The sequence below is a fragment of the Ruegeria sp. S84 genome (assembly GCF_056583445.1).
In genome coordinates this window covers 2,036,619-2,093,043 of the sequence record NZ_CM152618.1, presented here as the reverse complement: position 1 = coordinate 2,093,043, position 56,425 = coordinate 2,036,619, and the positions used below count along the sequence as shown (strand labels likewise).

The window sequence follows — 56,425 nt, the reverse complement described above, 5'->3', positions numbered from 1 at the left end:
CGGCTGCTGCCGTTCCTAGGTGCCGCAATGCTCGCGCTGCCGCTTCTATGGCCGGATGATAGCGCAGGCGCCGAGGCTCTGTCGCTATCGACGGCCATGTTCTACATCTTTGCGTGCTGGGGTGTTCTGATCCTGATCAGCGTGATCTTCGGCTTCGTCGCCAAACGCATGACCGCGCGCGAGACTGCCGAGCCCGAGGCCGAGACATGGCAACCCTGAATGTCCTGATTCTGGTCTGTCTGGGCTATGTGGTTCTTCTGTTCGGCGTCGCCTTCGCAGCGGACCGGCTGGCTGCGCGTGGCGGCGGGAAATGGTTGCGTTCCCCGCTGATCTACACCCTGTCACTGTCGATCTATTGCACTGCATGGACGTTTTATGGCGCGGTTGGCAACGCCGCGCGTTCTGGGCTTGAATTCGTAACCATCTATCTGGGTCCTACACTGGTGATGATCAGCTGGTGGTGGGGCCTGCGCAAACTCGTACGCATCGGACGCAGCCAGCGCGTGACGTCGATCGCTGACCTGATCTCGTCACGATACGGCAAGTCCAACACACTGGCGGTGTGCGTGACCATTCTGGCGGTGTTGGGCGGCACGCCTTATATCGCGCTGCAATTGCAGTCGATCACGCTGTCCTTTTCGATCTTTGCCGAGGCCGATCCCTCAGGTCTCTATCGCGAAGGCTCCAGTGTGTTCTGGGTCGCGGCGGGCTTGGCCGTCTTTGCGATCCTCTTCGGGACGCGCAATCTGGATGCCAATGAGCGCCACCACGGTGTTGTTACCGCTATTGCGTTGGAATCCGTAGTGAAACTCTTCGCCCTTCTGGCCGTTGGCATCTTTGTTGTCTGGGGCGTCGCTGGCGGCTTGGGGCCGATGATGGATCAGATCGATGCCTCGGAAATTGGCCAATGGCATGTGGATGCCGGGCGCTGGACCACTTTCATTTTCCTTTCGGCGGCGGCCTTTGTCTGCTTGCCGCGGATGTTTCAGGTCATGGTGGTCGAGAATGACGATGAAAGCCACCTGCGCACCGCCGCCTGGGCCTTTCCGCTCTACCTGCTGCTGATGAGCTTGTTTGTCGTGCCCATCGCCGTCGTTGGGTTGGACCTGATGCCCGAAGGCTCGAACCCCGACCTGTTTGTGCTGACCGTGCCGCTGTCGCAGGGCAATGACTGGTTGGCGATGCTGTCGTTCATCGGCGGGTTTTCCTCGGCCACATCAATGGTGATCGTTACCGCGATGGCGCTGTCAACCATGGTCTCGAACCATGTGGTCATGCCGATCTGGCTGAATACGCAGGAAGGCACCGCGTCGGTCTCTGGTGATGTGCGAACAGTCGTGCTGATGGCGCGGCGCGTCTCGATCGCGGCGATCATGGCGTTGGGCTATTTCTACTTCCAGCTTTCGGGGGGCGGGGCTGCCCTGACCTCGATCGGGCTGGTGGCCTTTGCCGGGATTTCCCAGATTCTGCCCGCACTGGTGGGCGGCCTGTTTTGGCGCGGCGCGACCCGAACTGGGGCGTTGGTCGGGCTCAGCGTCGGGTTCTTTCTCTGGATTTACACACTGCTGCTGCCTGGCATGGGTGGCGGCATTGTCCCGGCATCGGTGATTGAAAACGGACCCTTCGGCTGGGGTTGGCTCCGCCCGCAGGCGTTGTTCGGGATCGAAGGGATCGACCCGATGGTGCATACGGTCATGTGGTCGCTGTCGCTGAATACAATCGCATTCTGTGTCGCCTCGATGCTCAGCTTCCCCAGCCCGCTGGAACGCCTTCAGGGTGCGCAATTCGTAAATGTATTTGACCATTCAGTTTCAGCCCGTGGCTGGACCGGTTCGGTTGCGCAAAGCGAAGACCTGATGATCATGACCCAGCGGATTCTGGGCACTATTCCCGCGCAAGAGTTCTTTCAAGCCGAAGCCGAGCGCCAGAATGGTCGCCCCGGACGACTGCCCGAGCCTACGCCGCAGTTTCTGGAACGGCTGGAACGCGAACTCAGCGGCTCGGTCGGGGCCGCAACCGCCCATGCGATGATCGGTCAGATCGTTGGCGGGGCGTCTGTGTCTGTCGAAGACCTGTTGGCCGTTGCCGACGAGTCCGCGCAGATGTTGGAATATTCCAGCCAGCTTGAGGCGAAATCGACTGAGCTCAGCCGCACAGCGCGTCAATTGCGCGAGGCGAATGCCAAGCTTACGCAAGTCTCGAAACAGAAAGACGCGTTTCTTAGCCAGGTCAGCCACGAATTGCGCACGCCCATGACCTCGATTCGGGCGTTTTCCGAAATTATGCGCGACACCGATGGCCTCAGCGCCGAGGAACAAATCCGCTATGCTGCGATCATACATGATGAATCGCTGCGTCTGACTCGGCTACTGGATGATCTGCTCGACCTTAGCGTGCTGGAAAGCGGCCAGGTTAGCCTGAACATGGGCGAAGCCACCCTAAGCGAAGTTCTGGACCGCGCCGTTTCAAGCGCGCTGGCGGGCAGTGATCGAAAGATTGGCGTACGGCGGGTGCGCGCAAGTGAACGTATCCCGTTGCACACGGATCTCGACCGGCTGGGGCAGGTGTTCATCAACCTGATTTCCAACGCCCAGAAATATTGCGACGCCATTGAACCGGTGCTGACCATCTCGGCCCATGATGTCGGCGGGCAGGTGGTAATCGATTTCATCGACAACGGCGGTGGTATCCCGGCCGAGGCGCAATCGATGGTATTCGAGAAATTTGCCCGCGTCGGCTCGGACAAGGCAGGCGGGGCAGGGTTGGGGCTGGCGATCTGCCGAGAGATTATGCAGCGCCTGGGCGGCGAAGTTGCCTATCTGCCGGGGCAGGGAGGGGCGGCCTTCCGCGTCAGCCTTCCGCTGGCCTTTCGTCAGGCCGCGCAATGAGGGCGTCATAAAGACATTCGTAACCTCCGCCGGGTTAGACAAATTGTCATCGCATCGACAAACGGCGGAACGGGGCCATGACCACATCAGCACTGGCACGAAAGCTTTCAGCGGGGCAATGCGGTGCCGACACGCCCCGCTCGGTCCTGCGCGCCTTGCGGCTGGGGTTGGCACGCGCCTCCGGCGAAAGCATGGGGCTGGCGCTGTCGGTCATCGGGGCAAAGCAGGCCGTACGTGCGCAGGAAGATATAGCCGACCGGCTGAATGAGGGGTGGTTGATGCTGCTGTTTACCTCGGATCAGGGCGGCCTGGCTGCGGCCTGTCTGGACCCGGGTTGCGTCTCTGCCATCGTCCAGCAGCAAACGATTGCCATGGTCACCTCTGACCCACCACCCGAGCGTGCGTTTACCGACACCGACGCTGCCATGGTCGCCCCTCTGATCGAGGATATGCTGAGCCGGGCTCTGAAACTGGTTGAGTCCCCGGCAGACATGGCCAGCCTGTCCGGGTATGAGTTCACCTCACGCGCCGAAGGTCGGCGCGCACTGAACCTGGCGCTGGTGGATGAGGTCTATCGCATGTTTGATCTGACGGTCGAACTTGCCGGTGGTCCGCGTCAGGGCGAGGTCTGTATCCTGCTGCCCGAGCGCCCGCTCTCGGATCAGGAACAGGTTGCGGATATCACCCAATCGGGGGTGAATCTGGATCAGGCATCCGGGGTAATTCGGGCTGAGCTGAACACCGTGATCTGCCGCCTGTCTTTGCCGTTGACAGCGCTTTCGGAATTGTCCGTCGGGGATGTCCTGCCGCTGCAGGGCGCGCTGGTGGATCGGGTTGAAGTTCTGTCAATCGATCGTGCCCGAACCGCCATCGGACGTCTGGGTCAGTGCAGCGGAATGCGTGCGGTACGGATCAACGAACAAGGCCCTCCTACTGCGTTGCCCGCCAAGGACTGCGCCGGATTTCTGGCCAGCAAATCAAGCTTGACGCCCTCGGCCCCGGATGACGAGATGTCGTCCCCGCTTGATGACGATATTGTAGCGCATGATCTGACGACCGAGGATTCCCTCCTGGAACCCGACGACTTGTTGCCTGCCAGTTCCGAACAGCGTGTCACGGAAATCTCGCACCTCGCCGGTCTGCCAGCGCCCGAAGGCAATGGCCGCGATTAAGAGGCTTATCCGCGCCCTCGCAGCTGTTCCAATGCCGGGCGTAACCCGTCGAGCGCATAGCCCGCTTTTCCGGTCGCATCGAGGATTTCATCCGTGCTTAGCCGATCGCACTGTCCCAGCGCCCAGATCACCGAGCATCGTGTGCCAGAGGCGCAATAGGCCAGAACCGGCCCGCTGCAGCTTTCGGCCAGATCGCGTTGCAGCGCCACGTTTTCCGGTGTCATCGTCTGGTGTGTCAACTCCAGAACCTCATATTCCATCCCGGCCTCGCGAACGGCTTGACCGATGGCGTCTGACTGCTGATCCGGCGGAACTTCGGTATTGGGACGGTTGCAGATCACCTTGACGAAACCGGCCTCGGCAATGGCTGGCACGTCCTCCACCGAGATCTGAGGTGAGACGGCGTAGCGGGGGGTTATCGGTCGAATCTCCATGGCAATTGCTTAGGCTGCGTCGGCGATCCTGTCCAGTTGCGCACCCAGCTTTGGTGCCGCAAACATGCCCGCGATCATCGCAATCAGGAACACAATCCCGCCAACGCCCCCATATCCAAGCGAGGCCATCGCCGGGCCCGGGCACAAACCCGCCAATCCCCAACCGACGCCGAACAGGACCGACCCGACGATCAGACGGCGATCCAGTTCAACACGGGGCGGGGCGGGGAACTGTCCGCCCACTACAGGGCTCCTGTTCCGTGTCAATCGCCACGCCACCAGCATCGGCAGGATCGCCCCGCCCATGACAAAGGCGAGCGTCGGGTCCCAATTGCCGAACACATCCAGCCACCCCTGCACCTTGGTGGTGTCGGTCATGCCTGAGATCAAAAGCCCGATGCCGAACAGCGATCCGGCGAGAAAAGCAAACACTGCGCGCATTAGATCACCCCCAAAGCATGGCGAAACAGCGCAACCGTCAGGCCACCTGCAAGAATGTAGAACACCGTTGCGACGATCCCGCGCAACGAGAAGCGAGAAATCCCACAAACGCCGTGACCCGACGTGCAGCCATTGGCGATCCGTGTTCCAGCCCCCACCAGCAGCCCAGCAAGGATCACGATCGCCAGATCCGGGGTCAAATGGGTCTCGGCCTGCGGCGTAATCAATGGGCGCAGCAAAAAGGGCATCCCGATCAAGCCAGCGACGAAAGCCAGGCGTTCCGTCAATACGCTCCGGTCGCTGCGTTCCAGCAGCCCGCCCAATATGCCGCTCGCCCCCATGATCCGCCCATTAAACAGCAGATAAACGCTGGCACCTAGCCCGATCAGCAGACCACCAGCCAGACCCGAAATCCATTCGATATTCATTGTCTCATCTGCCCTCGTATCAAAGCTTATTGACTGGGATTTTCATGAAAACGTCGCCCTGCTCATCCGCTGGTGGCATCTGACCGGCCCGCATATTGACCTGCAGCGAGGGCAAAATCAGGCGCGGCATCGCAAGGGTTGCATCCCGCGCATCGCGCATCTCGACAAATTCTTCGACGCTGCGGCCCTGACCGATATGAACGTTCAGCGCCTTCTGTTCGCCAACCGTGGTCTCCCACGCGTATTCATCGCGACCAGGCGCTTTGTAATCATGGCCTACAAAAATCCGCGTCTCGTCAGGCAGAGACAGGATTTTCTGGATCGAGGCATACAGGTCCGCCGATGACCCGCCGGGAAAATCGCATCGGGCAGTTCCGAAATCCGGCATGAACAGCGTATCGCCCACAAACGCCGCATCGCCGATCACGTAGGTCATGCAGGCTGGCGTATGGCCTGGCGTGTGCAAAACGTCCCCGCGCATCTGGCCGATGTGAAAGCTGGACCCTTCGGCAAACAGTGCATCGAACTGGCTGCCATCACGCTGAAACTCGGTGCCTTCGTTGAAGACCTTGCCGAACGTGTCCTGAACGACCACGATATTCTCGCCAATCCCGATCTGACCACCCAGCTTTTCCTGTAGGTAAGGGGCTGCTGACAGGTGGTCGGCATGGACATGGCTTTCCAGAATCCATTCCACCTTCAGTCCCTGTGCCGTCACATAGTCGACAATCTGGTCGGCCGAGCTGGTGTCGGTCCGCCCCGAGGCGTGATCGAAATCCAATACACTGTCGATGATGGCGCAGGCCTGCCCCTGAGGTTCCTGCACAACGTAAGAGACGGTGAAGGTCTGCGGGTCGAAAAAAGCTTTCACACTGGGCGTCATGGGTTCCTCCGTTCAGCTTGTATACATATAACAATAGTGGAATATGTTTAAAGCCCCTAATCACGAGTTGATGTCTGTCAAAGCAATCTCCGCAATTTGAGCGTATGCTTTAGGCGACCACGGACATATTGACGGTTTTTTGCCTGACTAGGCAAGAATTCGCGATGTTTTGTTCCGGTCTCGTGCTCGTCTTAAACTCGTTACCTATATCAGGCACATTGGCACCATATGGGAGGAAGGAAATGACTGCTCAGGATCTTTTTACCGAAGCGGAACGGCTTGAACAAAAGCTGAATGGTGCGTGTCTTGAGACCCGGCTAGAGCTTCAGCCACATGTCAGCATGGTTCTGGATAAAATGCGCGCGCAGGGGGTTCATATCCCATCGCGCTTGCGTCGGCTGGATGCTGCGCTATGCGAAGACGTGCTTGAAGCGCGGTTCGACAATATGCCGATCTGATCGATCTGGTTATCCCAGCGAAATGCCCAGGATAACCATCATCAGCCCAAGTACCGACAGGAAAAGCGACGCCAGATTCCAGGGCAGAACACCCTGAACTGCAGCGCGCAACTCGTCATCCGTCAGGTTGGCTTTGCGCGCTTTCATCACTTGCAGGATGCACCAGACCAGACCGACCAGCCCGGCCACAGACAGGGCGGCCCCGCCCCAGACGATAATGTCGAACATGGTTGTTTACGCTCACCCTTTGAATCCGTGACCGCGCTTATCGGATCGGCGCAGGTCAGACAAGCCCGCCGTGCAGAATGCACGCTTGCGGTCGGGTCGGTGCCGATGTATCCGGCACCTTATTTTCAGCCCTTGGGAGAGACGCAGATGGAAGACATCACCGAAGATCAGGCCGCAGCCAACTACCGAGTGACCGCAGGCGAGCTGCGCCAGTTCGTCGAACGGTTCGAGCGTCTTGAGGCCGAAAAGAAAGACATCGCTGACCAGCAGAAAGAAGTCATGGCCGAGGCCAAGGCCCGCGGCTACGACACCAAGGTCATGCGCAAGGTCGTCGCTCTTCGCAAGCGCGACAAGGACGACATCGCCGAGGAAGAGGCGGTACTGGAAATGTACAAGGAAGCGCTGGGCATGTAGCACCAGCCGCTTACGGGTTCAGAAAACGGATATCTGGCATGGTCTGCAGCCGTGCCAGATCCTGCTCATAAAGCTCGGTAAAGGCGGTAACGATATCTTCGTTCCAGCCAGGCAGCTCCACCTCTTCTTCGATTTCATCCGTCAGCGCATGCTGCTGAAACACCTGCGCCAGCCTGCCCCTGAGCACGGGATCATTGGGGGCCGCTTGATGCTCTAACAAGCTCTGAATCTCCTGTTTGCCCATGTCTGAGACAAGTGAGGACAGCAGCGCGTATTCCTGTTCCAGCGGCGTGTCCTCGGGTAGCCCTACAAGTGCGCGTGCGATGTCGCCGCAGATCAGCGGCGAATCCTCGTTGCTCCACAAGGTGATTTTGACATCTGGCGCTAGGTCGCGAATGTCTTCGATCATGGCGAGCCAACTCAGGCAACTCAGATCGGTGGTGGCAATGATATGCTCGCGCTCAGGCGCCGATAGCAGCATCAGCACCTTGGGAATAAAGCTGCCGGGATTACGTAGCCCGACGAATAGCTCAACCGTCGAGTCGTTGAACAGATTATCCAGATAGGCCAACCTTTGACCGGCATTCGCGTAGAATTGCCCATCCATGATGATGGAAGGCCGTTCCCCCAGGTAAAGCGCGCTCGACAAGATCGCCCGGTCAACCTGCTGCCCGTTGGGGAACAGTTTATGAAATCGCGCCAGTGTATCCTGATGTGATGGCCGGTCGGTAGAGGGTTTCAGCGCAGGTCGAAAGATCTTTCTGAACGGACGAAGCCCCCAGAAGGCAGTATGATTTCCCGCAACCAGATCCGCATTCGCCTGCAGTAGATTGAGCAGGTGATCATGGTCGGTAAAGTGCGCTCCGGCTTGGATGACCATCTGCATATCGGAATTGTCCTTACCTCGGTCGGGATCGACGCCTGGGTTACAACCTGTCCCCGGTGCAGTCAAATTCGGATGAGGCCTGATATTACTGTTATCCTAAGGCAAACCAGCACAAAGTTAAGATGACCCGAAATTTCGGGCTTGCAGTCCCTGTTCCGAGATATTAATCGACACCCAGTGCCCCTATAGCTCAGCTGGTAGAGCAACTGATTTGTAATCAGTAGGTCCGCGGTTCGAGTCCGTGTGGGGGCACCATCTCTTCAGATATCTATGTATATTTGCTCGATCTGGCTCGCGACCTATGTGGTCTTGGGGGCAAATATAGGGGAACAGAAGATTCAGTAGTCGCGCTTTATTGTGCGTCAAATCTTACTGTGATGCTCCGCGCTCATCGCCCGTTTTCTACAATAAAAACGCGGCCGTCCAATGTCGGGGTTTACCAGGAACCCGGCACCCGCAACCATCGGAAACCAGCAAATATCGTATTAAGCGCTCGACCCTTAGTCTTCTTTATTAAGTTTTGATTAATCTCGAATCAAACAGACGCTGATCTCTTGTACGCTAGACGCGCCAGAGCCACTTACTCAGATAACTATTTGGTATTTGAGAGGCAATCGAGATGAACAAAGCACTGACAACCTGTGCGCTTGCGACCTCACTGCTCTTGGCTGCTTGCGGGGCTCCGACGACGCCAACTCAGGCGCAGGTACAGCAAGACGCCCGCTGCGCTGCGGGAATCCTTGGTGGCGCTGCCCTTGGGGGAGTGGTTGGAAATCGGTTCGGTGGCGGTACAGGCAAGACACTCGCGACTGCAGCAGGTGCAGGCGCTGGGATGTATGCAGGGCAATCAGCTTGCAATTGACAACCTTGCAATAAACCCTCTTACCCCAAGCTCGTTTTTGGCTCCGCAAATATTGGTTTCGCAGGTCATTTAGTTGCCCTGTCTGGCGGTTGCGCGCCTAGCTTCCTGGATGTGCCAAATTCAAGGTCAACTGGCTCAGCAGCAATCCCATTACTGCGTCGTTTCTCGCCGATGGGGTTCGCGGGTCGGAACTGAGAAAGCATAACCGTTATGGGGCAGGGTATAAGGGCCTTGCCCCTTCACGCGGTATCCTTCGATTGATTGTTATCCAATCACGGCTCGGCTGGGCGTGCTTGCTCGGGGCGCACTTCGTCATCCGCCACTTCGTCCGAAGGTTTCAAAGACAAGGGCGGGTCTTCGGGCTCTTCCGAGATTGGGGCAGGGGCGGCAGGAGTTTTGGCCAGAACCTCTTCGGGTCCCGGGACTGCGCGCGCGGTTGGGGCGGTGTCCTCTTCGACGAGTTCGGGCTGTTCAGGTTTTTCCAACGCCAGAGCCCGGCGGAAAACCAACACGTTGCGCCAGTTGGTGGTTGACCCGGTCAGCCCCGAACGTTCTTCGCTGGGCAGCAATTCGGCGCGCTGATACTCCCAGCCATCCTGTCCCATCTGGTTCAGCAGTTGCTCGATCGAGGTGGCAAACCGGCCCTCGGGCGTTTTCACGCCCTTCGCCTTGGTGCCCTTTTGCGGAGCGGGGACAACTTTGTATTCGTAGCGCTGCATCAACTGGTCCTGATTGCCGTGTCGGGGCAAATTAACATTTTGACAGGCGGGTGAAAGCCAAGATCACGCATTGGCGAATTTCGGCCCGCACTGTTGCTTTAGCCTCGCGCTGATTTGCTGACCAGCGACAGGCAGGTTTCTGTAGCGACTGCCATGTCCTGCACCGAAATCCACTCTAGCGGTCCGTGAATACACTGCATGCCCGTGAAGATATTAGGTGTCGGTGTGCCAAATTCGGTCAGGCGCGAGCCGTCGGTGCCACCCCGGATCGGCACCGAGACCGGCTCGATCCCTTGTTCACGGCAGGCCTCGCGGGCCAGATCAACCGGCGTCATGTCCTTTTCGAGCCAATAGCGCATGTTGCGATACTGATGGGAGATGTCGCAGGTGATGGTCGCACGCGGCTCGGTGGCCTGTACGGCGGCGCAGACTTGTCGGACAATCTCGCGCTGGGCTTCCAGCGCATCCATCTCGAAATCGCGCAGGATCAGTTTTATCTCCATCTCGGACGAGCCGCCGTTCATATCGGTGACATGGATGAACCCCTGGCGCCCATCCGTCACCTCGGGCGTCATCGTTGCCTGAGGTAAGGTCTGCACGATCTTTGCAGCCAGATGCGCCGCGTTTACCATTTTGTCTTTGGCCAGTCCCGGGTGGATCGAAACGCCGGTGATCTTAATCACCGCTCGGTCGGCCGAGAAGCTTTCGTATTCGATTTCACCCAGTTCCTGCCCGTCCAGCGTATAGGCGAAATCCGCGCCCAGATCTTTGGGCAGCTGTTCGGTAACACCGCGCCCGATCTCTTCATCCGGGGTAAAGGCGATGCGAATCGGACCGTGCGGCACGTCCTTGTTCTCAAGCAGGTGTCGCGCCATCGTCATCAGGATCGAAACGCCCGCTTTGTCATCGGCCCCCAGCAGAGTTGTTCCCGACGCAGTGATCAAATCATGCCCGATCTTTTCGGCCAGATAAGGGTGCTCTTCAGGCGACAGCACTAGCTCGGGATCATCAGGGAAAGTAATCTCGCCGCCATTATACCCTTTGATCACCCGAGGCTTCACGCCGGTTGCATTGAACTGAGGCGCGGTGTCGACATGCGCCAGAAACCCGATGGTCGGTCCTTCGGCCGTACCTGGGATGGTTGCCACCACGACGCTGTCACCAGTCATCTCAACATCCTGCGCACCGATTTCGGTAAGCTCTTGCTTCAGCAGGTTCAGCATGTCGAACTGGATTTCGGTGCTGGGGGTCGATGGCGAGGTCTCATCGCTCTGGCTGTCGATGGCGGCATAGCGCACCAGCCGGGTTTCCAGTTCCTGATCGAAACGATTTTTCATTAATGCTCACCTCTCAGACTTGGCGAGATGAGAATGCGCATTCGGGCAGGGAGTCAAGCCGATGGCTTGCCCGATTTGAGCGCTCTGAAATTAAGTTTTCGTTATGTACAGGTCGAACAAACCCCTGTCCGGGGTTTGTACAACTCGGAAGATTTACGAACCCAGCTTTTTGCTGACCAGTTCGTTAACGGCCTTCGGGTTGGCCTTGCCGCCGGTAGCCTTCATCACCTGACCGACGAACCATCCGGCCAGTTTCGGGTTCACCTTGGCCTTCTCAACCTGCGCCGGATTGGCCGAGATGATCTCGTCCAAAGCGGCCTCGATCGCGCCGGTATCTGTCACCTGTTTCATGCCGCGGTCTTCAACGATCTGCGCCGGGTCACCGCCTTCGGTATAGACGATTTCGAACAGATCCTTGGCAATCTTGCCCGAGATGGCATCCGACGAAATCAGATCAATGATACCCGCCAACTGAGCCGGAGACACCGGAGACTCGGTGATGTCGTGGTCTTCTTTTTTCAGGCGACCAAACAGTTCGTTGATGACCCAGTTCGCGGCCAGCTTGCCGCTGCGCCCCTTGGCGACCTCTTCGAAATAAGCCGCTGATTCCACCTCGGCGGTCAGCACCGATGCGTCATAGTCGGTCAGGCCGAACTCACTGATAAAACGAGTTTTTTTGTCGTCAGGTAGTTCCGGCAGCTTGGCAGCGATGTCGTCGACCCACGCTTGTTCGATCTCCAGCGGCAACAGATCGGGGTCAGGGAAGTAGCGATAGTCATGCGCCTCTTCTTTAGACCTCATCGAGCGTGTCTCACCCTTGTCCGGGTCATACAGACGGGTTTCCTGATCAATCTCGCCACCCGCTTCGACGATTGCGATCTGACGGCGGGCTTCGACCTCAATCGCCTGCTGGATGAACCGCATCGAGTTCATGTTCTTGATTTCGCAGCGCGTGCCCAGATGCGAAAAGTCCTGTGTTTCCTGATACTTCTCGTAAGCACCCGGCAAACAGATCGAGACGTTTACGTCCGCCCGCAGGTTGCCGTTCTGCATGTTGCCGTCGCAGGTGCCTAGGTAACGCATGATCTGGCGCAGCTTGGCGATGTAGGCCGCCGCCTCTTCCGGCCCGCGAATATCGGGGCGCGAAACGATTTCCATCAGGCAGACACCGGTCCGGTTCAGGTCCACAAAGGACATATGCGGGTCCATGTCGTGGATCGATTTGCCCGCGTCCTGCTCCATGTGGATACGCTCGATCCGTACCATACGCGCGGTTCCATCACCCATTTCGACCAGCACTTCGCCTTCACCCACAATAGGCTGATAAAGCTGGGAAATTTGGTAGCCCTGCGGCAGGTCGGGGTAGAAATAGTTCTTGCGGTCAAACGCCGATTTCAAGTTGATATCTGCTTTCAAACCCAGCCCGGTGCGCACAGCCTGTTCAACACAATACTCGTTGATCACCGGCAGCATGCCTGGCATCGCGGCGTCCACGAAGGCCACGTTCGAATTCGGCTCGGCCCCGAATTGGGTTGATGCACCCGAGAACAGCTTGGCATTGGATGAGACCTGAGCGTGCACCTCCATCCCGATCACCAGTTCCCAATCGTGCTTGGCCCCGGCAATGGTTTTGGGTTTGGGCATTTCGTATGTCAGGTCGAGCATGGCGCGCCTCATTTCCGCAGAAGTCTAAGCCTGCGTATTAGGCCCGGCGCGCCAAAGGGGCAAGGGGCAATGGCGCTTTAGTTCCCCGAGAACTGCAGCCCTGACGGTGTAAAGGTCACACTCTGCCCACTGCGCAACTCATCCCGCAACAGATTGGCGATTGCCTTCAGCGCATCGCGGCGGCCACGGGCGGCAAAACGCTCGGCCGAGTTGACGCGAAGGCTGTTATTGAACCCGTTAGCCGCATGGGCCCAGATCAGCGGATGCAGTTCGGTCATGTGATCGCGGATCAGCCAGTTTGCGGCCTCGCAAATCTGTTTGCGGGCGATATCGGCGCGCGGGTTCTGGCCCATTCTGTTCTGCAGTGTGACAGAGCAATAGGCCGCCAGCAGGTTGATTGTCTGCTGATCCGGACGACGTGCAACGATATCGCGCAAACCTTCAATGAAGTATTCGACATCCACCCGCGCGCAGGCCTCGTCATCCAGCGCGATGGCGTCGAATTGCACCCAGGTATACCCACCCGCACCCCAATTTTTCTGGGTCCGTGCGGCGTTTCGCAAGGCTTGCACCTCAAGCTGTTCATAGCTGCCGAACCAGCGCGGCAGCAGGTGGCTGCCCATCGCACGCATGTGGCGATGGTTCTGGGGATCCAGCGTGATCAGGGCCTCGTATTTATCAGCAACGCGGGTGCGCGGATCAATGTGTCCTGCCAGCAAGGCGCAATCCGCTGCAGCAATCGCCGGACTGTCGGGCAGCGCAGCGCGGCATTTCGGAAGCAGCGCAGCAGCCCGGTCGAAATGCGCGGCACAACGGGATTGGTGCAGCGCCGGCAGCGTGTCCGGGTGCGCCGTCCCGCGCCAGGCCCACGCCAAATCGATATGGGCCAAGGCAACCACAAGCGTGATCATCGGATCATCGGGATGGTTCTGAATCTCGCCTTCCAATTCCGAGATCCCGCCCAGCAGATCATAGTCTGACAGTGCTTTGCCGTCCGACAGCGCGTGCTCGGCCGCCAAAACCACATCGGACCGGGCCCCAAATGCCAACAGCTCGGAGATCGGCTGCCCGCAAGGGGTAGCCTTGCGCCCCTCATCTGCAGCGCGCATCTCCAGCGACAGTTCTGCCCACATATCCTGCCGCGCCAGATGGCGGCCACGTTCGATCACCTGATGCCCGATCGCATCATTTTCATCTGATTCTGCGATTGGGATGTTCAACTGCCCCGACGCGACAAGCCATGCAGTAGCATCGGCGACGGACGCAGGCAGAGGTGTAGGGGTGGGATCAGAAGAACCGACAATACGTGCGGCAAAAGCCTTCAAAGACCAAAACATGGCAAAACTCGAACTGGAACAAACTTGTAACACGTCCAGTTTGCCAAAAAATCTGCTCAAATCAAGACTACGTCGCGGAGAACCCGCGATTCAGGTGCCAATGTGGCCCAGACTCCATGAATCGTTTCAGAAAACTCTAAAATGATGTCGTTCGACCGCGAATCCCGCCTGATTCAGGACCATTTCGAATTGCTTGTGTGGCGGCAGTGATTCATCGGGTAAACGCACGCGTTTGTCGGATTTCAGAACCGCTGAGACGCGCACCGAGAAATCCCACCGCGTGTCAAACCGGAATCGATCCACCTCGGACAGCTTGAGTTGTCCCTGACGTTGGCCGGTGTGCCAACACAGGGTTTCATCGGTCAGCTCCATACCTGCGCTGGTGTCCTTGATGACATCCCACAGCGCGGGCAGGGTAGTCAGGGCCAGAAGCGCCATCAGCCACCAGACCGCGTTCAGCAGGATCATCAAAGCGATCAACATCGCGTAAACGCCGATCAGGATCAGAACCGTTCGCTGATTTCGGTTCTGTCGAGTGAACGTAAACGCGGTCATGCGCCCAAGATGCGCGTGACCATTTCGGTCGTGTCCCGGGACAGGTTCGGCGTGTCGGCAATGCGATTCAGTTGTGCAAGTATTAAGGCCTGACGGTCGGCGTCATAGCGTTTCCAAGTTTGGAACACGCTGCACATCCTGGCGGTGGTCTGCGGGTTTACTGGATCAAGTCGGATCAACCAGTCTGCCAGCAGCGCGTAACCTGCTCCGTTCGCTTGGTGGAAGCCTGCGTGGTTGCCTGCTAGGGATCCCATCAAGGCGCGGAAACGATTTGGGTTTTTCCAATTGAAATCAGCATGCTCGGTCAACTTGTGCGCGGTCTCAACCGATTTTTCCGGTCCGGTCATCAAGACCTGCATGGCGAACCACTTATCCATGACCAGCCGGTCATGCTGCCATTGATCATAGAAGGCGGCCAGCTCACGTTCGCCTTTGCCCGCGCGTAGCAGACAAGACAACGCGGCCAACTGCAGGGTCATGTTGTCAGCACGTGCATATTGCTCTGCGGCCTTGGCACCTCCATCCAGTCTCGAGGTCAGCGCAAGCGCCGCGCTGCCCAAGGCGCGTTTGCCTGATTGATCAGCGTCCGGCTGATAAGGCGCGTCCACCAGCGTTTCACTGTTCAGACGGGGGAGCAGGTCTTGAACGTGTTGCGCCGTGGCTTGACGCAAAGTCTCCACCGCTCGCCAGATCGCCATCGGGTCGGGGGTGATGCCCTTGTCAAATAGTGTTGCGGCCAGTTCCGATTGCGTCGGCAGACCCAGCATCAGTGCCCGGTAGGCCGGGTCCAGTGCCTCATTCCGTAGCACTGCCAGCAAGCCGTCAAGGTAGTCGGTATCAGGCGTTGCCTCATCGGTTATCATGCGCAGCAGGGTGTCCTCGGCTAGCGACCGCCCTGCCTGCCAGCGGTTGAACGGGTCGGTGTCATGAGCCAGAAGGAAGGCGCGTTCGGCATTGCTGATCTCATGTTCAAGGATCACAGGGGCCGAGAAATCACGCAGGATCGAGGGCACAGGTTTGGCCGCGAGACCGGTAAAGGTAAAACTCTGCTCGGCTTCGGTCAGTTCCAGCACTTCGGTCGCACGTATCTCGTCCCCGTTTGAACCAAGCAGACCCATAGCGATAGGGATGACCTGAGGTTGCTTGTCCTCTTGTCCCGGCGTCGGCTCGGTCCGTTGGCGCAGCGTCAGGGTATAGGTGCCATCGGCCCAATCTTCCGCGACTGAGACACGGGGGGTGCCGGACTGGCTGTACCAACGTTTGAACTGGCTCAGATCGCGGCCTGTGGTGTCTTCGAATACTTTCAGCCAATCCTCGATCGTGCAGGCCTGCCCATCATGGCGATCGAAATACAAGTCCAGTGCTTTGCTGTAGGCCTCATCCCCGACCAGCCGTTTCAGCATCCCGATCACCTCGGCGCCTTTTTCATAGACGGTTGAGGTGTAGAAGTTGTTGATTTCCTGAAAGCTTTCGGGGCGGACCGGGTGCGAGAGTGGCCCGTTATCTTCGGGGAATTGCCGCGCGCGCAGGTCGATGGCATCGTGGATACGTTTTACAGGGGCCGAGCGCATATCCGAAGTGAACTGCGCGTCGCGGAACACAGTCAGGCCCTCTTTCAGGCACAGCTGGAACCAGTCACGGCAAGTGATGCGGTTGCCGGTCCAGTTGTGGAAGTACTCATGTGCGATGATCGCTTCGATCCGTTCGAAATTCATGTCGGTCGAGGTTTCAGGGCTGGCAAGAACGGCGGAGGAGTTGAAGATGTTCAGCCCCTTGTTCTCCATTGCGCCCATGTTGAAATCGTCCACGGCCACGATGTTGAACACGTCCAGATCGTATTCACGGCCATAGACGTCCTCATCCCATTTCATCGACTTTTTAAGGGCTTCCATGCCAAAGGCGCATTTGCCTTCATCGCCGGGGCGGACCCAGAGATTTAGTTCGACGTCGCGACCGGATTTGGTGGTGAACTGGCCGGGATGGGCGATCAGCTCTCCGGCGACCAGCGCGAACAGATAGGCGGGTTTGGGCCATGGATCGACCCATTCAGCCCAGCCCTCGCCTTTGCCCGAAGGGTTGCCGTTCGATAGCAGCACGGGAAGGTCGCCATTGATGCGCACCGTGAAGGTAGACATCACATCGGGGCGGTCGGGATAATAGGTGATCTTGCGAAACCCTTCGGCTTCGCATTGGGTGCAATACATGCCGTTCGACATATACAGCCCCTCAAGCGCGGTGTTGTTGCCGGGATCGATCTCGACCACGGCCTCCCACACGAAAGGCGCGTCTGGAACCGTTGCGGTGAGGCCTTCGGTGGTCACCTCAGGCGTGATCACGTCGCCATCAATTGCGGCACGGATCAGCTTTAGCTCTTCGCCATGCAGAAAAAACGTGCGGTCGGTCGCTTCGGGGTTCGAGCGGAAGGCGATGCGGGAAGTGACGCGAGTGGCGTGTGCGGCCAGATCGAAGGTCAGATGCACGCTGTCCACTAGAAACCCGAACGGAGTGTAGTCTTTAAGATAAATCGTTGTGGGGGCGGCGTCGCGCATCGGGGGCCTCATCGACTGGGAATCTGGCGCGACGTTATGGGCTTCGCGCGGACGCTGCAACCGATGTGCCATTGCCGCTGTTCATTTGAGACGGTTCGCGCTGGGTCAAATGCCCCTCATGTCGGGACAGAAGTTGCCTATCGGAAACGAACGCCCTAATTGAGGAGCGCATACAATGGCACACAATCGTAGGGGATTCGGAATATGAGCAGCAGAGAGACCCGCAACGGGCTGCAGATTGACCCGGTTCTGGTGGATTTCATCGAACAGAAGGCGCTGCCGGGCACGGAAGTTTCGGCAATTGATTTCTGGGCGGGTTTGTCGCGCTTGGCCAATGAGCTTGGGCCGAAAAACCGGGCGCTGCTGGACAAGCGGGCTGACATTCAGGGCCGGATCGATGGCTGGCACGCAGCGCGGCGGGGGTTGCCCATTGACGCGGCTGAATATCAGTCTTTTCTGCGTGAGATTGGGTATCTGGTAGAGGAAGGCGACGATTTCGAGATCGAGACAGCCAGTGTCGACCCTGAAATCGCGCTAATCCCCGGACCGCAATTGGTTGTGCCGATCACCAACGCGCGCTTTGCGTTGAATGCCGCAAATGCGCGCTGGGGCAGTTTATATGATGCGCTTTATGGAACAGATGCGTTAGGCGATCTGCCGACAGGCAAGGCTTATGACGCCGGGCGCGGTGCGCGGGTCATCGCCTGGGCGAAGGCGTTCCTGGATGAGGCTGTGCCGCTATCCGAAGGGTCCTGGGCGGAGGTCTCCGGGTTAAGCGTTAAGGACGGTGCGCTGATGCCGAAGCTCGCCGACCCGTCTCAGTTCGCAGGCTACGCTGGCGCAGCTGAAGCACCGGAGTTTGTATTGCTAAGCAACAACGGGTTGCACATTCAAGTCAGGATTGATGCGCATAGCACAATTGGCGCCACCGATCCTGCAGGTATTTCTGATGTCCGTTTGGAATCCGCGCTTTCGACCATCATGGATTGCGAGGATTCTGTTGCTTGTGTCGACGCGACCGACAAAGTGTTGGCATATGGAAACTGGCTTGGCTTGATGGACGGAAACCTGACCGAAGAGGTTACGAAAGGCGGCACAACCTTCACGCGCAAGCTTGCTGGGGATTTGGCCTACATGGCTCCGAATGGCACGCCAGCCACTCTGAAAGGTCGGTCGCTGATGCTGGTGCGAAATGTGGGCCATCTAATGACGAACCCCGCAGTGCTGGATGCCGAAGGGCGCGAGATTGGTGAAGGTTTGATGGACGCGCTCTGCACAACGCTGATCGCCATGCATGACCTGAAGCGCGAGGGCGGGAACTCGGTCAAGGGTTCGGTCTATGTGGTCAAACCCAAGATGCACGGGCCCGAGGAGGTGGCGTTTTCGGTCGAGATTTTCGACATGGTCGAGGATATCCTGGGCCTGCCGCGCAATACGGTGAAGCTGGGCATTATGGATGAAGAGCGGCGCACATCGGCCAACCTCAAGGAATGCATCCGGGCCGCAAAATCGCGCGTGGCCTTTATCAATACCGGATTCCTGGATCGGACGGGGGATGAGATTCATACTTCTATGGAAGCAGGCCCGATGCTGCCGAAGGGCGATATCAAGGATACGCCATGGATTGCGTCTTACGAGGATCGCAATGTGGATATCGGACTGGTCTGCGGCCTGAAAGGCAGAGCGCAAATTGGCAAGGGTATGTGGGCCATGCCCGATCGGATGGCGGACATGCTGGCGACCAAGATCGGCCACCCGCAATCCGGTGCAACCTGCGCCTGGGTGCCGTCACCTACTGCGGCAACGCTTCATGCAACCCACTATCACAAGATCGATGTGTTGGCGCGCCAGGATGAATTGGCCGCTGGCGGGGCTCGGGGTACGTTGAATGATCTGCTGACCATACCTCTGCTGGGCGGGCGTAATCTCAGCGCTGGTGAGATCACCCGTGAGATCGAGAACAACGCACAAGGAATCTTGGGTTATGTTGTGCGCTGGATTGATCAGGGTGTTGGCTGCTCGAAAGTTCCGGATATCAACGACATAGGACTGATGGAGGACCGCGCGACCTGTCGGATTTCTTCGCAGGCGCTGGCCAACTGGTTGCATCACGATGTGGTCAGTCAGGAACAGGTGATGGCGGCGATGCAGAAAATGGCCGCGGTAGTGGACCGTCAGAACGAAGGAGACCCGGCCTACAGGCCCATGGCACCGGGTTTTGACGGGGTGGCGTTTCAGGCGGCTTGTGATCTGGTGTTCCGGGGGCGGGTGCAGCCCTCGGGTTATACCGAGCCTGTGCTGCACGCCCGTCGCCTGGAACTGAAGGCAAGTTTGAGCTAGGGGCAAGGGCAGGAACGAGGGGGCTGTCTGCCCCCTCGTGCTCCCCCGAAGGTATTTTTGGCCAGATGAAAAGGATCGGGCATGAACATTTCATTGCGCAAAGCGCGGACCATCATTCGTAAAGCTCTGGAAAAAGGGCGCGAGATGGAGCTGAAACCGCTCTCGGTTGTTGTCCTGGACGCCGGAGGCCACGTGATCTCGTTCGAACGCGAAGATGGCGCCGCGCCGGGGCGTTTTGCAATCGCACATGGCAAGGCTTACGGATCGGTAATGCTGGGTATGGCGGGGACCGCGCAGATGCAGCGGGCCGAAGGGCAGGCCTATTTCATGGCGGCCGTGAACGGGGTTTATGGCGGTCAGGTTGTTCCGGTTCCTGGCGGTGTGCTGCTGCGTGACCGCAAGGGCGCGGTGATCGGTGCCGTGGGTGTAACCGGCGACACTTCGGATAATGACGCAGCGGCCGCGTTGGCAGGTATCGAAGCCGCTGGGTTGACGGGCGAGATCTGACCCCTACGCCGAACTTCATCGGGGATGTGCGTCGCTGAACACGCGCTTGCGCTACCATGCAGGGTCTGTGCCGTTGCGCGCGGCCAAACCTGCCGATAGGTTTTGCAGGAAATGAGCGATACAAGGGACTTGGAATGGCGCGCCCCGTCGTTGGAATAATCGGCAACTCTTATCTGATGAATGATCAGTATCCGACCCATGCGGGCGGAACGATGAATTCCGAGGCGGTCTCGAACGTGTCTGACTGTCTGCCGCTACTGATCCCCGCCGACCCGCGTTATGTAGCGGTTGATGAGTTGCTCGAGGTTTGCGACGGCTTCCTGCTGACCGGCGGCCGTCCGAACGTTCACCCCGAAGAATATGGCGAGCCCGCGACCGAGGCGCATGGTGAGTTTGACCGCGCGCGGGATGCAATCACGCTGCCTTTAATCCGGGCTTGTGCTGAGCGGGGTCAGCCGTTCTTTGGGATTTGTCGCGGGTTTCAAGAAGTAAACGTCGCCTTGGGTGGTACGCTCTACCCTGAGATTCGTGACCTCCCGGGGCGTCAGAACCACCGGATGCCACCCGACGGCACTTTGGAGGAGAAGTTTGCTCTGCGCCATGTCGTGTCGCTAACCGAAGGTGGTGTGTTCCACCGCCTGCTGGGCGCGGCCGAAGTTATGACCAATACGTTACACGGACAAGGGATCAAGACGCTGGGCGAGAATGTGGTGATCGATGGCCACGCGCCTGATGGCACGCCTGAGGCGATCTATGTCGAGGATGCCCCAGGCTTTACCCTTTCGGTCCAATGGCACCCTGAATGGGACGCGGCGAATGACCCGGTTTCGCGGCCATTGTTCAAGGAATTTGGTCGCGCCGTATACGATTGGAAAAACGCGAAAACGGTCGGGGCGATCCGGCAGTCTGCTTAGTCACGCTAATCTGTCGATGGATCGTTCTAAGGTTTGCCGGCAACATTCGAATAAAAAGATAATTGGATATCTTCCCTGAACCGCGAATTTGCGCCGAGATACCCTTGGCCATATTCAAATCTGACTGGGTTCGGAGCAGTTCATGCACAGCTTTTCAGGAAAGTACCCTCGCGGTTTAAGAGAATTCGTTCCTGCGGCACTTTTTTTGGCGGTCCTGGGAACTGCTGGGCATGCGCAACAATGCAGCTCGGCCGGAGACCTGCTTTACATCGGGCGAACACCTGACTCTTCATCCTCATTGTGGTTATCGCAGACGGAAAGCGGTGCTTTTCGTCTGGAAGCTGCACAGGGCAACACGACCGTTGATACCTGGAGCCGATCTCGGCCCGGAGTTCATCTAAGCTTGTCTCCCTTCGTATCTAATGGATCAGGGGGCGTTCATCGTCTGTTCAAACGCGGAGGGGCACCAAATGGGCGCGACTGTCTGATCGATACGCAAAACCAAAAAAGAGATTGGACGCTGCCGGGTTGGGGTGGTGGCAATGGTGGCGGCGGGGGAGGAAACGGAGGCGGCTCGGGTGGATCCGGCGGCGGTTCCGGTGGTGGCTTCGGCGGTGGCGGCGGCTCGGGTGGATCAGGTGGCGGATTCGGAGGCGGGGGCGGCTTTGGAGGCGGCGGTTCCGGTGGTGGCTTCGGCGGTGGCGGCGGCTCGGGCGGATCCGGTGGTGGCTCTGGTGGCGGATCCGGTGGTGGCTCTGGTGGCGGTTCTGGTGGCGGTTCTGGTGGTGGCTCTGGTGGCGGTTCCGGAGGGTCGGGCGGTGGAATTGGCAACATAGGCGAGACAGGTCGACCCGTTAATCCGCTCTACGTAAGTGGGCGACCTTCGGGCGATGATCAAGCCTGCGTGGCGGATGCGACGGGTAAGCTTGACCCTGCCTTGTGCGATCCGGTTGTCGGCCCTCCGCTGACGGAGGGGCGCGAGTTTGGGCCAGAATCTGTTTGGAATGTATGGACCAATTTCACCTACACAGACATTGAAGACACCCGTGGAAACAGCGAACTGGATGTGAACGACAGCTTTTTCGAAATTGGAATCGACCGTCTTGTCCAAGAAAACCTCGTGCTTGGTTTGCAGCTTGAATACGAAAACACCCAGCTGGACGGCTTTCAGGGGCAGTTTTCTCAGGATACTTCGGGATTCGCGATCGGACCCTATTTCGCCTGGCGGATGTCTGAGAGGTGGGTTCTAAACGGTCTCGCCACGGTCGGTCGCTTCTCCACGGATGTGGATGTGCTGGAGCTGAGCGGTGATTTTGATCGCACCCGTTGGCGCGCGAATCTCGAGGCAATCGGACAATATGAGGCTGGAGCTTACCTAATTCGTCCGTCGATCTCGTTTGATTACTATAATTACAGTGCCGAGGATTACGATCTCACCGGGACGTATCTGGGAAATCCAGCCGAGTTTATTGGTGAAATCCAAGAAGCAAAATACAGTGCCCTAACGCCCGAGGTCGAAGTAAGTCGTCCGTTCTTCAATGGCAGCTCCGTCATCTCACCTTATGCATCGCTCAGCGCGACCTATTGGTTTGAACGCGAGAACTTAGGGGTGGAACAGTTGCAAACACTGACAATGATGTTGTTTGGTCAACCCGTTTGGGTGTGAGAGGACGCACAAGCAAGACGGTGTTTCTGGAGGCTTCAATCGGATATCTCGACATGTTCGAAAGTGATTTTGAAGCGACGGAAGCTGCAATCTTTCTCTCTGTCAACTTCTAAGGCCATCAGAAAGAGCGAGCGCCGACCCATAGCCGGGTCGGCGCAAATTGATCATACGAGCAAGTCGAACTGCTTGTTCAGCGGCAAGCTGCGCGCGCGTTGGCCGGTCAGGTCGAACAGCGCGTTGCCCAAAGCGGGCATCGACGGCGGTGTCCCCGGTTCACCGACACCGCCCAGATGTTTGTTGGTCTCGAGTATCCGGACTTCCGTGATCGGTGTGCTTTGCATCCTTAACGCATCATAATCCGGGAAATTATACTGTTCGACCTCGCCATCGGCAAAGGTGATTTCTTCTTGAGCGGCGGCAGACAATCCGTAGATCATGCCGCCGATCATCTGCGCCTCGACCGTCGCCGGATCCAAAGCCAAGCCGACATCGCAGGCGATCCAGGCCTTGTTGATGCGGATGGTGCCGTCATCGTCAACCACTTCGATCACCTGTGCGACCGGAGTGCCAAAGCTGTAGGCCATTGCCACGCCACGTCCGACACCATCGGGGGTTTTGCCGGTCCAGCCTGACATCTCTTTCACGGCCTCCAGGCACCCCGCAGCCGGGGCGAACTCGGACCTTGCCAGCTCCAGCCGGAACTCCAGTGGGTCGCGCTCGGCGGCATTGGCCATTTCATCCAGGAAGGTCTCGTGGAAGAAGGCATTATGGCTGTTGCCGACCGAGCGCCAGAAGCCCACCGGTACGGCCAGATCGGCGACATGACCGCTCATGCGATAGTTGGGCACCGCGTAGGGCTGGTTAAAAAATCCCTCGACCAGAACCTTGTCGGGGCCACCGCCTGAGAAACCCGTAACACGTTCAACCGCCTGATGGGTCGGCGATTGCGAGGCGACCTTGCCGTCGATCAGAATTGCCTTGCCATCCTTCACTGCCCCTCGCATGCGCGCCATCGCGCAGGGGCGGTAGAAATCGTGACGCATATCCTCTTCGCGGCTCCACGTCGTTTGCACAGGGGTGCCTGGAATGGCCATGGCGACCTTTGTGGCGATCTCGCCGAAATCCAACTCGCCCCGGCGGCCGAAACCGCCGCCCAGATAGGTGGTGTGAATCTCAACCGCTTCGGTATCTAGACCGGCGGTGTTGGCTGCGCGGATCTGGATCAGGGTCGGGGCCTGATTGCCGCACCACAGGTCCAGCTTGTTACTGGTATAGAGCGCCGTGGCGTTCATCGGTTCCATTGTGGCGTGGGCCAGATAGGGCACGGTATATTCTGCCGTAATCTCGGTGGCACCTTCAGGAAGCGTTTCGACATCGCCTTCATCGCGCATGGTCGAGTTCGGGGCGTCATCAAACGCCTTGGCAATTTGCGCGAATACCGCATCAGTATCGGGCGGATAGGGGGCATCGCCCCAATCCACGTCAATCGCCTCGACCGCCTGCATGGCAAGCCAAGTGTTGTTGGCAATCACCGCGACGCCCGTGCCCAGATCGACGATCTTTTCAACGCCGGGCATGGCTTCTGCAGCACTGGCGTCAAAGCCGTTCATTGCCCCGCCCAGCTTGGGGTTCATGCGGACCGAGGCGAATTTCAGGCCCTCGGGGCGCACGTCGATGCCAAAGGTGGCGGTGCCGGTGGATTTGTCCGGAATGTCGACGCGGGGCAGGGATTTGCCGAGCAAACGCCATTCGGACGGATCACGCAGGGAAACCTCGGGCGGTTCGATCTGGCCTGCGGCCTCGGCCAGTTCGCTATAGGGAATGCGCGTGCCATCCGGGGCAACCACAGCACCATTTTCGGTCATGAGTTGATCGCGATCGACCCCCAGTTGGTCCGCGGCAGCCTGCTTCAAGGTTTCGCGCGCAGTAGCGCCAGCCATCCGCATCCGTTCGAACCCGTCTTTCATCGAGGTTGAGCCGCCGGTAACCTGCAGGCTTAACGTTTTGCCCAGAACACCCAGTGCCTCACCCAGATTGTGCTGGAAATCCGAGATGTCATAGCCCTTGCCTGGCAGGCTTTCCCCCATAAGAGCATGGTTGTAATAGGCGGCAGCAGCAGGTCCGTGCAGCACACGGATTTCGTCCAGCTCAACATCCAGCTCCTCGGCGATCAGTGCTGCCCAGGTGGTCATAACGCCCTGACCCATTTCAGCGCGGGGGGCGAACAGGGTCACGCCCTGCTGGTCGATCAGAACAAAGGGGCTAAGCGCGGTTTCCCCGTCACGCGGTTTCAGCGGGTTCGCAGCTGGACGCGTGACGTAGTAGGCACCGAAGGCCACTCCACCTACGATGGCGGCAGATCCGATCAGGAATGTGCGGCGAACGATTTTACCGATACGTCCCATGGCTCAAGCCTCCTTCAACTTGGCAGCGGCATCGTGGATGGCCGCGCGGATGCGAGGATAGGTGCCACAGCGGCAAAGGTTGCCTTGCATCGCATCGTCGATGTCTTCGTCCGTTGGGGCCGGGTTTTCAGCCAGTAGCGATGCGGCCTGCATGATCTGGCCCGACTGGCAGTAACCACATTGGGCCACTTGGTGGTCAACCCAGGCCTTCTGGATCGTTGCCATGGCGTCAGGCGTGCCAAGCCCCTCGATCGTGGTGACATCACCCCAAACATCCGAGAGCGCTACCTGGCAGGACCGCACGGCCTCACCATCAATATGAACGGTGCAGGCGCCGCAGGCAGCCACACCACAGCCGAATTTGGTACCGGTTAGTCCGACCTCATCACGCAGAACCCATAACAAGGGCACATCATCAGGCAGATCAACCTGATGGGTCTTTCCGTTGATCTTAAGGGCCGTCGTCATGGCGCACCTCTCTTAGCTTTGGCTGGTTTCTGACATAATTAATGAAAAGTGTCAGCTTGTCAATTGACAAAATGTACAAGAAGTGTCAGAGGTTCTCGCATGACGAGTGTAAGTGAAGATTCCAAGACAGCGGCCATTCTGAAATCGGCATTTCAGGCCTTTGCGACCTATGGGTTTAAGAAAACTTCGATGGATGACATTGCCAAAGGGGCAGGGATGTCCCGGCCTGCGGTCTATCTTCATTTCAAGAATAAAGAGGCCATCGTTCGCGAACTGACGCAGTTCTATTATGGCGAGAAGGTCACCCTGGTCACCGAGGCCTTGGCCAACGAAGGTCCTTTGCCTGAGATTCTCGCGCGGGCGATCGAGGTGCAATCCAGTGGGATGGCTGAAATCTTGGCATCACCCCATGGGCTTGAAATGTTGGACGCGACCAAATCCATGTCGACAGACATCGTTCAAGAGGGTGAGGCCAAACTGACCCGTCTTTACGCGGATTGGTTGCGGCGTGAGGATGCGGCGGGTCGTGCGCATTTGCCCGTCGGCCCGGATGAGGCCGCAAAGACAATCACCACATCGCTGAAGGGTGTCAAGATGACAGCCTCCAGCGCTGAAGAGTTTGAGCAGGGTATCTCGCAATTGGCCACGCTTTTGGGCGCGGCGCTTGAGGTCAGGTGACGCGCTGACGGATCTTGTATTCCGGCTTGTCCCACAGCTTGTTGGTTATGATATCGGCCAGAATTTGGGCGGCCTGTTCTACATCCCCTTCATCGACATATAGCGGTGTGAAGCCAAACCGCATGATATCGGGCGCTCGGAAATCGCCGATCACGCCACGCGCGATCAAAGCCTGCATGGCAGCGTATCCTTCATCAAAATGAAACGATACTTGACTTCCGCGCTGGGCTGGATCGCGGGGGCTTGCGAGTGTCAATCCCGGGCAGGTAGCCTCAACCCGGGTAATGAACAATTCGGTCAATTCGATTGACTTGGCGCGCACATCGGCCATTTCAGCCATGTCCCAGATATCCATCGCTGCCGACAGCGCTGCCATCTGAATGACCGGAGGGGTTCCGACCCGCATCCTCTCGATTCCCGCGCCGGGGCGATAGTCGAGATCGAAGGCAAAGGGGGCTTCATGCCCCAACCAGCCCGAAAGCGCCGGGCGCACGCGATCCGACAGACGCGGAGCGACATAGACGAACGCTGGCGCACCGGGACCGCCATTGAGGTACTTATAAGTGCAGCCAACAGCGAAATCCGCGTTGCAACCGGACAGATCGACCGGGATTGCCCCCGCAGAATGGGCAAGGTCCCAGACGGTCACGACACCGTTCGCGTGGGCCAGTTCGGTCAAAGCCTTCATGTCATGCATACGGCCGGAACGATAATCGACCTCGGTCAGCATCAGAACGGCGACCTCTTCGGTGATATGTGCAGCGACGTTTTCGGGATCGACCACGCGCAGTTCGTAATCCGTCCCCAGTGATCGCAACAGCCCATCTGCCATGTAAAGATCCGACGGGAAGTTGCCGTTGTCCGACAGGACCAGCTTGCGGGTCGGGTTCAGTTCCAGCGCTGAGGCGACCGCCTGATAAACCTTGATCGACAGAGTGTCGCCCACCACGACGCTGCCGGGCTCTGCCCCGATCAGCCGTCCGATCCGATCCCCCAGGCCGGTCGGCATACCCATCCACCCGGCTTTGTTCCAGCCGGTGATCAGCAACTGACCCCATTCGTCCTTCATCATGCTTCCGACACGGTCACCGGCTGATTTCGGCAACGGGCCCAGAGAGTTACCGTCGAGATAAAGAACGCCCTCGGGCAGGTGAAACATGGATTTGGTTTTGGCGAAATCGGTCATGGCGAGGCTTTGTCTTTCTGAAACAGTCAGGTTGTAACTGGCTATCTGATCCCGTTGTGTCTGTCTATTGGTGCGGGTTGTCCAGCGCCCTGGGTCGATGCGACACCCTGCGCTTTTGCCAATGCGGTCAGAAAACGATAGGAGAGCGATCAGAAGCGACATCTGCCACCATGTGTCGCCGCGTGAAGGGACAGCCATGCGCCTGATCGACATACCACCTGTTTGGCTTGTGGGCTTTGCCTTGCTCGCCTGGGTCCAGGCCCGCGTGTTGCCGCTGGGGTTGTCTCTGGATGGGGCGGCGATAGATCTGCTCAGCGGCATACTGATCGGTGGCGGTATCATTCTGGCCGTGATGGCGGTGATCGAGTTCCGCCGGCACAAAACCACGGTCTTTCCGCACGAAACACCCTCGACCATGGTGCAGACTGGGATTTACAAGCGCAGCCGCAATCCAATCTATGTGGGTGATGTGTTGATCCTGACCGGGCTGATCCTGCGTTTTGACGCGGTGTTGTCGCTGGTGCTGATCCCGGTTTTTGTCTGGGTGCTGGAACGCCGCTTTATCATACCCGAGGAAGACCGTCTGCGCCGCACATTCCGCGCCGATTTCGCCCGGTATGAACGCAAGACCCGGCGCTGGATATAAGGGTGTGGTCATCATGACACAGCGTCATAATTGCTGCGCTTGCGAAATAATCTTGCGCAGGATACATGTCTGCTTGTCATTCTATGCTGAACACCCACCTGGCCTGAATCAAAAATTAGGGGGAACCGACTGGTGAAAATTGGGACGCCAAAGGAAACGTACAAGGGCGAGAACCGGGTCGCGATGACTCCGGACTCGGCTGTGCAGTTGCAGAAACTGGGCTATGAGTGCCTGATCGAAAAGGGTGCAGGCGCTGCTGCGGGGTTTTCGGACGCCGCTTATGAAGCCGCAGGCGTTGAGGTCATGAAGACCGCCGCCTCGCTTTGGAAGGCGGCGGATATTATTGCCAAGGTGCGTCAGCCCGATGCCACCGAACTGAAGCGTCTGACCAAGGATAAGACCCTGATTTCCTTCTTTAACCCGGCTGGGAATGAAGATGGGATGGAGGCCGCCAAATCCAAGGGCGCGACCGTGATCGCGATGGAGATGGTCCCGCGAATCTCGCGCGCGCAGAAGATGGACGCGCTGTCTTCGATGGCCAATATCGCCGGGTACCGTGCTGTGATCGAGGCAGGCAACAACTTTGGCCGTTTCTTCACCGGTCAGGTGACGGCGGCCGGTAAGGTGCCGCCTGCCAAGGTGCTGATCGTTGGTGCTGGTGTGGCTGGTCTGGCCGCGATTGGGACCTCAACCTCGCTGGGTGCGATCACCTATGCGTTCGACGTGCGCCCCGAAGTGGCCGAGCAGGTCGAATCCATGGGGGCTGAGTTCGTCTATCTGGATTTTGAGGAAGAACAGCAGGACGGTGCATCGACTGGTGGCTACGCATCGGTCCAGTCGGAGGAATTCCGCAACGCCCAGCTTGCCAAGTTCCGGGAACTGGCACCCGAGATGGACATCGTCATCACCACGGCGCTGATCCCCAACCGTGAGGCACCTGAGCTTTGGACCAAAGATATGGTCGAAAGCATGAAGCCGGGTTCGGTCATCGTTGACCTTGCAGCGGAAAAGGGCGGCAACTGTAAATTGACGGTGCCGGATGAGAAGATCGTGACCGACAATGGCGTGACCATCATCGGCTATACCGACTTCCCCAGCCGGATGGCGGCGCAGTCATCGTCTCTTTACGCGACCAATATCCGTCACATGATGGCTGACCTGACACCCGAGAAGGACGGCAAGGTCAATCACGACATGGAAGATGACGTGATCCGTGGCGCGACCGTGACCCATGAGGGCGAGATCACCTTCCCGCCACCGCCGCCCAAGGTGCAGGCGATTGCGGCACAGCCTAAGGCCGAGGTCAAGGAACTGACACCGGAAGAGAAAAGGGCGCAGGAAATCGCGGCCTTCAAAGCGCAGACCAAGCAACAGTTCACGTTGCTGGGCGTCGGCGGTGCGTTGATGTTGCTGGTGGGGTTGATCGCTCCGGCCAGCTTCATGCAGCATTTCATCGTCTTTGTGCTGGCGATCTTTGTGGGCTTCCAGGTGATCTGGAATGTGAGCCACAGCCTGCACACACCACTGATGGCGATCACCAACGCGATCTCGTCGATCATTATCGTTGGGGCCTTAATGCAGATCGGATCGGGATCTTTCCTTGTCATTCTGCTGGCAGCGCTTAGCGTCTTCATGGCCGGAATCAACATCTTCGGCGGCTTCCTCGTAACCCGGCGCATGCTCGCCATGTTCCAGAAATCTTAAGGAGGCCGGGCACATGGAATTTGGCTTCACTACTGCCGCCTATGTCGTTGCGGCTGTCCTTTTCATCCTGTCTCTGGGTGGATTGTCGAACCAGGAAAGCGCCAAGCGGGCGGTCTGGTATGGCATTGTTGGTATGGCGCTGGCGGTTTTTGCCACGCTGGTTGGTCCGGGTTCAGGCCTGTGGCTGCTGTCGTTGCTGCTGATCGCGGGCGGCGGTCTGATCGGTCAGTACGTGGCGCAACGCGTGCAGATGACCGAGATGCCGCAGCTTGTGGCCGCGATGCATTCGCTGGTGGGTCTCGCGGCTGTGTTCGTGGGATTCAATGCCCATTTCGAGATCGGCAATGTGGCGCAAGTCATGGCGATTGCTGACAGCGCGTCTCAGGCGGACCTGTCCGATCTGGGGGCGTTCGCCAAGCTGATCGCGAAGAAGACCGCGGCCGAACTGGCGATCCTGCATGTTGAGCTGTTCCTCGGTATCTTCATCGGTGCGATCACCTTTACTGGATCGGTCGTGGCTTATGGCAAGTTGGCGGGCAAGGTGACCTCGGCGGCGACCAAGCTTCCGGGCGGTCATGCTCTGAACGCGGGTGCGGCTGCTTTGTCGTTCATCTGCCTGATCTGGTACACCAATTCGGGCGGTTTCTTCCCGCTGTTCCTGATGACGCTGGCAGCGCTGTTCATCGGCTATCACCTGATCATGGGCATCGGCGGGGCCGACATGCCGGTGGTTGTGTCGATGCTGAACAGCTATTCGGGTTGGGCGGCTGCGGCCATCGGCTTCTCGCTAGGCAACGACCTGCTGATCGTGGTTGGTGCATTGGTGGGCTCGTCTGGTGCGATCCTGTCCTACATCATGTGTAAGGCGATGAACCGTCACTTTGTCAGCGTAATTCTGGGCGGCTTTGGTGGCCCGCAGGGCGAACAGATGGCTGTTGAGGGTGAACAGATCGCCATCGAGGCAGATGGTGTCGCGGCGGCGCTGAATGATGCAGATAGTATCGTCATCATCCCCGGCTATGGCATGGCCGTGGCGCAGGCGCAGCAATCGGTGTCCGAGCTGGTTCGCAAGCTGCGCGCCAAGGGCAAGAACGTGCGCTTTGCGATCCACCCCGTTGCCGGTCGTCTGCCGGGCCACATGAACGTGCTGCTGGCCGAGGCGAAGGTGCCGTATGACATTGTTCTGGAGATGGACGAGATCAACGACGACTTCCCGGATACGGATGTGGCCATCGTGATTGGCTCGAACGATATCGTGAACCCTGCGGCGCAGGAAGACCCGAACAGCCCCATCGCCGGGATGCCGGTGTTGGAATGCTGGAAAGCCAAGCAGGTGTTTGTATCCAAGCGTGGTCAGGGCACCGGCTATTCGGGCATCGAGAACCCGCTGTTCTTCAAGGAGAACACCCGCATGTTCTATGGCGACGCCAAGGCTTCGCTCGACAAGCTGTTGCCCATGATCGATTGATCAGAAGGGACAATCTGATTGCAAAGGGCGCCTGAGGGCGCCCTTTTCTTTTGCGATGAGATGGGGGCTTGCCTCCAACCCCCTCAAGATTTTTTAGCCATATGAAGCAAGCGGGCTGTGTTAAACTTGGCGAGTGCTCGGGATAGTAGGAGGCAGACCATGCAGAAGGTAAATGGAATTGGCGGGATATTCTTTCGGGCCCGTGATCCGCAGGCGTTGAGTGCTTGGTATGAGAAGCATTTGGGGGTCAATCACTACGATCCTGTGCCCTGGAAGCAGCGGGAAGGATATACGGTGTTCGCACCCTTTGCGCAGGACACCGAGTATTTCGGCCGCTCCGAGCAGCAATGGATGATCAATTTTCGTGTTGATGACCTGAGCGCGTTGATCGACCAACTACAGAACGCCGGAATCACCGTCGAGACGAACCCGAAGTGGGACAGCGAGGTCGGGAAATTCGCCCGCATCCACGATCCTGAAGGCAATCCCATCGAGCTATGGGAGCCGAATCAATAAGATAGCGGGATTGTATACCATTGTATCCTTGTAAGTAATTGAAATAAATAAACAATTGATGTTGTGTCGGTCTGCCTTATAGTGCCGGTGATACACCGGAGCCTTACATGACGCCCATAGACAATCATCCGCTTCGCTATACGCTGGCCAATGAACTGCATGCACGCCCATTTCCGGTTGCACCCTTGCCCAGCACGGTTGTGTTTCTGGCGATCAAGAAGCCCAAAGAAGCGGTTACGCGCGATCGTGGCGAGGATATGGCCCACCTGATCAATCTGCTGGATCGCCACGGCGCGCAGCACCCTCAGCCAGAAGCCACTCACTACGCGGGTCAGATCGGGCGTCATTGGCTGAAATGGGAACAACACACCGAGTTTGTGACCTATACCGCGATCACTCCGAACGTCAGTGAACGTGCATTCAATCCGGCAGACTTTGAGGTGTTTCCTCCAGACTGGTTGATGGCGAGCCCGGGGCAGCGCGTGACATCGGCCTTAATTCGCGTCGTCGAGTACGAGGGGGATGAGGCGGCAAAGGCTTCGTTGGCTCAGTGGTTCGAGCCGGAAAGCCTAGCAGTGGCGCGGGTGCTGGATGATGCCGCGATCTGCGCTTGTGATTTCCGAATTGATCCGGCGGGGCATATGCGCCTTGCGATGTTTGTCAAGAAAGGCACCGGGCGGCGTCGGACCGGGCGGATCGTTCAGCGGCTGTGCGAGATTGAAACCTACAAGGCAATGTCGATGCTGGGATTTGCGAGGGTCAAGCAATTGATGCCGCGCATCGGCGAACTGGATGGTCAATTGACCCGCCTGATGGGGCAGATGTCCGACGAAACAGCGCACCCAGACGAATTGTTGCCGGATCTTCTGTCTACCTCGATCGAGCTTGAGACACTTTCGGCACGGTGTTCTTTTCGGTTCGGCGCAACGGGCGCCTATGAGGCGATTGTCAATCAGCGCATCGAAGTGTTGCGTGAACAAAGATTCAATGGACGTCAGAGTTTTGCCGATTTCATGATGCGTCGTTATGACCCCGCGATGCGGACGGTGAAATCAACCGAGCGACGTTTGCAGGCCTTGTCCGACAGGGCTATTCGCGCCGGCGACCTGTTGCGTACCCGTGTCGATGTCGAACGCAGCGCTCAAAATCAGGCTCTGCTGGAAAGCATGGACCGGCGTGCTGATCTGGCCCTTAGATTGCAGCACACAGTCGAGGGATTATCTGTGGTGGCGATCAGCTACTATGCGGTGTCTCTGGTCAGCTACTTGCTCTACCCACTGACGCAGGCCGGGATTAGCAAAGGGATGCTGACGGCAATTGTGACCGTGCCTGTCATCCTTGCCGTTTGGTTCGGGGTGCGCCAGATCCGGAAGCGAATTGAATAAGCGGTCTATGCCGGGCGACGAATGATCTGTAGAACGGGTGGCGTTTGGCAGATTTTATGAGGATTCCCTGTGATCGGTATTGTTGCGGCGTGGCGGGCTGTGGCCGCCATGTTTATCCTGAACGGTGCGCTGTTCGGCATCTGGGCATCGCGCATACCTGCGGTTCGGGACAGGCTGGATCTGACGCACGAGGCGCTAGGGCTTGGTTTGCTGTTCATGGCAGCAGGGGCCGTTTGTTCGTTTCCGATCACGGGCCGTTTGACGGACAAGTTTGGGGCGGTGGCGATCACGCGGGTGATCGCGGTTCTCTACACCTTTTCCCTGATCCTTTTGGCTCTCGCCGGCGGGTTCTGGTCGCTTGCGGCGTTTCTGTTTGTATTCGGAGCCTTCCATGGCTCGATGGATGTTGCGATGAACGCCTGGGCGGCAGAGGTCGAACAGGCCTATGACAAGCCGGTCATGTCGTCCTTTCACGCGATGTGGAGCCTTGGAGCCGGGCTGGGGGCGCTCAGCGGATACGGTGCCGTGCAGATGGGGCTGTCGGTGTTGCAACATTTTCTGCTAGCAGGTGGCGTTGTCGTCGCGCTTGCGCTTGTTTTGTCTTGGGTACGCTGGACTTCGAAACGATCGGCTTCGAAACCTGGATCGGTGTTCGCCTTGCCATCGGGTGCCCTGATCCTTGTGGGTTTCACAGCGCTGTGCGGCGCTTTGGGCGAAGGGGCTGTTGCGGATTGGAGTGCGATCTTCCTGCGCGATGTCACCGGTGCGGCTGAGAGTATCGCGGCGTTAGGCTATGCGGTCTTCTCGGTCACGATGGTTGCGTTCCGGCTTGCGGGCGGGGTGGTGATCGCGCGTTTCGGGCCTGTTGCAACAGCACGATTTGGCGGCGTTTGCGCCGCGCTGGGCGTGTTTGGCGTGGTATCGGCGGGAGGGGCAGGATTGGCTTTGGCAGGTTTTGCTCTGATGGGAGTGGGCTATGCGGTAATCATGCCTCTGGCCTTTAGCCGTGCGGCCAACGACCCGCATGTCCCGCCCGGACAGGCGATCGCAAGCGTCGCGACATTGGGATACGGAGGGTTGTTGATCGGGCCGCCTCTGATCGGATTTCTGGCCGAGTTGATGACGCTGAGATTTGCCTTTGCAGTTCTTTTACCGCTGGCCGTTCTTATCATCGTATTGGCCGGCGCGCTGAAGCGCGCCGACTAAGTTCGCTTATCGTCCGCGAATACGTGGATCCAGCGCATCGCGCAGGCCGTCACCCAGATAATTTACACTGAGGACGGTTAGTGAGATCGCCAGTCCGGGCCAGAACACGCGCTCGGGGTATTGCTGCAGATAGTCGACGCCATCGAAGAGCAGCCGACCCCATGTCGGGAAGTCCGGCGGAAATCCGAGGCCGAGGAAGGAAAGCGCGCTTTCGGTGATGATCGCAGTTGCAATCCCCAGCGTGGCCGACACCATGATCGGAGACAGAACATTCGGCAGGATGTGCCGGGTGATGATCTGGCCATTGCTGGTGCCGATGGACCGGGCGGCCAGAACGAACTCACGCTCTTTGATCGCCAGCACATCGCCGCGCACGATCCGCGCTGTGGGCATCCATGAGGTGATGCCGATGGCGCAGACGATCAGGATGAAGATTCCACGCTCTAACCCGAAGGCAGCAGATAGCGGCTCGCGGAAGAGCAGCATCATGACCAGCAGCAGCGGTAGCAACGGCAAGGCCAAGAACAGATCCGTCAGGCGCATCAGCGGGCCATCCAGCCGTTTGAAAAACCCGGCCAGAACACCGATGAACGAGCCCAGAAACAGCGCCAACAGCATCGCGGTGATGCCGACTGACACCGATGTCTGACCGCCTGACATCATGCGAGCTAGGATATCGCGGCCCAACTGGTCGGTGCCGAAGGGATGCGCCCAACTGGGGCCCTGATTGCGCGAACGGATGTCGATCTGAGTGGGGTCGATGCTCCATAAGTATGGTCCCAGATAGACGCCTGCGACGATGAAGATGAACAGAATCGCTCCGATCATCGCGCCTTTGTGGGTCTTGAACTGGTCCCAGACATCGCGCCATTGGCTCCGTGGTGGGGTGGCCAGTTCTTCCATCACATCGGTGGTTGGCAGCGCTGTCGAGGCGGGCGCAAGCCCTTCGTCCGGGACCAGTGTATCGGTACGATCATGATCAGTCATAACGAATCCTCGGGTCCAGAATGCCATAGAGAACGTCGGCGATCAGATTGAACAGGACGATCAGCACGGCAAATATGAAGGTCAGGGTTTGGACCATCGGCAAGTCATTGGCCTGAATAGCCCCGATCAGCAACTGGCCGATGCCGTTCACTTTGAACACCTGCTCGGTAATGATCGCTCCGCCGAAGATGGCCGGAATACCCAGCGCGATAACGGTGACCACAGGGATCATCGAGTTGCGCAGGACGTGGACCATGACGACCGTGTATTCGCTGAGGCCCTTGGCGCGGGCAGTGCGGACATAATCCTGATTAAGGTTGTCCAGCATCGAGGCGCGCATGAATCGGCTGAGCTGCGCGGTGATCTGCAGAGCCAGAACCATGACCGGCATGATCATCTGTTTCAGCTGTACAACAAAGCTGTCCCAGCTATTGACCACATGGGTAGTGTCATAGATCGACGGGAACCACCCAAGCTGGACTGAGAAGATCACGATCACCAATACGCCCGAGAAGAACGGCGGTACCGAGAAGCCGACCATCGACACGAATGTGCCCATTTGGTCGAACCAGGAATACTGGCGATAGGCCGAATAGATGCCGATGGGCAGGGCGATCAGGATGGCGACCACATAAGCGGTGCCGACAACCCACAGGGTCTGCGGGATGCGCTGAACGACGATGTCCATGACGGGTGAGCGGGTCTGCCACGAAATCACGCGCAGGTCACCTTCGGAGAAGGTTGTACCAAAGATCGAGTCGACCAGAACCTGCGGTTCGATCCAGAAGAACTGCACGATCCATTTCCAGAACCGGATATGCATCGGCTGACCGAGGCCCAGTGCCTCGCGCATCTTCTCTTTGACTTCGGGGGGGACGGTAAGTGGAACCTGCGCCATCGGATCGCCTGGTGCGAGTTCGAGGAGCAGGAAGATGACGAGGCTGATGAACAGTAGCGTGGGAACGGCCAGCACCAGTCGTCTGATGGTAAAGTTGAGCATTAAGAGGCGCCTTTATATGCGTCTTCTTGTTGGAGTGGTCTGCAAATGACCGCGCCCCGATATGGGTCGGGGCGCGGTTTTGCAAGATTAACGCTTAGGAACCGGTCTTGCGGTACCAGTCCGCAATGTTCCACAGCTCGCTGTCCCAAACGTTCAGGACAACGCCACCCAGCGTGTTGGCGTGTGCCGACAGACGACCACGGTGCACCAGCGGGATCATTCCGCCATTTTCAACCATGATGTCGTTCAGCTGACGCGCGATCTGCGCGCGCTCATCCGCACCTGCGGTTTCGGCCAGTTTGCCATGCAGCTTGTCGAACTCTTCGTTGCAGAAACGGCTGATGTTCTCGCCCTGCCACTGGCTTTCAGGCTTGGGTGCCTTGTCGCACAGGCCGTTGCCCAGATAGGACTGCGGGTCAGTGCCGTTGAAGGTGTTGGCATACATTTCAACGTCGGCATAGAACTTCTGGAAGGTGTCAGGCGAACCCGGATCACCACCAAAGAAGACCGAAGCATTGATGTTGCGCAGCTCAGTTTCGATACCGATTTGGCTCCACCATTCTTTGATCAGCGCCTGGAAGTCCTGGCGAACTGCGTTGGTAGAGGTCTGGTAGACAATCTTCAGCGGTACACCGTCTTTTTCACGGATGCCATCGCCATCGGAATCTACGATACCCGCGTCATCCAGAAGCTTCTTGGCACCTTCGATATCCTGAGTATCGCAGCTGAATGTGTCGGAATTCACCGCGGCAGGCGCAGGTACCCAGTTGCAGGTAACCTTACCGGCCTGACCGTAGCCGATTTCAACCAGCAGCGGCCGGTCGATGGCCAGCGACATGGCCTTGTAAACAGCAGGGTCCTGCAGGAACGGGTGCGGATGCGTCGCAGTCGAACGCTCGCCCTCCGGCAGATCTGGTGACGGGTTGGTCTGGTTCAGCATGATGCGTTCCACCAGCGGGCCGAAGCCTGCGACCGGAGTACCTTTGCCGCCTTCCTGCATCTGCGCGATCACTTCAGGCGCTAGCTGCAAGTTCCAGGCATAGTCAAATTCGCCGGTTTCCATGACCGCACGACCAGCAGCAGTTGCATCGCCACCGCCTTTGAATGTTACCGTTGCGAACGCAGGCTTTGCCGGGTCACGGTAGTTATCATTGGCCTTGAAAGTGATCACGTCATTCGGCTTGAATTCGGTGACAACAAATGGGCCTGTGCCGATCGGGTTAAAGTTCTGCTCGGTGCATTCGGGCGCTTTGGCTCCCATGCAATCCGCGAACTGTGCTGCCTGGATGATCGGGCTCTCACCACCCACGAACGGGCCGTAAGGGAACGGGGTCGGCGCATCGAATGTGACTTTGACGGTCAGATCATCGACAGCTTCGACATTGGTGACACCTTCAAATTTGGTCACCTGCGCACAACCGCCTTCTGGGTCCATGCAATAGTTTGCAGTGAACACTACATCAGCGGAGGTGAAAGGTGTGCCGTCTGACCAGGTGATTCCCGGCGCGATTTTCCAAGTGATCGAGGTCAGGTCTTCGCTGACGCCACCATTTGCAACTGTCGGAATTTCGGATGCCAGGAACGGAACCATTTCGCCATCTTGATTGTACCGGGCGAGCGGCTCAATCACTAGCGACGCGGATTCCACATCCTTGGTGCCACCCGAAAGGAACGGGTTCAGGATCGATGGGGCTTGCCAGTAAATGATGCTGACATTGCCGTCCGATCCACGCTCGGCCATGGCCATCGGGGCCATTGCCGTGCTTGCAATCGCACCAAGCAAAAGGGTTTTGATTTTCATCATACACTCCATGTTGGACACATACGTGTCTCGATTATCTCCGCGATGCCCGCGGGTTAGGCGTGGCCGTCAAAAGGGATAAGGATTTGGAATCAAACGGAAACGACTGTATCGCCTTCGTGTATTCAGACCTCTCCCCAGAACGGTTACGCGGCGTATCGAAACAGAGTTTTGGAAAATTGCAAGCCTTGCCTTGCGAAATTTGACCTATCGGTTTGACTTTTCACATCTGCCCGCCTTAGCGTTTGGCACCCAATCCGAAAAGCCGCCAAGGGGAGAGCGCGCGTGCTGGATCAGCCAATTGCCCAGATCAAAAAACTGCGGGTCGAATTTCAAACTAAAGATGGCCCGGTGGTGGGCGTCGAGGACGTCTCGTTCGAGGTTAACCCAGGCGAAACCGTCTGTATCGTGGGCGAATCGGGGTCGGGCAAATCAGTCTCATCTCTATCGCTGATGCGCTTGGTCGAGTTCGGCGGCGGTGAAATTGCTGGCGGACAACTGCTTTTTGATCGCCGCGGCGGCGAGGAAATGGATCTGTCCCACGCCGATCAAGATCTGATGAAGCAGATTCGCGGAAATGAGATCGGAATGATCTTTCAGGAGCCGATGACGGCCTTGAACCCGGTTTTCACCGTCGGACGGCAGCTCACCGAAGGATTGCGAATCCACAAGGACATGAACAAAGCGCAGGCCGAAGAGCGCGCGCTGGAACTATTGCGTCAGGTGCGCATCCCCGAGCCCGAGCGACGTTTAAAGCAATATCCGCATGAACTGTCCGGTGGCATGCGCCAGCGTGTGGTGATCGCCATGGCCATGGCGTGTGAGCCTCGCCTGCTGATTGCGGACGAGCCCACCACCGCGCTGGATGTGACCATCCAGGCCGAGATTCTGGCGCTGATGGACCGCCTCAAGCGCGAGACCGGAACGGCAGTAATGTTTATCACCCATGACATGGCTGTGGTCGCGCAGATGGCGGACCGCGTGGTGGTTATGTTCCGCGGCAATAAGGTCGAGGAAGGCACCGTCAAAGAAATCTTCGAAAACCCGCAGCACGATTACACCAAGGCGTTGCTGGCGGCGGTTCCGAAATTGGGCGAGATGCAGGGTAAAGCCGCGCCCGAGCCAATGAAACTGCTGGGTGAGGAAGGCCAGAAGATCGCTCCGATCCCGGGCACGAACGAAGTGTTGCTGACGGTCAAGAACCTGACCACGCGATTTGCGGTGAAAGGCGGATTGCTGCGCCGGACCATCTCGAACGTGCATGCAGTCGAAGATGTCTCGTTCACGCTGAACCGGGGGCAGACTCTCAGCCTCGTGGGCGAATCTGGGTGTGGCAAGTCGTCGGCAGGGCGCTCGATCCTGCGATTGGTGGAGCCGATGGCGGGTGAGGTTGATCTGGACGGTGTCGACATCATGAAGCTGGACCAGGCCGGCCTGCGCAAAGCGCGGCTGGACATGCAGATGATCTTTCAGGATCCGTTCGCCTCGCTGAACCCGCAGATGCAATTGGTTGATCAGGTCGCCGAACCGATGCGGAACTATGGGGTTGCGTCGGGGTCAGAACTGCAGGACCGCGTGGCGCAACTGTTCGACAAGGTGCAACTGCCGCGCAGCTTCATGCGCCGCTTCCCGCATGAGATGTCGGGTGGTCAGCGGCAACGGATTGCGATTGCGCGAGCACTGGCGCTGAATCCCAAGCTAATCATCGCGGATGAGGCTGTTTCGGCGCTGGACGTCTCGGTTCAGGCGCAGGTGCTGAATCTGATGATGGAGCTGCAATCGGAACTTGGCCTAAGCTATCTGTTCATCAGCCATGACATGGCGGTGGTCGAGAGGGTCAGTCACCATGTCGGTGTGATGTATCTGGGCCGCATTGTCGAACTGGGCCCGCGTGCTCGGGTGTTTGAGAACCCACAGCACCCTTATACGCAGGCACTGATGAAGGCGGTTCCGATAGCCGATCCGAACAAGCGCAAGTCGGAAAAAGACTTGAACTTCAAACCGATCCCGTCGCCCATTCATCCGATTGGATACGCGCCCGAACCCTCGCAATACAACGAGGTTGAACCGGGCCATTTTGTGTTGACCACTGACAGCGGATATTGACCCTCATGGCTGAGCGCCTGTCTCCGCTGGAGATCATGACAAAGCTGATCTCATTCCCGACTGTCAGTCGCGATACGAATTTACCTCTGGTGGATTGGGTCGAGGCGTATCTGCAAGGCCATGGGATCGAACCGCATCGTTGGCCTGATCCGGATCAGCCGCACAAGGCGGCTCTGTTCGCGCATGTCGGCCCGTGGGAAGAGGGCGCGATTGTCCTGTCAGGTCACACAGATGTTGTTCCCATCGATGGCCAGCCCTGGGACACCGATCCATTTGTCGTGACCGAGAAGGATGACAAGTATTTCGGGCGTGGCACCTGTGACATGAAGGGCTTTGACGCGCTGGCGATCTGGGCTTTGGTTGAGGCGCATCACGCCGACACCAAACGCCCCCTACAACTGGCGTTGAGCTTTGATGAAGAGGTGGGCTGCACCGGCGCGCCGCCGATGATCGCCCGGATGCAGGAGGTTTTGCCCAAGGGCTCAGCCGTGATTGTGGGCGAGCCGTCGATGATGCAGGCCGTCACCGGCCATAAGGGCGGGTTTGGTTTTGACACGCATGTGGTGGGGTTCGAGGTGCATAGCTCAATCATGCATACGGGCGTTAATGCGATCATGGAGGCCGCGCCGCTGATCAATTGGGCCAATGATCGGAACGCCGAGAATATGGCGGCGCAACCTTCAGACATTGCGTCAGTGTTCGATCCGCCTTGGACTACCTGCCATGTTGGTATGATCGAAGGCGGGACCGCGCATAACATCACCGCCAAGGATTGCCGGTTCATGATGGATTTTCGCACCGTTCCGGATGATGAAAAGGCGGTCTGGCAGAAAGCCTATTTTGATAAGGTTCGAGAAGTCGAGGCCCAAATGCAAGCGGTACATCCGGAAGCCCGGATCGAGCTATCCGAGCATTTCTCGATCCCCGGTCTTGTGCCTGAAGAAGATGGCGAGGCCGAGACGCTGGTGCGCGCGCTCACCGGTGACAATGCGACACATGTGGTAAGCTATGGCACTGAGGCGGGGCAGTTTCAGGAAGCCGGTTATTCCGCTGTTATCTGCGGCCCCGGTGATATCGCGCAGGCCCATCAGCCGAATGAGTTCATTACGATTTCTCAATTCAACGCAGGTCAAAAATTTATGGAGCGTCTGGTAAAGAGGCTCTGCGAATAACATCTCAAAGGAGAGGTTAAAGATGCCCGTCAAGAACCGGCTCGCCGAAATGCATGGCGAGATCACCAAATGGCGTCGTCACCTGCATATGCATCCCGAGCTGATGTATGATGTTGAGGAAACGGCAGGGTTTGTGGTCGACCGACTGAAGGAGTTCGGTGTGGATGACATCACGCCCGGCATCGGCAAGACTGGCGTGGTTGCCGTCATCAAGGGACGTCAGGATACGCTAGGCCGTGTTATCGGGCTGCGTGCCGACATGGACGCGCTGCCCATAGAAGAGGCGACGGGGCTGGACTATGCTTCGACGGTTTCTGGTAAGATGCATGCCTGTGGTCATGACGGTCATACCTCGATGCTGTTGGGCGCGGCGCAGTATCTGGCAGAGACGAGGAATTTTGACGGTACCGTTGTGTTGATTTTCCAGCCTGCCGAAGAAGGCGGGGCAGGTGGTCTGGCCATGTGTCAGGACGGGCTGATGGAGCGCTGGGGTATTCAGGAAGTCTACGGCATGCACAACATGCCTGGGATGCCGGTTGGTGAGTTTGCCATTCGACCAGGCGCATTGCTGGCTTCTTCGGATGAATTCGAAATTGTTGTAACGGGTAAAGGCGGTCATGCTGCCGCCCCGCATGAGGCGCTAGATACAACGCTGATTGCGTCGCACATTGTTGTAGCTTTGCAATCAGTGGTGTCGCGTACCGTGGATCCTATCAAAAGGGTGGTGCTGACCGTCGGGACCTTTGAAACCGATAGTGTGGCCTCGAATGTGATTGCCCATACGGTGCGGTTGCGGGGAACTGTTCGCACGCTTGATCCTGAATACCGAAAGATCGCCGAAGATCGCGTGCGCCGGATCGCGGAAGACACGGCCTCGGCCTTCGACGCGTCTGCCGAAATGACGTGGACGCCGGGCTATCCGGTGACGGTGAATTCGGACGATGAAACCATCTATGCTGCTGAGGCCGCGCAGGCCGTGGCAGGCAAGGTCAATGACAGCACCGATCCAATCATGCCGTCAGAAGATTTTGCTTACATGCTTGAAGAACGGCCCGGAGCCTACATCTTTATCGGAAACGGGGACACGGCCATGTGCCATCACCCGGAATACAACTTCGACGACGACGCCATTCCCGCCGGTTGCAGCTGGTTTGCCGAGCTGGTGGAACGACGATTACCCGTCGCCTGATTTGGGAGGATCAGATGCCAATCAAGAACCGACTTGCCGAAATGCACGAAGAAATCACCGGTTGGCGGCGGGATATTCATCAACATCCTGAGATCCTTTATGACACCCACCGCACCAGCGCCTTGGTGGCTGAAAAGCTGAAAGAGTTCGGTTGCGATGAGGTTGTGACGGGCATTGGCCGCACCGGTGTTGTTGGCGTCATCAAGGGCAAGACCGACACGCAGGGCCGTGTGATCGGCCTGCGTGCCGATATGGACGCGCTGCCGGTGCAGGAGCAGACGGGCCTTGATTATGCCTCGAAAACCGATAGCGCCATGCATGCCTGTGGCCATGATGGCCATACGGCGATGGTGTTGGGCGCGGCGAAATACTTGTCTGAGACGCGGAATTTCGACGGCACGGCCATTGTGATTTTCCAACCAGCGGAAGAAGGCGGCAATGGGGCCGAAGCGATGTGCAAAGACGGTCTGATGGATCGGTTCGGCATTCAGGAAGTCTATGCCATGCACAATGTGCCAGGTGTGCCGACGGGGCAGTTCGCGATCCGGTCTGGCCCGCTGCTGGCGGCTGCGGATGAGTTCGACATTCATCTGGAAGGTCGAGGCGGCCACGCAGCGAAACCGCATGAAACAATTGATACTACAGTGATGTTGTCGCAACTGATCGTGGCACTTCAGACCATCGTGTCGCGTAACGCGGACCCTATTTTACAGGCGGTTCTGTCTGTGACTTCGGTCGAGACCTCATCCAAAGCGTTCAATGTGATCCCTCAATCGGCGCAGGTGCGCGGTACTGTACGAACGCATTCGAACGAAATGCGCGACCTGATCGAGACGCGGCTAAGCGAGGTGGCTGAGGGTATTGCTGAAACCTTCGGTGGCACTGTCAAAGTCTCATACACGCGTGGAGTTCCGGTGACGATCAACGCCGAAGAACAGACGGAATTTGCCGCTGAGGCCGCCATTTCCGTAGGTGGCAGCTGTGATGAAGCGCCCATGGTGATGGGCGGCGAAGATTTCTCGTTCATGCTGGAAGAACGCCCCGGAGCGTTCATCGTGCTGGGCAATGGCGACAGCGCCGGGCTGCACCACCCTGAATACAATTTTAACGATGAGATCATCCCGATGGGATGCTCATGGTTTGCCGAAATGGTCGAGCGCCGGATGCCGGCGGCTTGAATTAGGAGAGAGAAGACATGCCAGTTAAGAACCGCTTTGCCGAATTGCAGGCCGAAATCACCGAATGGCGACGGGATATTCATGAAAACCCCGAGATTCTGTTTGAAACCCACCGCACCAGTGCTTTGGTCGCGGACAAACTGAAAGAGTTCGGCTGCGACGAGGTCGTTACCGGGATCGGTCGCACCGGGGTTGTCGGTGTGATCAAGGGCAAATCAGACTCGAGTGGCAAAGTCATCGGTCTGCGTGCTGATATGGATGCGCTGCCGATTCACGAGGCGACGGGGTTGGATTACGCCTCGAAAACCGATGGGGCGATGCATGCTTGTGGCCATGATGGACATACGGCGATGCTGCTCGGGGCGGCGAAATACCTTTCGGAAACGCGTAATTTTGACGGTACTGTAGTGGTCATCTTCCAGCCCGCTGAAGAAGGTGGCGGCGGTGGTCGCGAAATGTGCGAAGACGGCATGATGGCGCGCTGGAACATTCAGGAAGTCTACGGCATGCACAACTGGCCGGGCCGTCCGGTCGGCAGCTTCTCGATCCGTCCGGGTTCGTTCTTTGCCGCGACCGATCAGTTCGACATCACCTTTGAAGGACGCGGTGGCCACGCCGCGAAACCGCAGGAGACCGTGGATACAACCGTTATGACGGCGCAGGCGGTTCTGGCGCTGCAGACGATTGCCTCGCGTAATGCTGATCCGATTGATCAGGTGGTGGTATCGGTGACGTCGTTCGAGACTTCCTCGAAGGCGTTTAACGTGATCCCGCAGACGGTGCAGATCAAAGGCACCGTACGCACCATGAGCAAAGAGTTGCGCGATCTTGCCGAGAAACGGATCAACGAGATTTGCGCAGGAGTTGCAGCGACCTTTGGTGGCACGGCGGATGTGACCTATATTCGTGGCTATCCGGTGATGGTGAACAGTGACGAGCAGACCGATTTCGCGGCCGAGGTGGCGAAATCGGTCTCGGGCAGCTGTGACGAAGCGCCCCTTGTCATGGGGGGTGAGGATTTTGCCTTTATGCTCGAAGAGCGTCCGGGGGCTTATATTCTGGTGGGCAATGGAGATACGGCCATGGTTCATCATCCCGAGTATAATTTCAACGACGAGGCCATTCCTGCCGGGTGTAGTTGGTGGGCCGAGATTGTTGAGCAGCGGATGCCTGCTGCTTGATGGGAAGGGTGGGGGCTCTGCCCCCACACCTCCGAGGTATTTTTAGCCAGGTGAAGAGGGATCGGTGTGTTTTGTCAGCCGAGAGACAGGCGGGAGCAGAGCGTTTCGATCACCGCATCCAACGCCGAACTCTGTGTTTTCACGCAGGCATCGGCTGCCATTCGAGCGGTGTGCAGTTCGGCTTTGTCCGACAGCCAGAGGGTGACAGCATCTGACAATGCATTGGCCGAGTTGATCCGGACGGCGCCGCCTGTTTTGATGAGCGGCTCAAATGTCTCGGCAAAATTGAAATAGCCGGGACCGGTGATCACCGCAGCCCCCGCCTGAACCGGTTCGAACGGGTTATGGCCGCCGATCTCTTTCAGCGATCCCCCTAGGAAAACGATGGGGCAGAGGGCGTACCAGGTTCCGGTTTCACCCAATGTATCCGCGACATAGACCTGTAGGTCTGATGTTATCTGTTGGTCAGCGCTGCGTCGTGCATGCGAAAGACCAGCATCACTCACCAATTTAGCAACGTCGTCTCCACGCTCCGGATGGCGAGGGATCAGCAGCAATAGCAGGTCGGGCCATCGCTGCAGCAACGCTTTGTGGGCTGCCAGAACCGTTTCTTCTTCCCCTGTATGGGTCGAACTGGCAATCCACAGCGGGCGACCATCTATCTGCGCTTGGGTTTTGGTCAGGACATCCTGATTTACGGGCAGCGGGTCAGACATGGCCTTGAGGTTGGTGCCGGGTTGGACGCGCTCAGCATCAGCGCCCATGGTGATCAGGTTATCGGCTGTTTTGGAGTTTTGCGTTAGGAATACCTTGAAATGATCCAGAATGAAGCGCGCAGTGTTCGGGCGCTTGTTCCAACTGTCCACTGATTTGTCAGATAGCCGGGCATTCAAGAGCGCCAGTGGCGTGCCGCGATTGGCGGCCTCTACGATCAGGCGGGGCCAGATTTCACTTTCTACAAAGATGCCTGCATCGGGTTTCCAGTGGTCCAGAAACTCGCGCACCGGAGCGGCGCTGTCCAATGGCGGATACTGGTGGCGCGTCCGGGCAGGCAAGCGCTTGGCAATCAACGTCGCCGAGGTCGGGGTGCCTGAGGTGATGAGAAACTCAGCATTCGGCAGGCGCTGCCCCAGACGGTTGATCAGGCTTAGAACCGATAGGCTTTCACCCACACTGGCCGCGTGAAACCAGATCAGCTGCCCATCTGGGCGCGGCAAACTGGCATGGCCAAGCCGTTCTTGCTGGCGGCTTTCGGGAACACCCGCAGCGTGCAGTTTGTTGCGTACTTTCCGCCAAATCAGGGGTTCGGCAATAGATATGAGACCGCAGTACAGTTTGTACAGCAGCGTCGGCTGCGCGGATCTATCGGGCATCTCAGCCGCCCGTATGACTCATGTGGCGGCTCATCTGACCGTCGACGGCTTGCCGGGAATAGTCGAAATCATGGCCCTTGGGCTTGAGATTGATGGCTGCGCGGATCGCGTCTTCCAACGGTTTCTCGGTATCGGGATGATCGCGCAAGGGTGCGCGCAGATCAGCCATATCTTCCTGGCCAAGGCACATGTAGATCTCACCAGTGCAGGTCAGGCGCACGCGGTTGCAGCTTTCGCAGAAGTTATGGCTGAGTGGCGTTATGAAACCGATCTTTTGACCGGTCTCCTCAAGCCTGACATACCGCGCCGGACCACCCGTCCGTTCGGCCAGATCAGTGACCGTATAGTGGTTCTGATATTCCTTGCGGACGTCTTTGAGCGACCAATACTGATCCAGCCGGTCTTCGTTGCCTATATCGCCCATGGGCATGACTTCGATCCAGGTCAGGTCCATATCGCGTTCGGCACACCATTCGGTGATCTTGGGTAGCTCGGGCTCGTTGAACCCTTTCAGAGCGACAGCGTTGATCTTGATCCGCAGGCCAGCCTTTTGTGCTGCGTCAATGCCGTTCAGCACCTGTTTCAGGCGGCCCCATCGGGTGACCTTGGCAAATTTGTCTTCATCCAGCGTATCGAGCGAGACATTCACGCGCCGCACGCCCGCTGCGTAAAGATCATCCGCAAATCGGTGCAATTGTGATCCGTTGGTTGTCAGCGTCAACTCCTTCAGGGCGCCGCTGTCCAGATGTCGGGTCATGCTGTTGAAGAATGACATGATGTTTCGCCTAACCAGTGGTTCGCCCCCGGTGATGCGCAATTTCTCGACGCCCAAATTGACGAATGTCGTGCACATACGATCCAACTCTTCCAGAGTCAGAAGGTCTTTCTTGGGAAGAAACTTCATATCTTCGGACATGCAGTAGACGCAGCGGAAATCGCAGCGATCCGTAACGGAGACGCGAAGATAGGTGATGGCGCGGGCAAACGGGTCTATAAGCGGAGCTGTCATGGCTCATAGGTAAAGCGGAGGCATGTTCGCGGCAAGTGCCATCTGCGTTTTGGACTGGTACAGTTAGGCGCAGCGCTCTAGGTTTTGTGTTATGAAATATGCTTTGGTTTTAGCTTTTAGCTTCGTTGCCGGTTGCGATTCCGTTCGGTCCACGACGGATCGGGTGTTCGGAAGTTCATCCAACGAGACGGCGGCTGAACCCGTTACAGCAGAGGCGACGGAGGTAACTCCTGAACCTGTGGCTGCCGCAGGGTGGTCTGGCGCCAAAACGACCGTTGCCGGGCTGGGCGATCCCAACACACCGGGGCGCTGGTTGCAGACGCCTCTGGTACAAACTGAAATCAACGGCCGCGTGGTTGTGCCGCGCACGGGTGCGCAGGCCTATGTCACGCTTGTTCCCGCACCAGGCCCCGAAGGCGGTGGCGGACGGCTGTCGCTTGAAGCCATGCGCGCGCTGTTGGTGCCATATGACGAGTTGGTGGAACTGGAAGTCTATTCCGACTGAGCGCGCAGGTATTTCCCAGCCTCTTTGAGGGCAAAGGGTTTCATGTTTGCGCCGTGCGTTTCCAGAAACGCGACTACGCGCTCTGGATCATGCTTTGACAATTCGCGCAGCCACCATGCGATGGCCTTCTGGATAAACCATTCCCGATCGGAGACATACGTGGCAGCCCAGCCGAGTATACGGTCGCGGCATGCCAGGTCTTCCGTTTTGGGATGATTCTGTTTGGTCCAGGGCAGGGTGGCGACCAGCGCGGCGCGTTTGGTCCACATGTGGCCCGACGTGGTCCAGCGTTCGACCTGATCCAGCCGGGTTGGATCAGCCGACAGGCGCTTTTGCATCGCCATACAGGCATGATCGGCCACTGCCCAGGCGTCAAAATCCGGTAGCCAGCTTTGCAGCAGGTCCCACATCGCGTCATCCGGTCGGATACGGGCTTGGGTCAGCAGCTTTGCTGCCGCGACCCGCGCTTCATGAATGTTGGTCTGCCATAAGCCATCGGCGACAGCGATGCGGTCGATGACTTCAAGTTCGCGCCGCCAAGCCTTGGTCAGATCATTCAAAACCGGGTTCGGAACGCCCAGATAGGTGCGGTCTACCTTATGGTAGGCCGCCACCTGTTCTGCGCGTTCGGGATCGGCATGGGCTTTGATCTGATCCAGATAGGCTTGCATGCCCGATCACTCAACCGTGACGGATTTTGCCAGATTACGGGGCTGATCAACATCTGTGCCTTTGGCCACCGCCGTGTGGTAGGCTAGCAATTGCGCGGGCACCGAATAGAGAATCGGGGCAAGGCTGGTGTGCACATGTGGCATACGGATCGTACTCCAAACTCCATCTTCTGCCTCAGCGATTCCATCATCGTCGGAGACGAGGATAACCTTGCCCTTGCGCGCCATCACCTCCTGCATGTTCGAAACTGTCTTGTCGAAAACTGCGTCGCGCGGTGCCATGACAACAACCGGCATATGCTTGTCGATCAAGGCGATGGGGCCGTGCTTCAACTCACCCGAGGCATAGCCTTCGGCGTGGATATAGCTGATTTCCTTGAGTTTCAGCGCGCCTTCCATCGCCAGCGGGTACATGAGGCCACGGCCCAGGAACAGCACGTCGCGCGCTTCGGACAGGCGTTGGGCGGATTGGCGAATAGCGTCGTTCTGATCCAGCGCAGCATTCAGAACAGTCGGCAAACCGCGAAGGGCGGCCGCGTGATCGGCGATCTCTTCATCGCTAAGCGTGCCTCGATCTGCAGCGGCCTTAAGGGCAAGCATGAGCAACACGCTAAGCTGGCAGGTGAACGCCTTGGTCGAGGCAACACCGATCTCAACACCCGCATGGATCGGCAACGCCACATCGCTTTCGCGCGCAATCGAGCTTTCCGCGACATTCACGACCGAGACAATCTTGTCCGCCTTGCCCTCGCAATAGCGCAGGGCAGCAAGCGTGTCGGCGGTTTCGCCCGATTGGCTTACAAACAGCGCCAACGTCCGGTCCGAGACCGGAGGTTCGCGATAGCGGAACTCGCTGGCGATATCGACTTCAACCGGCATCTTGGCCAGCTGTTCGAACCAGTATTTTGCCGTCAGGCAAGCATAGAATGCCGTGCCGCAGGCCACCATGGTCAGACGGTCCAGCTTGGTGAAATCCAGACCGTAACCGGGCAATACAACCTGATCGCCTCCGGTCGGAAGATACGAGCGGATGGCTTCGGCCACCACAACAGGCTGCTCGGCAATTTCCTTGGCCATGTAGTGCTTGTGGCCACCTTTGTCGGCACGGGTCTGATCGATTTGAACTTGCCGAATTTCGCGGTTGGCAAGCTCTCCCGATTCGGTTCGAATCTCAAGCGAAGTGCGGGTCAGAACCGCCCGATCGCCTTCCTCAAGATAGGTGATGCGATCCGTCAGGGGGGCCAGCGCGATCGCATCAGACCCAACAAACATCTCACCATCGCCGTGACCAATTGCAAGGGGCGAGCCCTTGCGCGCTGCGACAATCAGGTCTTCTTGACCGTCGAACAGAAAGGCGAGCGCAAATGCACCTTTGAGTCGATCAATGGTTTTAAACGCGGCGTCGACCGGAGACAGCCCTTCGGACATGTAGCGTTCCGTCATCAGGGCAACGGTTTCAGTGTCGGTATCCGTCACGAAACCGACCCCATTCTCGGCCAGTTCGGCCCGCAGTTCACGATAGTTTTCGACGATGCCGTTGTGCACTACGGCGACAGGCCCGGCCTTGTGCGGATGCGCATTGTTAACTGATGGGGCACCATGGGTGGCCCAGCGTGTGTGACCGATACCGGATTTACCTGGAAGGGGGTTATGAACAAGAAGGTCGCTTAGGTTCACCAACTTGCCGACGGCCCGTCGGCGGCCCAAAGCGCCATCGTTCACGGTCGCAATACCGGCGCTGTCATAACCGCGATACTCAAGCCGCTTCAGTGCTTCGACCAGGATAGGGGCAGCTTCGTGACTGCCCAGAACACCAACAATTCCACACATAACTCAGGCTCCTTTGTCGCGGCGAGCCTTCTTCGCCTTCAACATTTCAAACAATTTACGCGCATAGCCGGGTTTGTTTTCCTGCTTGGAACGCGCTACGGCCAATGCGTCTGGCTCAATATCCTTGGTCACTACGGTCCCCGTGGCGGTCATCGCGCCATCACCCAGAGTGACCGGGGCCACCAGCATCGTGTTCGATCCAATGAACACGTTTTCCCCGATGGTTGTTTTATGCTTCATCACGCCATCATAGTTACATGTGATAGTTCCCGCGCCGATATTGGTCGCCGCCCCGACCGAAGCGTCGCCGATATAGCTAAGGTGATTCACCTTTGCGCCTTCGGCGATTTCGGCGTTCTTGATCTCGACAAAGTTGCCAATTTTGGCGTTTTCAGCCAGCTCTGTACCCGGACGCAGCCGGGCATAGGGTCCGACCACCGAACCTCGGCTGACATGGCAGCCTTCGAGATGTGAAAACGCCCGGATCGTTGCGCCGCTTTCCACGGTCACTCCGGGGCCGAAAACCACATTGGGTTCAATGACAGTGTCGCGGCCAATGACGGTATCTGCGGCCAGATAAACCGTTTCAGGGGCCATCAGAGTGACCCCCAGATCCAGCAATGCGGACCGTGCTTGCACCTGAAACACCGCATCCGCCGCCGCCAGATCAGCGCGCGAATTGATGCCCAGCGTCTGAGCTTCGTCGCAGGCAACTGCAGTTACGGTCAGCCCTTGGCTGCGGGCGATCTCGACTACGTCAGTCAGATAGTATTCACCCGAGGCGTTGTCATTGCCAACGGCATCGATCAGTGAGAACAAGGTTTCGGAATCGCATGCCAAAAGTCCTGAGTTACAGAAGGTTATAGTGCGTTCTTCATCTGTGGCATCCTTGAATTCGACGATCCGCTCCAAGGCGTCCCCGTTCATCACAAGGCGGCCATAACGGGCGGGGTCTGCAGCTTCGAATCCAAGAATGACCAGATCGTTTTTTGCGCGCGCTTCGATCATCCGCTGCAGGGTGTCGGGCTGTAGAAACGGGGTATCACCATAGAGGACGACCACATCCCCCTGAAAGCCCTCCAGCGCTGCAAGCGCCTGCGCAACCGCGTGGGCAGTGCCAAGCTGTTCTTCCTGCACCGCAATGCTGGTGTTTTCATCTTCGGCTTCAGCCACGCGCGCGACAGCTTCCGCGCCGTGGCCGGTAACAATCACCGTGCGATCGGGCGACAGGACAGCACCGGCTCGCATGGCGTGAACCAGCATTGGGGCCTGAGCGATCGGATGCAGGACTTTGGGAATATCAGAGTTCATCCTTGTGCCTTTTCCTGCGGCAAGAATGACAAGGGCAGTGCTCATGAAATCGTTTTCTCTTTTGTTTTGTCGCCGCCCGTTTTATCCGCTGTGGGCAAAGGCGCAAGCGGTTCAGCCATCAAAGAAGATTGCCGTTTGCAACACGACATGGCGGAAACCCGCCGGTTCAGGAGGTGAGCATGCGAACGGTAATCTTTGATCTGGATGGAACTTTGGTGGATACATCTGGTGATTTGCTGGCCGCTGCAAACCATTGTTTTCGCGAGATGGGTCATGGGGATGTTCTGTCGCCCGAGCTTGATGCGGCGGTATCGGTACGCGGTGCACGCTTGATGTTGTCCCATGGATTGAAGCGGGTCGGCGCCTATGACGCGGACGTTGTTGAAGCCTATTATCCGGTCTTTTTGGACGTCTATGGGCAGGCGATCGATACGCATACCTATTTCTATCCCGGTGCGCTTGAAGCCGTCGAAGCACTGAAAGATGCAGGTTATGGCGTGGGGATTTGCACCAACAAGCCCGAAGGCCTGGCTGATTTGCTGCTGACCCGGATGGGTGTCCGTGATCACTTTGCTTCACTGATCGGTGCAGACACATTACCGGTGCGGAAACCCGACCCTGAACCGTTACGCGAAGCAGCGCGTCGCGCCGGAGGGCACCCTGACCACTGCGTATTGATCGGCGACTCAGATACCGACCGAAATACGGCGCGGGCTGCGGGAGTGCCGTCGGTACTGGTGACATTCGGCCCGTCGGGCGATGAGATGGCTGCGCTGGAGCCCGAGGCGTTGTTGCATCATTTTGATGATTTACCGAAACTGGTCTCCGATTTGATCGGAGCGGCGGCCTGATCCCTTGACCCGCTTAACACTCAGCATAAAAACGGATTCATGACTGAGACATTCACAGGTAATTTCACCCAGCAAGAACCCATTCCCGAAGAGGCGATCGAGGCTGCCTTGGCCGTTTTGCGCCATGGTCGTTTGCACCGCTACAATGTTGCCCCTGGCGAGTTGAGCGAGACGGCTTTGTTGGAGCAGGAATTCGCCGCCCAGATGGGAGCGAAATACTGTCTGGCGGTCTCGTCGGGTGGCTACGCTCTGGCCACAGCTCTGCGGGCGGTGGGGGTTAAGCCGGGCGATCCGGTTTTGACCAACGCGTTCACTCTGGCCCCGGTGCCCGGGGCGATCGCGTCGGTTGGGGCAAAGCCGGTCTTTGTTGGTGTGACCGAAGCCCTGACCATCGATCTGGATGATCTTGAGGCCAAGCTGGATCAGGCGAAGGTGTTGATGCTGAGCCACATGCGAGGGCATCTATGCGATATGGATCGCATGATGCAGACGTGTGATACGGCGGGTGTGATCGTGATCGAAGATTGCGCCCATACCATGGGTGCCGCCTGGCGCGGGCAGCTGTCTGGGCGGCAGGGGGCCATCGGATGTTACTCGTGCCAGACCTATAAACATGTCAATTCGGGCGAGGGCGGGTTGCTGATCACGGATGATCCGAAGCTGGCGGCCAAGGCAACGATGCTCTCTGGCTCATATATGCTGTATGAACGCCATCTGGCCGCGCCCGGGCCGGAGGTGTTCGAGCAGATCAAATTCACAACCCCCAATGTCTCGGGTCGGATGGATAATTTGCGTGCAGCGATCTTACGTCCGCAGTTGCGTGATCTTGATCGGCAGGTACAGCGTTGGAATGAACGCTATGTTGTGATTGAGCATGGCCTGCGTGAAACGCCGGGTTTGACGATGGTGGAGCGGCCTGATGCTGAGACCTATGTCGGTTCATCGATACAATTCCTGTTGCTGGACTGGACACCCGAGCGCATTGCCGAGGTAATCCAGCGCTGCGCCGCGCGCGGGGTTGAACTGAAGTGGTTCGGGGGGCTGAACCGTCGGGATTTACATCACGCTATGACAGTTGGCGTTATGCCGACAGCGCCCCGATGCCGGTCAGTGATCGGATATTGGCCGGGATCATGGATATGCGCGTTCCGCTGACCTTCTCGCTAGAGGATTGTGCCCAAATTGCGCGCATTATCCGGGCTGAAGTCAGCGCTGTCTATCAGTCATAGTCCAGCGGAGTGCGCTCTCAGCGCACGCTCGATTTATCTGAAAACGCCGCCCCTTGCCGGGCGGCGTTTTGCGTTGGCCTGCGTGTCGTCATTGACCCGAGGAGGAAACGCTGCTATCTGATTATTGAACGCTTGTTCATTAATGCAATCGGAGGAGCCCTGCATGTTTATGGCCACAATGCAATTCGATCTGGGCGAGGACGTGAACGCCCTGCGTGAGATGGTGCACCGCTGGGCTCAGGAACGGGTCAAGCCGATGGCGGCCGAGATCGACGCGTCCAATGCCTTTCCGAATGAGCTGTGGAAAGAGATGGGTGAGCTTGGTTTGTTGGGCGTTACAGTCCCTGAAGAATATGGCGGGGCCGGTATGTCCTATCTGGCGCATACGGTGGCAGTTGAGGAAGTGGCGCGCGCCTCGGCCTCGGTATCTTTGTCCTACGGGGCGCATTCGAACTTGTGCGTGAACCAGATCAAGTTGAACGGAACAGAAGAGCAGAAGAAAAAATATCTGCCCGGTCTGATTTCGGGTGAACACGTCGGGGCGTTGGCTATGTCCGAGCCCTCGGCTGGGTCGGATGTGGTTTCCATGAAGCTACGTGCAGAAAAGCGAAACGATCACTATCGGCTGAATGGCAACAAATATTGGATCACCAACGGGCCGGATGCAGACACTCTGGTCGTCTATGCCAAGACCGATCCGGACGCCGGGTCAAAGGGGATCACGGCTTTTCTGATCGAGAAAGAGATGACCGGGTTTTCGACTTCGCCTCATTTCGACAAGCTTGGCATGCGCGGCTCGAACACCGCTGAGTTGATCTTTGAAGATGTTGAAGTGCCGTTCGAGAATGTTCTGGGCGAAGAAGGGCGGGGTGTAGCCGTTCTGATGTCCGGTCTGGACTATGAGCGTGTGGTTCTTGCGGGTATTGGAACCGGGATCATGGCCGCCTGCTTGGATGAAGTGATGCCCTATCTGGCCGAGCGTAAGCAGTTCGGAAAACCGATCGGGAGCTTCCAGCTCATGCAAGGCAAGATCGCGGATATGTACACAGCCATGAATTCGGCGCGGGCCTATGTCTACGAAGTTGCCAAGGCATGCGACCGCGGGGATGTAACCCGTCAGGATGCTGCAGCGTGCTGCCTATATGCCTCGGAACAGGCGATGGTGCAGGCGCATCAAGCCGTTCAGGCGTTGGGTGGTGCCGGATTCCTGTCGGATTCGCCAGTCAGCCGGATTTTCCGAGATGCAAAGCTGATGGAGATCGGCGCGGGCACCAGCGAAATCCGCCGCATGCTGATTGGGCGCGAAATGATGAACGAGATGTTGTGATGGAAAACCCCGCAGTTCATTGAACCACGGGGCTTTTTGCGATTGGATCAGAAACGATGAACGTAGGACAGGCCAATCAGGAACGGGTCGATTTCGGCGGTGCCGATGTCGTTGCCGTCAAGTTTGACGTCCGAGTCGATGTCGAACCAGCGCACGTTCAGACGCACCGCGCCTTTTTCCGTGACCATGTAATCCAGACCGGCCTGCAGAGAAACGCCGAAGGAGTTGTCCAGATCGAGATCGCCCAAAGGCGAGTCTTCCTCGAAGAAGATGGTGTAGTTCAGACCGGCGCCGACATAGGGCTTCCACGCGCTATTGGTCGGGAAGTGATAGTTCAGCGACAGAGTAGGCGGAAGATGCTTGACGCTGCCCGCGTCAACGCTGCCACCGAGAGTGACGTCATGCTTGTAGGGGGTCGAGGCCAAGAGCTCGATCCCGAGATTGTCCTGAACGAAGTATTCGACGGTGAAAATCGGACGGGTGTCCGAGTCGATTTCGGCGTCGAACCCGGCCAGAGTCCCATTGTCGGATTTGGGGTCCAGATAGCCGACACCAACACCGACTGTCCAATCGCCTTGGGATTGGGCGAAGGCTGGGGCAGCCAGAGCGACAAGTGCGGTAGAAAGGGTCAAAGCGGCGAGTTTCTTTGTCATATTCGTGCCTTTGCTTGCGTTGATGCCGATGTTTTGGATGCCGCGGCGCAGAAATGCTCTGATCTGCATCAAACTCCGGAAATTGCTGAAGCGGGGAGGCTAGCTGCAACCGCTAATGAAATAAGGGAAAATCAGCATGCATCCCGCTGAGCGCATACCGGGTTTGCGCGGCGACCAAAGCTGGGCGATGCCTTATCGGCTGAACATGGCGCAGCAATGCCTGTCGCAACAATCCGATCGGGTTGCTTTGCTGGATCTGACCCGGGGCGATCCGAGCGTGGTAACATTTGGCGAACTGGAGCTTATGGTTGATGGCATCGCTCGCGCGTTGATAGCTCGGGTCCAGCCAGGAGACCGGGTTGGCGTCTTGCTCAGCCAGTCGCCGTGGTGTGCCGCCGCGCATCTGGCGATCTGGAAGATCGGCGCGATTTCGGTGCCGCTGTTCAAGCTGTTCAAGCACGATGCGCTGGCGTCGCGTGTCAGAGATGCAGGTGCGCGGATCGTTTTGACCGATGCGGAAGGGTCTGCGTTACTGGGTGAATTGGCCCAACCGCTTTTGGTTGATGAGATTAGGCAGGAAGGGGAACCGGTGCCCTTTGCTGATACCGGCCCCGAGGATCCGGCAGTCCTAATCTACACGTCCGGCACTACTGGCAGCCCCAAGGGTGCGCTGCACGGCCATCGCGTGCTGACGGGCCACCTGCCGG

General features: G+C 58.0%; 50 protein-coding genes, 1 tRNA gene and 1 pseudogene (2 of these 52 only partly in view). 28 read left to right on the top strand and 24 right to left on the bottom strand.

Annotation, left to right across the window (positions count from 1 at the left end; genetic code table 11):
* From AC1DFB_RS10540 to AC1DFB_RS10530, 3 genes are all read left to right on the top strand, one after another.
* Nucleotides 1-219: the 3' portion of a hypothetical protein gene (locus AC1DFB_RS10540; RefSeq protein ID WP_170397170.1), read on the top strand. Its footprint begins 102 nt before the window's first position; 219 of the gene's 321 nt are visible here — the last part of the coding sequence; its start codon lies beyond the left edge, outside the window; its stop codon occupies nucleotides 217-219.
* On the top strand, nucleotides 207-2,888 hold the full coding sequence (locus tag AC1DFB_RS10535; protein WP_170397168.1) for an ATP-binding protein: 2,682 nt from the start codon (nucleotides 207-209) through the stop codon (nucleotides 2,886-2,888). Before AC1DFB_RS10540 ends, AC1DFB_RS10535 begins: the two co-directional genes overlap by 13 nt.
* Nucleotides 2,889-2,965: 77 nt before the next feature.
* The gene (locus tag AC1DFB_RS10530) at nucleotides 2,966-4,060 is read left to right on the top strand and encodes a FliM/FliN family flagellar motor C-terminal domain-containing protein (RefSeq protein WP_480921215.1); all 1,095 of its coding nucleotides are present in this window, start codon (nucleotides 2,966-2,968) and stop codon (nucleotides 4,058-4,060) included.
* A 5-nt stretch (nucleotides 4,061-4,065) separates the two neighbouring features.
* Here AC1DFB_RS10530 and AC1DFB_RS10525 read toward each other — a convergent pair whose 3' ends face one another.
* Genes AC1DFB_RS10525 through AC1DFB_RS10510 form a run of 4 tightly spaced genes read right to left on the bottom strand, consistent with a single transcriptional unit; the run spans nucleotide 4,066 to nucleotide 6,246 of the window.
* Nucleotides 4,066-4,494 carry a TIGR01244 family sulfur transferase gene (locus tag AC1DFB_RS10525; RefSeq protein WP_170511514.1) on the bottom strand — a complete coding sequence of 143 codons (429 nt, stop codon included), beginning with the start codon at nucleotides 4,492-4,494 and terminating at the stop codon, nucleotides 4,066-4,068.
* A gap of 9 nt (nucleotides 4,495-4,503) precedes the next feature.
* Entirely contained in the window at nucleotides 4,504-4,935 is a 432-nt protein-coding gene (locus tag AC1DFB_RS10520) for a DUF6691 family protein (RefSeq protein WP_480921214.1), read from the bottom strand.
* Nucleotides 4,935-5,363 (bottom strand): YeeE/YedE thiosulfate transporter family protein, encoded by a 429-nt coding sequence (locus AC1DFB_RS10515; RefSeq protein ID WP_170799923.1) that lies wholly within the window; start codon nucleotides 5,361-5,363, stop codon nucleotides 4,935-4,937. The genes AC1DFB_RS10520 and AC1DFB_RS10515 overlap by 1 nt, the downstream gene beginning before the upstream one ends.
* A 19-nt stretch (nucleotides 5,364-5,382) precedes the next feature.
* The gene (locus tag AC1DFB_RS10510; RefSeq protein WP_170397158.1) at nucleotides 5,383-6,246 is read right to left on the bottom strand and encodes an MBL fold metallo-hydrolase; all 864 of its coding nucleotides are present in this window, start codon (nucleotides 6,244-6,246) and stop codon (nucleotides 5,383-5,385) included.
* A 242-nt stretch (nucleotides 6,247-6,488) separates the two neighbouring features.
* On the opposite strand from AC1DFB_RS10510, the gene AC1DFB_RS10505 reads away from it, so the two are divergent.
* Nucleotides 6,489-6,704, top strand: coding sequence for a hypothetical protein (locus AC1DFB_RS10505; protein ID WP_170397156.1), 216 nt, complete (start codon nucleotides 6,489-6,491; stop codon nucleotides 6,702-6,704).
* Nucleotides 6,705-6,713: 9 nt separating this feature from the next.
* Here the strand turns inward: AC1DFB_RS10505 and AC1DFB_RS10500 are convergent, their stop codons facing one another.
* A complete protein-coding gene (locus tag AC1DFB_RS10500; RefSeq protein ID WP_170397154.1) occupies nucleotides 6,714-6,932 on the bottom strand; it encodes a hypothetical protein in 219 nt (72 codons plus the stop codon).
* A 147-nt stretch (nucleotides 6,933-7,079) separates the two neighbouring features.
* Here AC1DFB_RS10500 and AC1DFB_RS10495 point away from each other — a divergent pair, with 147 nt between their 5' ends.
* Complete coding sequence (locus AC1DFB_RS10495; RefSeq protein ID WP_170397751.1) at nucleotides 7,080-7,346, top strand: DUF2312 domain-containing protein; 267 nt, start codon at nucleotides 7,080-7,082, stop codon at nucleotides 7,344-7,346.
* Between the two features lie 10 nt (nucleotides 7,347-7,356).
* Here AC1DFB_RS10495 and AC1DFB_RS10490 read toward each other — a convergent pair whose 3' ends face one another.
* The gene (locus tag AC1DFB_RS10490; protein WP_170647637.1) at nucleotides 7,357-8,232 is read right to left on the bottom strand and encodes a hypothetical protein; all 876 of its coding nucleotides are present in this window, start codon (nucleotides 8,230-8,232) and stop codon (nucleotides 7,357-7,359) included.
* 179 nt (nucleotides 8,233-8,411) lie between these two features.
* Here AC1DFB_RS10490 and AC1DFB_RS10485 point away from each other — a divergent pair.
* Nucleotides 8,412-8,487: transfer RNA gene (locus tag AC1DFB_RS10485), tRNA-Thr, on the top strand.
* Nucleotides 8,488-8,851: 364 nt separating this feature from the next.
* The gene (locus tag AC1DFB_RS10480) at nucleotides 8,852-9,094 is read left to right on the top strand and encodes a glycine zipper 2TM domain-containing protein (RefSeq protein WP_170397150.1); all 243 of its coding nucleotides are present in this window, start codon (nucleotides 8,852-8,854) and stop codon (nucleotides 9,092-9,094) included.
* 272 nt (nucleotides 9,095-9,366) lie between these two features.
* On the opposite strand, the gene AC1DFB_RS10475 is transcribed toward AC1DFB_RS10480, so the two are convergent.
* From AC1DFB_RS10475 to pepN, 6 genes are all read right to left on the bottom strand, one after another.
* Nucleotides 9,367-9,813 (bottom strand): DUF4177 domain-containing protein, encoded by a 447-nt coding sequence (locus tag AC1DFB_RS10475; protein WP_170397148.1) that lies wholly within the window; start codon nucleotides 9,811-9,813, stop codon nucleotides 9,367-9,369.
* Between the two features lie 98 nt (nucleotides 9,814-9,911).
* A complete protein-coding gene (gene pepT / locus AC1DFB_RS10470; protein WP_170799927.1) occupies nucleotides 9,912-11,150 on the bottom strand; it encodes a peptidase T in 1,239 nt (412 codons plus the stop codon).
* A 153-nt stretch (nucleotides 11,151-11,303) separates the two neighbouring features.
* Nucleotides 11,304-12,815 (bottom strand): Asp-tRNA(Asn)/Glu-tRNA(Gln) amidotransferase subunit GatB, encoded by a 1,512-nt coding sequence (gene gatB / locus AC1DFB_RS10465; RefSeq protein WP_480921213.1) that lies wholly within the window; start codon nucleotides 12,813-12,815, stop codon nucleotides 11,304-11,306.
* 77 nt (nucleotides 12,816-12,892) lie between these two features.
* Nucleotides 12,893-14,152 carry a hypothetical protein gene (locus tag AC1DFB_RS10460; protein ID WP_170733179.1) on the bottom strand — a complete coding sequence of 420 codons (1,260 nt, stop codon included), beginning with the start codon at nucleotides 14,150-14,152 and terminating at the stop codon, nucleotides 12,893-12,895.
* Between the two features lie 126 nt (nucleotides 14,153-14,278).
* Entirely contained in the window at nucleotides 14,279-14,707 is a 429-nt protein-coding gene (locus tag AC1DFB_RS10455; RefSeq protein ID WP_170799932.1) for a hypothetical protein, read from the bottom strand.
* A complete protein-coding gene (gene pepN, locus AC1DFB_RS10450; RefSeq protein WP_480921212.1) occupies nucleotides 14,704-17,256 on the bottom strand; it encodes an aminopeptidase N in 2,553 nt (850 codons plus the stop codon). Before pepN ends, AC1DFB_RS10455 begins: the two co-directional genes overlap by 4 nt.
* Nucleotides 17,257-17,460: 204 nt before the next feature.
* On the opposite strand from pepN, the gene AC1DFB_RS10445 reads away from it, so the two are divergent.
* From AC1DFB_RS10445 to AC1DFB_RS10430, 4 genes are all read left to right on the top strand, one after another.
* Nucleotides 17,461-19,596, top strand: a complete 2,136-nt coding sequence (locus tag AC1DFB_RS10445) for a malate synthase G (protein WP_480921211.1) — start codon at nucleotides 17,461-17,463, stop codon at nucleotides 19,594-19,596.
* A gap of 81 nt (nucleotides 19,597-19,677) precedes the next feature.
* Complete coding sequence (locus tag AC1DFB_RS10440) at nucleotides 19,678-20,103, top strand: heme-binding protein (RefSeq protein WP_170397135.1); 426 nt, start codon at nucleotides 19,678-19,680, stop codon at nucleotides 20,101-20,103.
* A gap of 134 nt (nucleotides 20,104-20,237) precedes the next feature.
* Entirely contained in the window at nucleotides 20,238-21,017 is a 780-nt protein-coding gene (locus AC1DFB_RS10435) for a gamma-glutamyl-gamma-aminobutyrate hydrolase family protein (protein ID WP_170397133.1), read from the top strand.
* Nucleotides 21,018-21,420: 403 nt separating this feature from the next.
* The gene (locus AC1DFB_RS10430) at nucleotides 21,421-22,683 is read left to right on the top strand and encodes an autotransporter outer membrane beta-barrel domain-containing protein (protein ID WP_480921210.1); all 1,263 of its coding nucleotides are present in this window, start codon (nucleotides 21,421-21,423) and stop codon (nucleotides 22,681-22,683) included.
* Nucleotides 22,684-22,847: 164 nt separating this feature from the next.
* Here the strand turns inward: AC1DFB_RS10430 and AC1DFB_RS10425 are convergent, their stop codons facing one another.
* Both AC1DFB_RS10425 and AC1DFB_RS10420 read right to left on the bottom strand, forming a co-directional pair.
* Nucleotides 22,848-25,088, bottom strand: coding sequence for a xanthine dehydrogenase family protein molybdopterin-binding subunit (locus AC1DFB_RS10425; protein WP_480921209.1), 2,241 nt, complete (start codon nucleotides 25,086-25,088; stop codon nucleotides 22,848-22,850).
* A 3-nt stretch (nucleotides 25,089-25,091) separates the two neighbouring features.
* Nucleotides 25,092-25,556, bottom strand: a complete 465-nt coding sequence (locus AC1DFB_RS10420; RefSeq protein ID WP_170404110.1) for a (2Fe-2S)-binding protein — start codon at nucleotides 25,554-25,556, stop codon at nucleotides 25,092-25,094.
* A gap of 99 nt (nucleotides 25,557-25,655) precedes the next feature.
* Here AC1DFB_RS10420 and AC1DFB_RS10415 point away from each other — a divergent pair, with 99 nt between their 5' ends.
* Nucleotides 25,656-26,234 carry a TetR/AcrR family transcriptional regulator gene (locus tag AC1DFB_RS10415; RefSeq protein WP_170404105.1) on the top strand — a complete coding sequence of 193 codons (579 nt, stop codon included), beginning with the start codon at nucleotides 25,656-25,658 and terminating at the stop codon, nucleotides 26,232-26,234.
* Here the strand turns inward: AC1DFB_RS10415 and kynU are convergent.
* Complete coding sequence (gene kynU / locus AC1DFB_RS10410) at nucleotides 26,227-27,420, bottom strand: kynureninase (RefSeq protein WP_170404780.1); 1,194 nt, start codon at nucleotides 27,418-27,420, stop codon at nucleotides 26,227-26,229. The two genes, AC1DFB_RS10415 and kynU, sit on opposite strands and share 8 nt — an antisense overlap.
* Before the next feature lie 196 nt (nucleotides 27,421-27,616).
* Here kynU and AC1DFB_RS10405 point away from each other — a divergent pair, with 196 nt between their 5' ends.
* From AC1DFB_RS10405 to AC1DFB_RS10380, 6 genes are all read left to right on the top strand, one after another.
* Nucleotides 27,617-28,066 (top strand): methyltransferase family protein, encoded by a 450-nt coding sequence (locus tag AC1DFB_RS10405; RefSeq protein ID WP_480921208.1) that lies wholly within the window; start codon nucleotides 27,617-27,619, stop codon nucleotides 28,064-28,066.
* Nucleotides 28,067-28,198: 132 nt separating this feature from the next.
* Nucleotides 28,199-29,770: a Re/Si-specific NAD(P)(+) transhydrogenase subunit alpha gene (locus tag AC1DFB_RS10400; protein WP_170397119.1), complete on the top strand. Its 1,572-nt coding sequence runs from the start codon at nucleotides 28,199-28,201 to the stop codon at nucleotides 29,768-29,770.
* A gap of 13 nt (nucleotides 29,771-29,783) precedes the next feature.
* Nucleotides 29,784-31,238: an NAD(P)(+) transhydrogenase (Re/Si-specific) subunit beta gene (locus AC1DFB_RS10395; protein ID WP_170397117.1), complete on the top strand. Its 1,455-nt coding sequence runs from the start codon at nucleotides 29,784-29,786 to the stop codon at nucleotides 31,236-31,238.
* A 159-nt stretch (nucleotides 31,239-31,397) separates the two neighbouring features.
* The gene (locus AC1DFB_RS10390) at nucleotides 31,398-31,754 is read left to right on the top strand and encodes a VOC family protein (protein ID WP_170397115.1); all 357 of its coding nucleotides are present in this window, start codon (nucleotides 31,398-31,400) and stop codon (nucleotides 31,752-31,754) included.
* Nucleotides 31,755-31,861: 107 nt separating this feature from the next.
* Complete coding sequence (locus AC1DFB_RS10385) at nucleotides 31,862-33,139, top strand: DUF3422 family protein (RefSeq protein WP_170404096.1); 1,278 nt, start codon at nucleotides 31,862-31,864, stop codon at nucleotides 33,137-33,139.
* 69 nt (nucleotides 33,140-33,208) lie between these two features.
* On the top strand, nucleotides 33,209-34,345 hold the full coding sequence (locus AC1DFB_RS10380) for an MFS transporter (protein WP_170397111.1): 1,137 nt from the start codon (nucleotides 33,209-33,211) through the stop codon (nucleotides 34,343-34,345).
* A 6-nt stretch (nucleotides 34,346-34,351) separates the two neighbouring features.
* Here the strand turns inward: AC1DFB_RS10380 and AC1DFB_RS10375 are convergent, their stop codons facing one another.
* The 3 genes from AC1DFB_RS10375 to AC1DFB_RS10365 form a co-directional block, all read right to left on the bottom strand.
* Entirely contained in the window at nucleotides 34,352-35,332 is a 981-nt protein-coding gene (locus AC1DFB_RS10375) for an ABC transporter permease (RefSeq protein WP_170397109.1), read from the bottom strand.
* Nucleotides 35,325-36,332 carry an ABC transporter permease gene (locus AC1DFB_RS10370; RefSeq protein ID WP_170397107.1) on the bottom strand — a complete coding sequence of 336 codons (1,008 nt, stop codon included), beginning with the start codon at nucleotides 36,330-36,332 and terminating at the stop codon, nucleotides 35,325-35,327. The genes AC1DFB_RS10375 and AC1DFB_RS10370 overlap by 8 nt, the downstream gene beginning before the upstream one ends.
* A 94-nt stretch (nucleotides 36,333-36,426) precedes the next feature.
* Nucleotides 36,427-38,133: a peptide ABC transporter substrate-binding protein gene (locus tag AC1DFB_RS10365; protein ID WP_170397105.1), complete on the bottom strand. Its 1,707-nt coding sequence runs from the start codon at nucleotides 38,131-38,133 to the stop codon at nucleotides 36,427-36,429.
* A 285-nt stretch (nucleotides 38,134-38,418) separates the two neighbouring features.
* On the opposite strand from AC1DFB_RS10365, the gene AC1DFB_RS10360 reads away from it, so the two are divergent.
* Genes AC1DFB_RS10360 through AC1DFB_RS10340 form a run of 5 tightly spaced genes read left to right on the top strand, consistent with a single transcriptional unit; the run spans nucleotide 38,419 to nucleotide 44,959 of the window.
* Nucleotides 38,419-40,239, top strand: coding sequence for an ABC transporter ATP-binding protein (locus AC1DFB_RS10360; RefSeq protein WP_170397103.1), 1,821 nt, complete (start codon nucleotides 38,419-38,421; stop codon nucleotides 40,237-40,239).
* Nucleotides 40,240-40,244: 5 nt separating this feature from the next.
* Nucleotides 40,245-41,411 (top strand): acetylornithine deacetylase, encoded by a 1,167-nt coding sequence (gene argE, locus AC1DFB_RS10355; protein WP_480921207.1) that lies wholly within the window; start codon nucleotides 40,245-40,247, stop codon nucleotides 41,409-41,411.
* A gap of 22 nt (nucleotides 41,412-41,433) precedes the next feature.
* A complete protein-coding gene (locus tag AC1DFB_RS10350) occupies nucleotides 41,434-42,600 on the top strand; it encodes a M20 aminoacylase family protein (RefSeq protein ID WP_480921206.1) in 1,167 nt (388 codons plus the stop codon).
* Between the two features lie 14 nt (nucleotides 42,601-42,614).
* On the top strand, nucleotides 42,615-43,778 hold the full coding sequence (locus AC1DFB_RS10345) for a M20 aminoacylase family protein (RefSeq protein WP_480921205.1): 1,164 nt from the start codon (nucleotides 42,615-42,617) through the stop codon (nucleotides 43,776-43,778).
* Between the two features lie 17 nt (nucleotides 43,779-43,795).
* A complete protein-coding gene (locus tag AC1DFB_RS10340; RefSeq protein ID WP_480921204.1) occupies nucleotides 43,796-44,959 on the top strand; it encodes a M20 aminoacylase family protein in 1,164 nt (387 codons plus the stop codon).
* Nucleotides 44,960-45,033: 74 nt separating this feature from the next.
* On the opposite strand, the gene AC1DFB_RS10335 is transcribed toward AC1DFB_RS10340, so the two are convergent.
* Together AC1DFB_RS10335 and moaA are read right to left on the bottom strand one after the other, a co-directional pair.
* Nucleotides 45,034-46,332: a 3-deoxy-D-manno-octulosonic acid transferase gene (locus AC1DFB_RS10335; protein WP_480921203.1), complete on the bottom strand. Its 1,299-nt coding sequence runs from the start codon at nucleotides 46,330-46,332 to the stop codon at nucleotides 45,034-45,036.
* Nucleotide 46,333: 1 nt separating this feature from the next.
* Nucleotides 46,334-47,341, bottom strand: coding sequence for a GTP 3',8-cyclase MoaA (gene moaA / locus AC1DFB_RS10330; RefSeq protein WP_170404063.1), 1,008 nt, complete (start codon nucleotides 47,339-47,341; stop codon nucleotides 46,334-46,336).
* Between the two features lie 91 nt (nucleotides 47,342-47,432).
* On the opposite strand from moaA, the gene AC1DFB_RS10325 reads away from it, so the two are divergent.
* Complete coding sequence (locus AC1DFB_RS10325) at nucleotides 47,433-47,846, top strand: hypothetical protein (protein WP_480570736.1); 414 nt, start codon at nucleotides 47,433-47,435, stop codon at nucleotides 47,844-47,846.
* On the opposite strand, the gene AC1DFB_RS10320 is transcribed toward AC1DFB_RS10325, so the two are convergent.
* The 3 genes from AC1DFB_RS10320 to glmU are packed head-to-tail and all read right to left on the bottom strand — an operon-like array spanning nucleotide 47,834 to nucleotide 51,703.
* Entirely contained in the window at nucleotides 47,834-48,517 is a 684-nt protein-coding gene (locus AC1DFB_RS10320; RefSeq protein ID WP_480921202.1) for a DNA alkylation repair protein, read from the bottom strand. The two genes, AC1DFB_RS10325 and AC1DFB_RS10320, sit on opposite strands and share 13 nt — an antisense overlap.
* A 6-nt stretch (nucleotides 48,518-48,523) precedes the next feature.
* Nucleotides 48,524-50,347 (bottom strand): glutamine--fructose-6-phosphate transaminase (isomerizing), encoded by a 1,824-nt coding sequence (gene glmS, locus AC1DFB_RS10315; protein WP_480921201.1) that lies wholly within the window; start codon nucleotides 50,345-50,347, stop codon nucleotides 48,524-48,526.
* A 3-nt stretch (nucleotides 50,348-50,350) separates the two neighbouring features.
* On the bottom strand, nucleotides 50,351-51,703 hold the full coding sequence (glmU, locus tag AC1DFB_RS10310) for a bifunctional UDP-N-acetylglucosamine diphosphorylase/glucosamine-1-phosphate N-acetyltransferase GlmU (protein ID WP_480921200.1): 1,353 nt from the start codon (nucleotides 51,701-51,703) through the stop codon (nucleotides 50,351-50,353).
* Nucleotides 51,704-51,837: 134 nt separating this feature from the next.
* On the opposite strand from glmU, the gene AC1DFB_RS10305 reads away from it, so the two are divergent.
* The 3 genes and pseudogenes from AC1DFB_RS10305 to AC1DFB_RS10295 all read left to right on the top strand — a co-directional run bounded on the left by AC1DFB_RS10305 (nucleotide 51,838) and on the right by AC1DFB_RS10295 (nucleotide 55,065).
* Complete coding sequence (locus AC1DFB_RS10305; protein WP_480921199.1) at nucleotides 51,838-52,509, top strand: HAD-IA family hydrolase; 672 nt, start codon at nucleotides 51,838-51,840, stop codon at nucleotides 52,507-52,509.
* Nucleotides 52,510-52,548: 39 nt separating this feature from the next.
* A pseudogene (locus AC1DFB_RS10300) lies at nucleotides 52,549-53,738 on the top strand (DegT/DnrJ/EryC1/StrS family aminotransferase).
* A 163-nt stretch (nucleotides 53,739-53,901) separates the two neighbouring features.
* Nucleotides 53,902-55,065: an isovaleryl-CoA dehydrogenase gene (locus AC1DFB_RS10295; protein WP_170404042.1), complete on the top strand. Its 1,164-nt coding sequence runs from the start codon at nucleotides 53,902-53,904 to the stop codon at nucleotides 55,063-55,065.
* A gap of 47 nt (nucleotides 55,066-55,112) precedes the next feature.
* On the opposite strand, the gene AC1DFB_RS10290 is transcribed toward AC1DFB_RS10295, so the two are convergent.
* Nucleotides 55,113-55,718, bottom strand: a complete 606-nt coding sequence (locus AC1DFB_RS10290) for an OmpW/AlkL family protein (RefSeq protein WP_170404039.1) — start codon at nucleotides 55,716-55,718, stop codon at nucleotides 55,113-55,115.
* A gap of 136 nt (nucleotides 55,719-55,854) precedes the next feature.
* On the opposite strand from AC1DFB_RS10290, the gene AC1DFB_RS10285 reads away from it, so the two are divergent.
* On the top strand, nucleotides 55,855-56,425 hold the 5' portion of the coding sequence (locus AC1DFB_RS10285) for an AMP-binding protein (protein ID WP_480921198.1). Its footprint extends 956 nt past the window's final position; 571 of the gene's 1,527 nt are visible here — the first part of the coding sequence; it begins with the start codon at nucleotides 55,855-55,857; its stop codon lies beyond the right edge, outside the window.

What these genes read in the sequence shown, in the direction of transcription:
- AC1DFB_RS10480 (WP_170397150.1), top strand. Translation starts at nt 8,852, where the DNA reads ATGAACAAAGCACTGACAACCTGTGCGCTTGCGACCTCACTGCTCTTG.
- AC1DFB_RS10510 (WP_170397158.1), bottom strand. Translation starts at nt 6,246, where the DNA reads ATGACGCCCAGTGTGAAAGCTTTTTTCGACCCGCAGACCTTCACCGTC.
- AC1DFB_RS10365 (WP_170397105.1), bottom strand. Translation starts at nt 38,133, where the DNA reads ATGAAAATCAAAACCCTTTTGCTTGGTGCGATTGCAAGCACGGCAATG.
- AC1DFB_RS10475 (WP_170397148.1), bottom strand. Translation starts at nt 9,813, where the DNA reads ATGCAGCGCTACGAATACAAAGTTGTCCCCGCTCCGCAAAAGGGCACC.
- AC1DFB_RS10335 (WP_480921203.1), bottom strand. Translation starts at nt 46,332, where the DNA reads ATGCCCGATAGATCCGCGCAGCCGACGCTGCTGTACAAACTGTACTGC.
- AC1DFB_RS10340 (WP_480921204.1), top strand. Translation starts at nt 43,796, where the DNA reads ATGCCAGTTAAGAACCGCTTTGCCGAATTGCAGGCCGAAATCACCGAA.
- AC1DFB_RS10530 (WP_480921215.1), top strand. Translation starts at nt 2,966, where the DNA reads ATGACCACATCAGCACTGGCACGAAAGCTTTCAGCGGGGCAATGCGGT.
- AC1DFB_RS10435 (WP_170397133.1), top strand. Translation starts at nt 20,238, where the DNA reads ATGGCGCGCCCCGTCGTTGGAATAATCGGCAACTCTTATCTGATGAAT.
- AC1DFB_RS10370 (WP_170397107.1), bottom strand. Translation starts at nt 36,332, where the DNA reads ATGCTCAACTTTACCATCAGACGACTGGTGCTGGCCGTTCCCACGCTA.
- AC1DFB_RS10505 (WP_170397156.1), top strand. Translation starts at nt 6,489, where the DNA reads ATGACTGCTCAGGATCTTTTTACCGAAGCGGAACGGCTTGAACAAAAG.
- AC1DFB_RS10535 (WP_170397168.1), top strand. Translation starts at nt 207, where the DNA reads ATGGCAACCCTGAATGTCCTGATTCTGGTCTGTCTGGGCTATGTGGTT.
- AC1DFB_RS10405 (WP_480921208.1), top strand. Translation starts at nt 27,617, where the DNA reads ATGCGCCTGATCGACATACCACCTGTTTGGCTTGTGGGCTTTGCCTTG.
- AC1DFB_RS10490 (WP_170647637.1), bottom strand. Translation starts at nt 8,232, where the DNA reads ATGCAGATGGTCATCCAAGCCGGAGCGCACTTTACCGACCATGATCAC.
- AC1DFB_RS10345 (WP_480921205.1), top strand. Translation starts at nt 42,615, where the DNA reads ATGCCAATCAAGAACCGACTTGCCGAAATGCACGAAGAAATCACCGGT.
- AC1DFB_RS10525 (WP_170511514.1), bottom strand. Translation starts at nt 4,494, where the DNA reads ATGGAGATTCGACCGATAACCCCCCGCTACGCCGTCTCACCTCAGATC.
- AC1DFB_RS10385 (WP_170404096.1), top strand. Translation starts at nt 31,862, where the DNA reads ATGACGCCCATAGACAATCATCCGCTTCGCTATACGCTGGCCAATGAA.
- AC1DFB_RS10420 (WP_170404110.1), bottom strand. Translation starts at nt 25,556, where the DNA reads ATGACGACGGCCCTTAAGATCAACGGAAAGACCCATCAGGTTGATCTG.
- AC1DFB_RS10350 (WP_480921206.1), top strand. Translation starts at nt 41,434, where the DNA reads ATGCCCGTCAAGAACCGGCTCGCCGAAATGCATGGCGAGATCACCAAA.
- argE (WP_480921207.1), top strand. Translation starts at nt 40,245, where the DNA reads ATGGCTGAGCGCCTGTCTCCGCTGGAGATCATGACAAAGCTGATCTCA.
- AC1DFB_RS10325 (WP_480570736.1), top strand. Translation starts at nt 47,433, where the DNA reads ATGAAATATGCTTTGGTTTTAGCTTTTAGCTTCGTTGCCGGTTGCGAT.
- pepT (WP_170799927.1), bottom strand. Translation starts at nt 11,150, where the DNA reads ATGAAAAATCGTTTCGATCAGGAACTGGAAACCCGGCTGGTGCGCTAT.
- AC1DFB_RS10440 (WP_170397135.1), top strand. Translation starts at nt 19,678, where the DNA reads ATGAACATTTCATTGCGCAAAGCGCGGACCATCATTCGTAAAGCTCTG.
- AC1DFB_RS10320 (WP_480921202.1), bottom strand. Translation starts at nt 48,517, where the DNA reads ATGCAAGCCTATCTGGATCAGATCAAAGCCCATGCCGATCCCGAACGC.
- AC1DFB_RS10520 (WP_480921214.1), bottom strand. Translation starts at nt 4,935, where the DNA reads ATGCGCGCAGTGTTTGCTTTTCTCGCCGGATCGCTGTTCGGCATCGGG.
- pepN (WP_480921212.1), bottom strand. Translation starts at nt 17,256, where the DNA reads ATGCGCGACGCCGCCCCCACAACGATTTATCTTAAAGACTACACTCCG.
- AC1DFB_RS10415 (WP_170404105.1), top strand. Translation starts at nt 25,656, where the DNA reads ATGACGAGTGTAAGTGAAGATTCCAAGACAGCGGCCATTCTGAAATCG.
- AC1DFB_RS10375 (WP_170397109.1), bottom strand. Translation starts at nt 35,332, where the DNA reads ATGACTGATCATGATCGTACCGATACACTGGTCCCGGACGAAGGGCTT.
- AC1DFB_RS10445 (WP_480921211.1), top strand. Translation starts at nt 17,461, where the DNA reads ATGAGCAGCAGAGAGACCCGCAACGGGCTGCAGATTGACCCGGTTCTG.
- AC1DFB_RS10390 (WP_170397115.1), top strand. Translation starts at nt 31,398, where the DNA reads ATGCAGAAGGTAAATGGAATTGGCGGGATATTCTTTCGGGCCCGTGAT.
- AC1DFB_RS10495 (WP_170397751.1), top strand. Translation starts at nt 7,080, where the DNA reads ATGGAAGACATCACCGAAGATCAGGCCGCAGCCAACTACCGAGTGACC.
- AC1DFB_RS10455 (WP_170799932.1), bottom strand. Translation starts at nt 14,707, where the DNA reads ATGACCGCGTTTACGTTCACTCGACAGAACCGAAATCAGCGAACGGTT.
- AC1DFB_RS10290 (WP_170404039.1), bottom strand. Translation starts at nt 55,718, where the DNA reads ATGACAAAGAAACTCGCCGCTTTGACCCTTTCTACCGCACTTGTCGCT.
- glmS (WP_480921201.1), bottom strand. Translation starts at nt 50,347, where the DNA reads ATGTGTGGAATTGTTGGTGTTCTGGGCAGTCACGAAGCTGCCCCTATC.
- AC1DFB_RS10395 (WP_170397117.1), top strand. Translation starts at nt 29,784, where the DNA reads ATGGAATTTGGCTTCACTACTGCCGCCTATGTCGTTGCGGCTGTCCTT.
- AC1DFB_RS10500 (WP_170397154.1), bottom strand. Translation starts at nt 6,932, where the DNA reads ATGTTCGACATTATCGTCTGGGGCGGGGCCGCCCTGTCTGTGGCCGGG.
- kynU (WP_170404780.1), bottom strand. Translation starts at nt 27,420, where the DNA reads ATGACCGATTTCGCCAAAACCAAATCCATGTTTCACCTGCCCGAGGGC.
- AC1DFB_RS10515 (WP_170799923.1), bottom strand. Translation starts at nt 5,363, where the DNA reads ATGAATATCGAATGGATTTCGGGTCTGGCTGGTGGTCTGCTGATCGGG.
- AC1DFB_RS10305 (WP_480921199.1), top strand. Translation starts at nt 51,838, where the DNA reads ATGCGAACGGTAATCTTTGATCTGGATGGAACTTTGGTGGATACATCT.
- moaA (WP_170404063.1), bottom strand. Translation starts at nt 47,341, where the DNA reads ATGACAGCTCCGCTTATAGACCCGTTTGCCCGCGCCATCACCTATCTT.
- AC1DFB_RS10425 (WP_480921209.1), bottom strand. Translation starts at nt 25,088, where the DNA reads ATGGGACGTATCGGTAAAATCGTTCGCCGCACATTCCTGATCGGATCT.
- AC1DFB_RS10460 (WP_170733179.1), bottom strand. Translation starts at nt 14,152, where the DNA reads ATGTTTTGGTCTTTGAAGGCTTTTGCCGCACGTATTGTCGGTTCTTCT.
- glmU (WP_480921200.1), bottom strand. Translation starts at nt 51,703, where the DNA reads ATGAGCACTGCCCTTGTCATTCTTGCCGCAGGAAAAGGCACAAGGATG.
- gatB (WP_480921213.1), bottom strand. Translation starts at nt 12,815, where the DNA reads ATGCTCGACCTGACATACGAAATGCCCAAACCCAAAACCATTGCCGGG.
- AC1DFB_RS10295 (WP_170404042.1), top strand. Translation starts at nt 53,902, where the DNA reads ATGTTTATGGCCACAATGCAATTCGATCTGGGCGAGGACGTGAACGCC.